Genomic DNA, 55,332 nt, shown 5'->3' with positions numbered 1-55,332 from the left:
GGCCAAGCGCGTCACGCAACTGGAGGCGCGCATCGGCGCGCCGCTGTTTCACCGCTCGACCCGGCAATTGCGGCTGACGGAAGCCGGCCAGCGCTACGTGCATCGCGCCCGCGGCGTCGTCACCGACGCCACGGACCTGCTCTCGCGCATGGGCGAGAAGGGTCATGATCTCGTCGATCACCTCCGCATCAAGGCGCCGACCTCGCTGACGGTGGCGCGGCTTGCGGATATCTTCAGCGCGTTCCAGACGCAGAATCCGCGGCTCAAGCTCGAGGTCGTGCTGATCGACCGCCCGGTCGATCCGGTGACTGAAGGCTTTGACATCGCCATCGGCGCCTTCCCGCATTCCTTCGGCGGCGTGGTCGACGAGCCCTTGTGCGCACTGAAGCGGCTGCTGTGCGCTTCACCGGCCTATCTGAAGAAACACGGAACGCCAAAGCATCCGCGCGATCTCGTCGAGCATAGCTGCCTCAGCTTCCTGCCGACCGGCCCGGAATGGGTCTTCGACGGACCGCGCGGACGCATCAGCATCCAGGTCAGTCCTCTGCTCTCCTCCAACGAAGGATACGTGCTGGCGCGTAGCGCAATCGCCGGCAACGGCATCGCGTTGATGTCGCATTATCTCGTCGCGGACGCTTTACGCGACGGCACGCTCAAGCCGGTGCTGCGCGACTTTCCGATTCCGGAATTGTGGGTGAAGGCCGCGATCCCCGAGCGGCGACGCAATGCGGCCGCGGTGCAGGCGCTGCTCACACTGCTGAAAACGTCGCTCGCGACGTCGCTGTAGGCCCTGTCGCGTCATTGTCGCCGCAAGATCGCAGTTGCTCTGGCGAGGCGGACCTGAGAGAAGGGCCGCCATGGATTCGATAGTCGTGAAATTCACTCTGCCCGTCTTGATCACCCTCGCAATTTTGGCGAGTCCCGCCGCAGCCGTGGAGCAGAACTGCCGCTTCATCCAGGCCAAGGCCGATCGCGAGGCCTGCTACAAGCGCCAGGAGGACGAGCTGGCCGCGAAGCGCAAGCCCGCCGCGCCTGCCGGCGAGAGCAGGACGCTCGAATCGGTGCGCCAGATGCGGCAGGACGACGATGCCGTCTATCGCAGCATCAATAACATCTGCCGCGGTTGCTGACGCTCAGCCCTTTACGCCGCCCCAATTCCCCGCCCGCTTCTCCGCGAACGACGCCAGCCCTTCCGCGGCTTCCGCGCTCTGGCGCTTGAGCGAATGCAGGTGCACGAGCCGCTTGTAAGCCGCATCGTCCACCGCCATGCCGCCGAACGAGCTCTCCAGCGCGAGGCGCTTGGTCTCGGCCATCGCCTCCGGTCCGTTGGCAAGCAACTGCTCGACCACCTTGGCGCCGGCCGCGTCGAGATCGGCGAGCGGCACCACCTCATGAACGAGGCCGATGCGTCGGGCGTCCTCGGCGCCGAAACGTTCACCTGTCAACGCGTAGCGGCGGACTTGCCGTACACCAATGGCATCGCAGAGCTGCGGGATGATGATGGCCGCCGTCAGGCCCCAGCGCACCTCGGTGATCGAGAACAGGGCGTTATCCGCTGCGATCACGACGTCGCAGGCTGCGATCACGCCGGTGCCGCCGCCGAAGCAGCCGCCCTGCACCAGCGCGACCGTCGGGATCGGCAGCGTGTTGAGCCTCTGCACAGCCTCGAACGTCGCACGCGACGCCGCCTCGTTCGCATCACTCGATTGCGGCCGCACGCCGTTGATCCATTTGAGGTCGGCACCGGCCTGGAAATGCTTGCCATTGCCCCGGAGCACCACGATGCGAAGGTTGGGCTTTCCGCCGAGATCGTCCATGGCCGCAAGCACGCCTGCGATCAATGCGCCGTCATAGGCGTTGTTGACCTCGGGCCGGTTCAACGTGACCGTCGCAACCCCGCGCGCATCCAGGGTCCACAGGACGGGGCTGTCAGTCATCGGCGATCCCTCCGGTCGTTTGTTTGCCCTGCACTATGACCGAGGCCGCTCGTTCCGATCCATATCTTTCCGGCGTAGGGCGGCCGCGTCCATCGCATGGCGGCTTGTGTCATGCTGCTGCCGGGCGGCATTCAAGGGACCAGGGACGGGACATCACACCATGCGCATCTGCATTTTCGGCGCGGGCGCCGTCGGCAGCCATATCGCGGTCAGGCTGGCCCGCGCCGGCCATGAGGTTTCGTGCGTGATGCGCGGCGCCCATCTGGAGGCGGCCCGCGCCAATGGCCTCAAGCTGCGCGTCGGCGATTCCGAGGTCTCCGCCAAGGTGAACGCGTCGGGCGATCCGGCCCAGCTCGGGCCCCAGGACGTCGTGATCTCGACGCTCAAGGCCACCGCGCTGCAGGGGCTGGTCGTCAGCATCAAGCCGTTGCTTCAGGACGACACCGCGATCGTTTTTGCGCAGAACGGCATTCCCTGGTGGTACGGGATCGGCCTGCCGCCGCGGCACCCCACCCCGCCCGACATTTCCTTCCTCGACCCGGGCGGGCGCCTGCGCGCCTGCATTCCGAAAGAGCGGATCGTCGGCGGCGTGGTCTTCTCCTCCAACGAGGTGACCGCGCCCGGCGTGGTGCACAACCTGACGCCGGACCGCAACCGTCTGCTGATCGGCGAATGCGACGACCGCAATTGCGAGCGCATCACAAGGCTCCGCGGCGTCTTCAACGACGCACGGCTGGAATCGCCGCCGGTGGCCGATATCCGCGAGGCGATCTGGTCAAAGCTGCTGACCAACATGTCGCTCTCGGTGCTGTGCCTGCTCACCGGCCAGACCGCGCGCGGCGTGCGCGACGATCCTGCGTTCGCCGAGGTCATCCCGCGGATGCTGAACGAGGCCAACGAGATCGCCCAGCACTTCATTCCCGAGGTCAAGCGCGTATCACGCAGCGGCCCCGCCCCCAACCACAAGCCGTCGCTGCTGCAGGATTATGAACTCGGCCGCGCCATGGAGATCGACGTGCTGGTGAAGGCGCCGCAGGCCTTCGCGCGCACCGCCGGCCTGTCGACGCCGACCCTCGACCTGATCGCCGCGCTCGCAATCCAGAAGGCGCGCGACAAGGGGCTTTACTCGGCGTGAATTTCAGACGAGTTCGTCGATCCAGACCACCAGCGTATCGAGTACCTCTGCAAGCGTCTCATCGTTGGTGCGGCCGGACTTTTTCAACACCGCGAAGGAGTGATCGCCGCCTTCGACCGCATGCAGCGTCGCCTTCGGACCAAGCTCCGCGATGACAGGCTTGAGATGGCCGAGATCGGCGAGCTTGTCGCGCGTGCCTTGCAGGAACAGCATGGGAGTTGCGATGCCGGCGAGATGTTCCGCGCGTTCAATCGATGGCTTGCCGTCGGCATGCAGGGGAAAGCCGAGGAAGGCGAGCCCTTTGACATCAGGCAGCGGCGTCTTGGAATGCGCCTGCGACGTCATGCGCCCGCCGAAGGATTTTCCACCCGCGACGAGCATCAATCCGGGGCACAGCCGCGCCGCCTGCTCGACCGCCGCGCGGATGGCGGCGTGCGCGACCGCGGGCTGGTCGGGACGCCCCTGCTTCTTCTCCATGTAGAGGAAATTGAAACGGAACGTCGCGATGCCGCGGTCCGCAAGGCCGGCGGCGACTTTCTCCATGAAGGAATGCCGCATATCGGCGCCCGCGCCATGGGCCAGCACGTAACAGGCGCGCGCATGGTCCGGCTGCGTCAGGATCGCGGAGACAGCGCCGATGCGTTCGATATCGAGCTTGAGCTCTTGGGTTTTGGTCGCTTGGGTTTTGACGGCTTGGGTTTTGGCGGTCACAATCAGACATCCCGACAGACGCTGGTACAGTCGCCTTGGTAGGCTCACCGGTGCAACCTGAAAACACAATAATTGCCGCCGCCGACTAACCTACCAAGCCGGACAGCCGCATTGACCGAGGTGACCATGTCCTACCGATCCTCCTGGATGACCGAAGAGCTCGAAATCTTCCGCGACCAGTTCCGGAAATATCTTGCCAAGGACTTGGCCCCGCATGCCGAGAAATGGCGCGAGCAGAAGATGGTCGACCGCTTTGCCTGGCGCGGGCTCGGCGAGATGGGCGCGCTGCTGGCAAGCGTGCCGGAGGAATATGGCGGCTTGGGTGCCACCTTCGCCTATGATGCCGCCGTGCTCGACGACCTCGAAAGCACGGTGCCGGAGCTGACGACCGGCGTCTCCGTGCACAGCGCCATCGTCGCGCACTACATCCTCAATTACGGCTCGGAGGAGCAGAAGAAGCGCTGGCTGCCGAAGATGGCCTCGGGCGAGATGGTCGGCGCCATCGCCATGACCGAGCCCGGCACCGGGTCGGATCTCCAGGCCGTCAAGACCACCGCCAGGAAACAGGGCAATTCCTACGTCATCAACGGACAGAAGACGTTCATTACCAACGGCCAGGCCGCCGATCTTGTCATCGTGGTTGCGCGCACCGGCGATGTCGGCGCCAAGGGCATCTCGCTGATCGTGGTCGAAACATCGGGCACGGATGGATACAAGCGCGGGCGCAACCTCGACAAAATCGGCTTGCATGCCTCCGACACGTCCGAGCTGTTCTTCGACAACGTCACGGTGCCACCGGAGAACCTGCTCGGCGGCGAGGAAGGCCAGGGCTTTGTGCAGCTGATGCAGCAACTGCCGCAGGAGCGCCTCGCGCTCGCGGTCGGCGCCGTCGCCGCGATGGAGCGCGCGATAAAGCTCACCGTCGATTACACCAAGGAGCGGAAAGCCTTCGGCAAGCCGCTGATGGACTTCCAGAACACCGCCTTCAAGCTCGCCGAGCGCAAGACCGAAGCGATGATCGCGCGCGTCTTCGTCGACTGGTGCATCGAGCGGCTCGTCGCAAAGGATCTCGACACCGTCACGGCATCGATGGCGAAATACTGGTGCTCGGAGAAGCAAGTCGAGACCGCCGACGAATGCCTGCAGCTGTTCGGCGGCTACGGCTACATGCAGGAATATCCGATCTCGCGCATCTTCATCGATTCCCGCATCCAGAAGATCTATGGCGGCACGAACGAGATCATGAAGCTGCTGATCGCCAGGTCGTTGTGATCAGGCGTTACTTCATCCGCTTGTCGGCGGCGATGAAGTCGATGAAGGTCCTCACCTTCGCGGAGAGGTATTTGCGGCTCGGATAGACCGCGAACAGCTTTGCCTCGAAGATGACCTGCCCGGGCATGAGGTGTTCGAGACCTCCGCCGGCGATATCCTCGGCGACCAGCCATTTCGGTAGGAAGGCGAGACCCATACCTGCCAGCGCGGCCATCTGCAGCAGCCTTTCGTTGGCGCTGCGCAGCACCGGATCGAGCTTGACGGTCTCGGTGCCGTGCTCGCCCTGGAAGGAGAAGCTCTCGCCGGGATAAAGCGCGTAGTGCAGCAAAGCCTGGCCGGAGAGATCGGCGAAGGTCGCCGGGCGGCCCGTACGTTTGATATAGGCAGGAGCGGCAACGAGGTAGAACGGGACATTGGTGATGGGCCGCGCGATCAGCGCCTCGTCGGGCGCGCCGGTCGCGCGAAGTGCGAGATCGAAGCCCTCCTCGACCAGATTGACCATCCGTCCGCTGAGATCGACGTCGAGGCGCACCTCCGGATAGCGCGCCTGGTAGTCCGCTAGCACGCTCGCGAAGATCGGGTTCGCCATCCACACCGGCGCGGTCAGCCGCAGCGTGCCGCGCGGAGCGACAGTCGCATTGCTGACGGCGGCCTCGACCTCGTCGAGCGAATCCAGCATCTGCCTGGCCTGCTCGAAATAGAGCGTGCCGCTTTCGCTCAGGCTGACGCGCCGGCTGGTCCGGTTGAGCAGCCGCGTTCCCAGCCGCTTCTCCAGCTGCATCACGTGCTTGCTCGCCATGGCGGGGGAGATGCGCAGGCGCTGGGCTGCGGCCGCGAAGCTCTTCAGCTCGGCGACCAGGCAAAACACCCTCATACTGACCAGAGTATCCATCAGATCATCAACATTGGGGAAATGAATCCATCCCAGAACCCATATTGATCAAATAACTGGAAATTATCAAATGGTGACGACCCTCACATCCCAGGAGAACCACCATGTCCGCCACGATCTTTGAGACCGCCCCTCCCGGCCGCGCCCTTCGCATCGGGCTCTGGGCCGCCCAGGTCCTTCTCGCCTTCGTCTTCGTCTCGGCCGGCCTGGTCAAGCTGCTCACGCCAATTCCCCAGCTCGCGGCGATGATGCCATTTGCGGGCGAGTATTCCGAAACGTTCGTTCGCTCCGTCGCCTTGGTCGATCTCGCCGGCGGCATCGGCATTCTGCTGCCGGCTCTGACGCGGATCCTGCCGCGACTGACGGTGCTGGCCGCGCTGGGCTGTAGTGTGCTGCAGGCCTTTGCATTCGTCTTCCATGTTTCGCGTGGCGAAGCCGCGACGACACCGCTCAATATCGTCCTGCTCGCGCTCAGCCTGTTCGTGCTGTGGGGTCGCGGCCGCAAGGCGCCGATTGCGCCCCGTCAGTTCTGAGCAGCTGGTCGCCGCAGCATGATCCCAGCCAACGGATGGTCCCGCAGGGGCCTGCTCGCAGCCGCGTCGATCTTCACGGCCGGCGGCACCGCCGCGGCCAAGGAGGACCGTCTCACTGAGAGCGTCGTGATCCTGATCGACAGCAACGAGCCCTATGTCATGGGTCATGCGATTAGCTACTCGGCCAACCTCTCCAAGCATTTTGCCGAGAGGGGGGCGAGATTGCTGATCGAGGTCGTCGCCAACGGCAAGGGCATCGACGTCTTCCGGGCGGACAAGACTCCGCTGGTCGAGCCGCTCGCGACGTTGCGGCAGTCGCTGCCCAACCTCGCCTACAGCGTGTGCGCGTCGTCAAAATCGATCGCGGAAGCCAAGGAGCAGATCTCCATTCCGCTGATACCGGGCGCGAGCCTCGTCCCGTTCGGGATCGGACGCGTCGTCGATCTGCAACTCAAGGGCTGGGCCTATATCCATGCGTGAGAGACCTCGTGTGCCCGGCGCTGCGATGTCCAGACGATCGCTCCTGATGGCCGCGCCCGCACTCATTGCCTCCCTGCACGCAAGCCGTGCGCAAGGCGGCGACCCGTCCTGGCCGGTGTTCGAGGCCGGCCGCAACCAGTTCACGGTCGTGCGGCCTCGTGCGCCGATGGCTCCGCTCCGGCTTCACGATCTCAATGGCAGCGACATCGTTGCGACGGCAAAGCCGGGACGCATCACGCTCGTCAATTTCTGGGCGACGTGGTGCGCGGCCTGCCGGCTCGATCTCCCCGCGCTCGCAAGCCTCGCGGGATCGCAGCCGGACCGGCTCGACGTTCTCGCGATCTGCACCGATACGAAGGATCTGCGAAAGATCCGCGCATTCCTCGGCCGCCTGGCCGTGCAAAACCTCGCCTGCTACGTCGATGCGTACGGCGCAATCGCGGAACCATCGGCCGGGAATTTCAGGCTTGTCGGCATGCCCGTCACCTATCTGGTGGGAACGGGCGGGCGCGTCGAGGGCTACATCACGGGTGCGCCCGACTGGCTCTCGCCGGCAGGCGGTCGCCTGCTGCAATTCTATCGCGAGCAGGGCTAGCACTGGTCAGTTCGGATGCCACCAGCGGCCGCCGATGACGACGCCTTCGGAGACGATCTTGCGATCGCCGATCAGGTGCTCGCCGACGACGTCCTCATAGTCGAACTGGCCTTCCTTGACCGAGATCAGCGTGGCGTCGCCGACGCTGCCCGGCTTGAGGCTGCCGAGCTCGGGGCGCCGCAGCGCCATCGCGGCATTGACCGTCGAGGTTGCGATGACGTCCGACAGCGGCATGCCCATGCACAGGAATTTCGACAGGGTCGTCACCTGGTCGAAGGCTGGGCCGTCGATGCAGAGCTGATGGATGTCGGACGAGATGGTGTCCGGATAGAAGCCGTTGGCGAGCATGGCGCGCGCGGTCTTGAATGCGAACGAACCCTTGCCGTGGCCGATGTCGAACAGCACGCCGCGCTCGCGGGCGTCGAGCACGGCCCGCTTCACCGTGCCCTGCGCGGTCGCGGGCGTGTTCGGGAACGGCCGGAACGCATGGGTAAGCACGTCGCCGGGGCGCAGGCGCGCCAGCACCTCCTCGTAGCTCGGCGGCGGATGGTCGATATGCGCCATCAGGGGCATGCCGACCTCGTTCGCAACCTCGAGCGCGATATCGAGCGGCACGACGCCCGACGTGCCCGAGGAGTGCAGCCCCACGCGCACCTTGATGCCGACGATGAGGTCGCGGTTGGCATCGGCCACCTTGGCCGCCTCGATCGGATTCATCAGCCGCAGCTCCTCGCTCTCGCCGACCATGATCCGGTGCGAGAAGCCGAAAATGCCAGCATGCGAGATGTGCAGATAAGCGAGAATGCGGACTTGGCTCGGCTCGATCACGTGCTTGCGGAAGCCCGCGAAATTGCCGGGCCCCGCGCTGCCGGTGTCGACCGCGGTGGTGACGCCGGAGAGTCGGCAGAATTCCTCCGCATCGATGCCAAGCGAAGTGCCGCCCCAATAGACGTGGGTGTGGAGATCGATCAGGCCAGGGGTGACGATGAGCTGCGAAACGTCGCGCACATCCGTGCCCGGATCCGCCTTGAGCCCGCCGCCGATCGCAGCGACCTTGCCGCCGGCAAAGGCGACATCGATCACGGCATCGAGCTTCTGGGACGGGTCGACCACACGGCCGCCGCGCAGGATCAAGTCGAAAGGCATTGTCGTCTCCGGATGGGATAGTGGGGAGTGGCCGGCATGTCGGCGAGCCCAGGAAGGAAGTCTTTCGCTTCTAGCAATTTTTGCGCCGACAAGCGCGGCAAACAGCGACGCTTGCCCATCACAAAATCGACGACCTCGGACTTGCTCTTTCGGCTTCCGACTTCACGTGCGAAGCGGAAACATCCGCGGCCTATTGAAAAGACGGCGAGAGCGCATCCGGCAAACATGGAGGCGTCGGCAGTTCTCGGGCCAATGAGTGTCCGGCAAAGGCTGAGACGTGGCCGACATCACGTAGCTGGAGAAAAACAATGAAACGACTGAAATTGCTTGGCGTGATCGCACTTTGCGCAGCCTTGGCGCCGGGAGCGACTGCCTCTGCGCGCGGTGGTGGACATGGCGGCGGTGGTGGACATTTCGGAGGTGGCGGCGGATTTCACGGCGGTGGGCACTTCGGAGGCGGCGGAGGCTTCCACGGCGGCGTTGGTCATTTCCGGGCCGCCGGCGGCTTCCATGGCGGTCGATTTCATCATGCCGGGTTCGGGCATCGCTACCGCCACGCATGGGCTTACGGCGGGGGTCTTGGCCTTGGCGGTGCCTTCGCATTGGGCGGCTATTCGGGCTTGCCTTACTATGGCGACGACGGACTCTACGGCGATTACGACGACTCTGCTGATGGCTGGTCCTATTGCGAACAAAAATATCGCTCTTACGACCCGGCTTCGGGAACGTATCTCGGCTACGATGGCAAGCGGCACCCCTGCCCATAGCTCGATGCCTGACATCTTCGAGCCGTGCTCGCCGGCACTTTGGGAATCCCTGAGATCGCTGACGACGCACGGCCCGAATTGCCGGCGCGTTGCTGTTGCCAGTCTCCCAAAGCAATATGGTTGTGACCAATGTCCTTGGGAGGCTGCTGATCAATCAGCTCATGATACGTGGCGTTGCGAAACCACCGCGCTCGCCCCTGGCGGCATAAAGCTAAGTCATCGAAAAGCTGGCGATCCCGGGAAGACTCGAACTTCCGACCTACGGTTTAGGAAACCGTCGCTCTATCCGGCTGAGCTACGGGACCGCGGAACCCGCAGAGCGGGTTACCGGAGCTTCATATCAAAGCAGCGGCGGGACCGGAAGCCCTCCGCCCTGCTCATTGCGGAGGGCTGTTGACCTCCTCACGCCCTGATATTGTTGTCCTTCACCACCTTGCCCCAAATGGCGACCTGCTTGTCGAAGAAGGTCTTGAACGCAGGACCGTCCTCGAGCAGCAGCGTCATCTGCTGCGTCTCCTTGAGCTGCGCAGCGGTCGCGGGCTCGCTCAGGATCTCCTTGGACGCCGTCGCGAGGCCTGCGACGATGTCCGGCGGCGTACCCGTGGGCGCGAAGATGCCCCACCATGCCAGCGTCTCGAAATCCGGAAAGCCCGCCTCGATCGCGGTCGGCGTATCCGGCAGGCCCGGCAGCCGCTCGCGGCCGAGTTGCAGGATCGGACGCAGCATGTTGGTGCCGAGCTGGGCTGCCACCAGCGCCGCCGATCCCGCGATCAGGTCGACATGGCCGCCGAGCACGTCGTTCATCGCGGGGCCGCCGCCGCGATAGGGCACGTGCATGATCTCGACGCCGGCCTTGTTGCCGAGCACGGTCATGGCGAGATGGCCGAGCGTGCCGATGCCGACGGAGGCATATTTCACCGCGCCGGGCGTCGCCTTGCAGGCCGCCACCACGTCGGCAAAGCTCTTGTAGGGACGGCCCGCACCGGCCGCGATCACGTAGGGCGCGGTGCCGACCAGCAACACCGGCATCAGCTCGCGCTCGACATCAACGGGCGGCTTGTCGAGGATGGAAGGGATCACCGCGTGAGAATCGAAGGTGACCAGGAACGTGGAGCCGTCAGGCGGACTCTTGGCGACCTGCGCCGCGCCGAGCGCGCCGGCGGCGCCCGACTTGTTCTCGACAATGACGATGCGGTTGAGCTTGGTTTGCAGATGGCTCTGGAGCAGCCGCGCCATCGCATCGGTCGATCCGCCGGGCGGAAACGGCACCACCAGCGTGATTTTTGAGGCCTGTGCGCTTGCCGGTGCCATCGCGAGGATGGCGGGCGCGGCCAGCAGCGCCCGTCGTGTGATCGTCATATTGTCCTCCCTGTTTTGCCTTCGCGCTTTGCTTTTTTGCTTGTGAGCGCTTTAAGTCGTCCCGAAACCGGACCCCGCTTTTCTGTATTCTGGCCGCGGTGGACTAAAAATGTCCAGCACGCGGGCGCCGTCGGGGCCGGCGCGCATGGTATGCGGCACATTACCGGGCGTGCGCCAGAAATCGCCCTTCTTCACGGGAATCTCTTCGTCGCCCTGGACGCGGATCGCGGAGCCGTCGAGCAGCACGCCCCATTGCTCCTCGGGATGATGGTGCAGCGTACCCTGCGCATGCGGCGCCAGCGTCACCACCGACAGCATCGCCTGCTCGCCGGAGAAGATGCGCGTGGTCACCCCTGCCGCGAGCTCGCGAAACAGCCCGTCGCCGGTATCGTCGAGATTGTGGAATTCCTCTTTCTGGCTCACGCCATCCTCCCCTTCTTTTTTCTCTGATCAGGATTTTCCATACGAGCCCTGATAGCGGCCTTCGCGGATCGCCTTCAGCGTCTCCTCCTCGCGCGCGACCTGGGCCCGCACGGCTTCCAGCAGCGCCGCGGCACCGGCGGCGGGAAACGCCACCACGCCGTCCTCGTCGCCGACCACGATGTCGCCGGGCGAGATCACGCTGCCGCCGATCGAAACAGGCAAATTGATCTCGCCGGGGCCGTTCTTGTAGGGCCCGCAGTGGATCACCGCGCGGGCGTAGCAGGGAAAGTCGTCGGCCGCGAACGCCGCAACGTCGCGGATCGCGCCGTCGATCACATAGCCTTCGGCTTTGCGCCACTGCGCGATGTTCTTCATGATCTCACCGACCAGCGCCCGCGTCTCGTCGCCGCCGCCATCGACCACGATGACGTCGCCCGGACCGACCAGTTCGAGCGCGCGGTGGATGGCGAGATTGTCGCCGGGCCGGGTGCGGACCGTGAAGGCCGTGCCCACCAGCTTGCCGCCGCGATGATAGGGCTTTAGCCCGACGGCACCCGGCAGCCGCGCGAGATTGTCCGAGATGACCGAGGTCGGCGCACCGCGAAAACCCTCGATGATCTCGGCCGGCGGCTTCGGCACAGAGTTCGCAGCGATGGTGATGGTCATGATCGTCAGTCCTTCCCGTGAATTGTCTTACTCGGCGTGCGCCCGCGCCTTCGCCGGCCAAATCCGGAAGGCGTGCCCTTCCTTCATCCAGGCCGCGCGCTCGTCGCGCAACAGCGTGCGGCGAACTTTTCCGGAATCGTCGCGCGGCGGGGCGGCGACGATCTCAAAGCTCTCCGGATGCTTGTAGCGGCTGAGCCCGTCCTTGAGGAAATCCGCCATGCCGTCGGCGATGGTCTGACCGTCCGCATCGCTCTCCGGCTCGATGATGGCGTGTACGCGCTGGCCCAATTCCGGATCTGGCAGCCCCACCACCACACAGGAACGCACACCCGGACAGGCGGAGACGGCAGCTTCGACCTCGGCGGGATAGATGTTGGCGCCGCCGCGCAGCACCATGTCGGCGAGGCGGTCACCAAGATAGAGATAGCCTTCCGCATCCAGCCTGCCGATGTCGCCAAGCGATTCCCAGCCGTCGGCGCGGCGCTTCGGCGCGGCGCCGAGATAGTGATAGGTGGCGTCATTGCCGTCATTGTTGAGGAAATAGATCTCGCCGCTCTCGCCCGGCGCGACGTCGTTGCCGTCCTCGCCGATGATGCGCAAGCGCGCCATCTCGCCGATCTTGCCGACCGATCCCTTGTGCGTCAGCCATTCCGTGCCGGAGATGATGCACGAGCCTTGTCGCTCGGTGCCGCCATAGAGCTCCCAGATCCGCTCAGGCCCGAGCCAGGCGATCCAGTTCTCCTTGAGCCAGGGCGGCATCGGAGCTGCCATGTGGAAGACGGTCTGCAGGCTCGACACATCGTAGGCATTGCGCACGTGCTCCGGCAGCGCCCAGATCCGGTGCATCATAGTCGGCACGAAATTGACCCATTGCACGCGCTCGCGCGCGATTTGTCGCAGCGCCTCCTCGGCGTCGAACTTGACGAGGCCGGTGAGCTGGCCGCCGGTGAACAGCGCGTAATGCGACACGATGAACGGCGCATTGTGGTAGAGCGGACCGGGATTGAGCAGCGAGACCCCGAACGGGATGTTGAGCGGCGGCGCGGCGACCGTGTCGATCACTGCCGGCTGATGATCGAGGATCACCTTCGGCCGGCCGGTCGAGCCGCCGCTGGTCATGGCTTTCCAGTAGCGCGCCACCGGGGCGGTGAGCGGCTCGTCCGAAAATCCTTCCGGCACGAAATCCGCGGGCAGACGGTTCGGCGCATTCCAGTCGGCTTCGCCACCGACCACCAGCGCGGGCTTCAGGATATCGAGCACCGCGGCGGCTTCGCCGCGCGGCAGGCGCCATGACAATGAGGTCGGCGTCGCGCCACATTTCCACACCGCAAAGGAGGTCTCGAAGAACGCATTGCCGTTGGGCAATCCGATCGCGACGAAATCACCGGGCTTGACGCCCTTGGCCGCAAACGCCCGTGCGCGCCGGTTGGCGCCGCGCTCGAGCGCGTCCCATGTCAGCATGTCCTCTCCGTGACGGACGGCGATCGTACCTTGCGGTTTGCGCTCGGCGTACCAGCGCGGCACATCGGACAAGGGCAGCAGCATCAGGCGTTTCCAGTTCGTTTTCTTGGCGTCGCCGGCGAGGCGAGCGCAGGATGGAGTGACGCTGTGACTCCTGCGCCACGTCAAGCAAAAAATGTCAGCATCGCAGCCATGAAATTCCCGAGTTCCATGGGTGACAAGCCGGCGATAAAGGGGCAAAAATCAGCACGACTCAGTTCGGGTTGAGTTTTGCAAGGAATGCTCTCGTAGAATGTCGGACGTGGTTGCATCGCGTCGTGCGGCGCTTGTCGTTGCCGCAGCAGGATTTTTCCTGCTGACGTGGTCGCATGCGCAGGCGCAATGGTGGAAGCGCGCGCCTGTCGACTTCGAGGCATGCGCCGACGCCGCCGAGAAAGCCGCGACGAAGACCGAGAAGACGGCTGCGCTTGCCGACTGCAACGCCAAATTCGCCGGCCGGCGCAAAGCTGGCGGCGGCTATTCCTATTACGATTTCCTCCAGGACCGCAGCTTCGACATCGCCGGCCCCAATCCGACGCCGGAGGAGCAGAAGAAGATCGACGAATCCTACACCGCCTATCTCGCCAATCAGCGCCGCAGCAATGAAGCCGCCCAGGCCGCCGCGCGCCAGCAGCGCGAGCAGCAAGAACAACAGGTGCAGCAGCTCCAGCGGGTCGCACTGCGAACCGAGGTCGAGCGCGTGCCCGTGCCGGTCGAGCGGCCGAAGGTCCAGCAGGCCGGCATCGGCGACGCGAGGCCGCGGCCGAAGGGCGCGCCCTGCACCAAGGGCTCGTTCTCCTGCGAATGGCCGCGGCTGTCGGATGGCTTGAACGATCTGAAAAAGCTGTTCAGCCCGACGCCGAGCAAGCCCGCGAAGAAGGGCTGAGCTAGCCACAGCCGTCATTGCGAGCGCAGCGAAGCAATCCAGCATCTCTCCGCGGTGACAGCCTGGATTGCTTCGCTGCGCTCGCAATGACGAACTGGGACGGAGATTCGTGTCCTCGCCTCAGTTCGTCCGCTTCTTCTTGCTGCGCTTGGGAATCGCGGCCGGTGCGTTCGCCGGCGCCGTTATTGTCGGTGAACTACCCAATTGCGAACGACTCTCCTTCAGGCGCGCGTCGTAGCCGGGCGAATTCGTGACGGTCGGCGGCCTTGCTTGGGCAAATGTCACGACGCCGCAGAGGGCGGCAAGTGCGATCCCGATCGTCAAATAAAGTTTCATCGCACTCTCTCCCGTCGGCGGGGGTGAACTCATGCAGCTACCCGCGGACCTGCTGCGGCGTCAGCCGCGGCGGGCCCTTGCCCGCGGCCTCAGCCTCGTTGATCAGCGCAACAATGCGGCGCGACAGCGGCACGTCGACATTGTTGTGCTCGGCGAGCGCGATGATCGCGCCCTGGAGATAGTCGATCTCGGTCTTGCGGCCCTGCTTCAAATCCTGCCACATCGAGGAACGCGCCTCGGGATCGATCTTCATCGTCCTTCCCAGGATCAGGTTGAAAATCGGATCAGGCAGTCTCAGCAAAGTCGGCGTCCAGGCCGACGGGATCGGCGTCGCCGAGACCGGTGTGATGCCGGCGGCTTTCATCGCGGCCAGCCCTTCGGCCATCTGATCGGCGAACAGTTTTCGCCAGTCGCGGCTCGCCAGTTGCGCGGCGAGCGGCATATCGGACAAGGCGCTGAGCGCGTTGTTCAAATTGATGATCAGCTTGCCCCATTGCACGCCGGTGATGTCGCGGCTAGCGCGGACGGTGAGCCCCGGCACCGATAGCGCTGCGGCCGTGTTCGCTTCGTCCTCGCCGATATGAATGTCGCCGGAGGTCGAGCGGTGGAAGCGGCCCTCGCCCATCCCGACCACGTTGAAAGGCACCATGCCGGCGAGCACGCGGCGGTCGCCGAGGCGCTCGCGCAGCACCGCGACATTGCCGACGCCGTTTTGCAGCGAGATGATGACGGCGTCCTGCGGCGCATGCTGCGCGATCTGGTCCGCGATAGCCGCCGTGTCCGCGCTCTTCACCGTGACCAGCACGATACCGGCGCTGTGGAAGATCGCGGGATCCTCCGACAGCGCGAATTGGCCCGGGCTGAGCTTCTTCTCGGAGCCGTCGAAATCGGTCAAAAGCAGGCCGAACCGCGCGATCTCGGTCTTCACCCGCGGTCGCACCAGCAGCGCGACGCGGCGGCCAGCAGCCGCCAGCATGCCCCCGACGAAACATCCGATGGCGCCCGCGCCGGCCACCACGATCGGTCGATCCGTCATCACCTCGCCTTGCTCCCTGAATGTCCGGCCCTCGATAGCAGAGGCAAGGCCGGCTGCCCATCACGGCGCATCCGCCTTGTAACCGTCATGAGAGCCTCATATGTTTTTGCCCGGGGGCCGATCAGCGGCGAGCACTCGCCAACGAGAACGCCAAAGGAGAGCACCATGGGTCTACTCGACGTCCTCAACGGCATGCAGAACGGCCCGCGCGGCCCCAGCACGCCAAGCTCCGAGAAGTCCTCGGGCGGCATGTCGCCGATGACCATGGCGCTCCTTGGCCTGCTCGCCTGGAAGGCGTTCAAGCACATGACGGCCAACCAATCCGGCACTGCGCCGCAACCCTCGCCGACACCCGCACCGCCGCCGGTCAACGCCGGCGCCGGCGGTGGCCTCGGCGATTTGCTCAAGGGCGGCCTTGGCGGCCTGCTCGCGGGCGGTGCGGCCGGCAGCGTGCTCAGCGGCGGTCTCGGGGATCTCCTCAACCAGCTCCAGCAGGGCGGCCATGGCGACACCGCCAGTACGTGGGTCGGCAAGGGCGAGAACAAGCCGATCGCTCCGGGCGATCTCGCCAACGCGCTCGGCGCCGACCAGATCGAGAGCCTGTCCGCCCAAAGCGGGCTGCCGCGCGACGAGTTGCTCTCGGGCCTCAGCCAGTATCTGCCGAAGGTGATCGATCATCTGACGCCGGACGGACGGCTGCCGACTGAGAACGAGATCTCGGGCAGAATCTGATTTTAGTCAAAGAGGGGAGCACGGACATGAGCATGGGTGGCTTGTTGTGGATCATCGTCGTCGGCTTCATCGCCGGCCTCATCGCGCGCTGGCTGGCGCCGGGACCGAACAATCCGAGCGGATTCATCCTCACCACCATCCTCGGCATCGCCGGCGCGTTTCTCGCGACCTTCGTCGGCCAGGCGATCGGACACTACAGTCCCGACCAAGGCGCCGGATTCATCATGGCCACGATCGGCGCGGTGGTGGTGCTGTTCATCTGGCACCGGCTGGTGGCGAGCGGCGTCATCAAGGGGTGACGGCTTCGCCGCTCAGATATAGGCACGCCCGCCCCTCACACTCCGTCATTGCGAGGAGCTCTTGCGACGAAGCAATCCAGACTGTCTCCTCGGCAGGATTCTGGATTGCTTCGCTGCGCTCGCAATGACGAGCTCACGTCACCAAATGCATCCCGGCATCCATGCGCACGACCTCGCCGGTCATGTTGCTGGAGGCCGGCATCGCCAGGAAGCAGACGAGCTGCGCGATGTCTTCCGCCGATGATGCGACCTTCAGCGGCACCTTCGCCACGACGCTGTCGCGCACCTGCTTGGCGCCCGCCTCGCCGCGGCCCTTGGTGAACCAGGGGGTGTCGATATAGCCTGGACATACCGTGTTGACGCGGATCAGCGGCGCCAGCGCGCGTGACAGTGACAGCGTCATGGTGTTGAGCGCGCCTTTGCTCGCGGCGTACGCGATCGACGAACCGATGCCGCTGATGCCGGCGACCGAGGATACGTTGACCACGGCGGACGGACGCCCAGAGGCCTTCGCGCCGGCCTCGAGCAGGCTGCGCGCCGCACGTACCATCTGGAACGGGCCGATGGTGTTGACGCCGTACAGGCGCTGGAAATCCTCCGCCGACAATCCATCGAGGTCGGCATGGGCGACATGCTTGGTAGTGCCGGCATTGTTGACGAGAACGTCGAGCCGGCCCCAGCCGCTAGCTACGGCAACGATCTTGCGGCAATCGTCATCCTTTGAAACGTCGCCCTGCGCGACCAGAACTTCCGGTGAGCCCGCCTTGCGGCAAAGCTCCGCGGTCGCCTCCGCTTCCTTCTGGCTCGATGAATAGTTGATGACGAGCCGCGCCCCGCTCCGTGCGAGAATTTCCGCGGTCGCAGCACCCAGGCCGGAGGCGGACCCCGTCACGATTGCGCACAAACTGTCCTTTGCCATCCGATTTCCTCCCCCTGTCTTTGATGCAAGCGTTGGCTCGCTGGCCTTGTTTAGCGAGTTTGCCACGCCCTGCAAATCGAGCAAACTCCGCTAAGCGGAATTAGCTTATTGCCCATGCCCGCGCCGCAGGTTGACCTGCGATCAGCGCTTGTCAGGGCCATGGCTTTTTCGGATCATCGGGCGCAAGAAGAGCCTGCGCGCCCGCCCATGCGGCGGGACGCGCCAATGGCAAAACACGGGGAACGCTGTGGCGGAGAGTGACAATATCGTCGTCGAGACCGCGGAGAAAATCTTCGCCGATCTCGCCGATCCGCAGACCGTCAACAACGACAGGAAGGATTCGTGGCAGGCGCCGCTGTGGCAGGCGCTGAGCGAAGCCGGCTTGCCGTTGTCTTGGGTGCCGGACGATCTCGGCGGCTCCGGCGCGAGCCTTGCCGACGGCTTTGCGCTGCTGAACGCTGCGGGGCGTTTCGCGGTCGCGGTTCCCCTGGCCGAGACCATGCTGGCGGGCTGGCTGCTGGCGCAGGCGAAGATCGCATCCCCCGAAGGCGAGATGACGCTGCTGCCGGCATCGCCGAAGGATTGGATCACACGCGACGCCGATGGTGCGCTCTCCGGCCGCGCCCGCGGCGTGCCCTTCGCAAAGGCGGCAAAGCACTTCGCCGTGCTGGCACACGGCAAGGACGGCGTCTCGATCGCGCTGGTCGATGCGAGCAAGGGTCGGATCGAGACCGGGCTCAATGTCGGCTACGACCACAGCGATACCGTCACGCTCGACAAGGTCCAGCCCGTCACCATCAAGCCCGCCCCGAAGGGCTTTGACCAGACCACAATGATGCTGATGGGCGGCGTCGCCCGCAGCCTCCAGATCGCGGGCGCGCTGGAAGCGATGCTCGACATCTCCGTGCGCTATTCCAACGAGCGCGTCGCCTTCGAGAAGAAGATCTCCAAATTCCAGGCGGTGCAGCACAATCTCGCCCGTCTCGCCGGCGAGTCGGCTGCAGCCCTTGCTGCGGCGACCTCGGCGGCCGATGCCATCGCCAATGCAAAATCGTTCGATGACGCGGTCTACCTCGAAGCCGCCTCGGCAAAAATCCGCTGCGCGGAAGCCGCGGAAAAGGGCGGCGCCATCGCGCATCAGGTCCATGGCGCAATCGGCTTCACCCTGGAGCACATCCTGCACCGCTATTCGTTGCGGGCATTGGCCTGGCGCGACGATTTCGGTTCGGAAAGCCACTGGGCGGTCGAGCTCGGCAAGCTCGTCGCAAACCGCGGTGCCGACGAATTGTGGCCGCTCGTGGCTTCGCGCTGATCAGGGACGAGACAACAATGACCGCTGCCCTCCGTTTCGATCCGATCCGCCTGCCCGAGAAATGCGAGCAATTGCGCAAGGAAGTGCGCGCCTTCCTCGCGGAAGAGATCGCCGCCGGCACCTTCGATCCGCACAAGCCGAACCGCGAAGACACCGACGCGCCGGAATTTTCCCGCCGGGTCGGCGCCAAGGGCTGGCTCGGCATGACGTGGCCGAAGAAATATGGCGGCCAGGAGCGCTCGTTCCTTGAACGTTACGTGGTGACCGAGGAAATGCGCGTCGCCAATGCGCCGACACGGCGCTTCTTCGTCGCCGACCGCCAGAGCGGGCCGGTGCTGATCAAGTACGCGCCTGAGCACATCAAGATGGACATTCTGCCGCGCATTTGCCGCGGCGAGATCTGCTTCGCGATCGGTATGAGCGAGCCGAACTCCGGCTCGGACCTGTTCGCCGCGAAGACACGCGCGACCAAAACCGACGGCGGCTATCTCATCAACGGCACCAAGATCTGGACCTCGTCGGCGCATATTGCCGACTACATGATCGCGATCTTCCGGACGTCACAGCCGACCAAGGAAAACCGGCGTCACGGCCTGACGCAGTTCCTGGTCAAGATGAAGCAGCCGGGCATCCAGGTGAACCCGATCGGCCAGATCACCGGCCAGTACGAGTTCAACGAGGTCGTCTTCACCGATTTCTTCGTGCCTGACGATCATGTGCTCGGCGAAGTCGACGGCGCCTGGAAGCAGGCGACGAGCGAGCTCGCTTACGAGCGTTCGGGGCCCGAACGTTTTCTGGAGACCTATTACGTGCTGACCGAGCTGGTTCGCGCGGTCGGCCCGAATCCGGACACGCGCAGTGCCGAAGGCATCGGCCGGCTCGTGGCGCAGCTCCACACGATGCGGCGCATGTCGGTCTCGGTCGCGGGCATGCTGGAGGCCGGCAAGGAGCCGGTCGTCGAAGCCTCCATCGTCAAGGATATCGGCACGGTGTGGGAGCAGCAGCTTCCGCATCGCGTGCGCGATCTCGCCGCCTTCGTCGAGGAGACCGCGAGCAACCGCGAGACGCTGGAGCGGCAGCTCGACTTCGCCATCAAGACCGCACCGAAACTCACCATCCAGGGCGGCACCACCGAGGTGCTGCGCGGCATCATCGCCCGCGGCCTTGGCTTGCGCTAGTCGCGCCGGCCTGGCTTACGCTAACTGTTCGAGGACATCATGAGCACTTATAAGGATATCGGCGTCGAGAAGGTCGGGCACGTCGGCACCATCGAGATCCGCCGCCCGCCGCTGAACTTCTTCGACATTTCGCTGATCAACCAGATCGCGGACGCGCTCGAGGAGTTCGATCGCGACATCGAGATCCGCGCCTCGGTGCTGTCGGCGCAGGGCAAGGCGTTCTGCGCCGGCGCCAATTTCCAGGATCCGGCACGGCAGGCCCAAGAGGCGCGCGAAGCCGATACGACGGCCAAGGGCGATCCGGCCGATAGTCTCGGCGCGATCAACCATCTTTATATCCAGGCGGTGCGCATCTTCCGCGCCAAAAAGCCCATCGTCGCCGCCGTGCAGGGCGCCGCCATCGGCGGCGGATTGGGCCTCGCGGTATCGGCGGACTTCCGGGTCACCTGCCCCGAAGCGCGGTTCTCGGCGAACTTTACAAAACTCGGCTTCCATCCCGGCTTCGGCCTGACCGTGACGCTGCCCGAGCTGATCGGCAAGAACAACGCCGAGCTGATGTTCTACACCAGCCGCCGCGTCACCGGCGAAGAGGCCGTTAAATGGGGCCTCGCCAACGAACTGGTGCCGCAGGACCAGGTCAGGGCGGCCGCACTGAAGCTCGCCGGCGAAATCGCCGAATGCTCCCCGCTCGGACTCGTCTCGACCCGCGCCACGATGCGCGCCGGGTTGGCCGACCGCGTCATGGCCGCGACCAATCACGAGCTCGAGGAGCAGACCCGGCTACGCGCGACTGAGGATTTCAAGGAAGGCGTGAAGGCGACGGAAGAACGGCGCGCGGCGAATTTCAGGGGGCGATAGCTCGGGCTGCGTTTCGTCGCATCCCACCAGCGTCGCCACAATTCCCCTGTCGTCCCGGCCTGGTGCGCAATTGCGCACGGGGGGCCGCGACGACGGCAGTATTTGCGGCAATAGCTCAAGCAGAAATCCGGAACGTCACCCCACCGACCAAAAACTCGTTCCCGGCAACCGCGAGCCCCTTCGCCTTTGCGGCGTGCAGTACGCTGGCCGCATCCGCGACCCGAAACTCCAGCGCGCTCATGATTTCGGTGGCGCCCTTCACGAAGCGGAATGTCGCATTGGGCAGCCTCAATTCGGCATCGCCACTCGGCGCAATCCCGATGATCTTGCTCCAATGCTCGGTCAACCCTATCGGATCCGGGCTCTGCATCTCCACGCAAGTCAGCGCCTGCGTTACATCCTTGCGGATGAATTTTTGCCAGTCAGGACCTGCCGGCGGATACGGCCCCAGAATGTCGTCGCTGCCCTCGGTGTGGTTGAACTCGATGAAGGCGGCACGGCAGTCGCGGGGATGGAGCTGCACGCCGTGATAGGGGGCGTGGTCGATGACGTTGGCGGTGCGCACGCCAAGCGCGTTGGCGTTACGGCCGCGCTCGTCGGGATCGTTGCAGCAGAAAATCGCCATGTAGCCGCCGCGCCCGCCGCTCTTCTCGATGAAGCGGCCGGCCGTGGTGCCGTCCTTGAAGGGCGCGACCACCTCCAGCAGGATCGTGTCGACCGGCAGCAGCGCATTCTCCAGGCCGTATTTCGCGACATTGCCGTCGCGGTAGCAGACGGCGAGGCCCATGATATCAGCGATATCCGTAATCACGGGCGCGAGCTGCGGCGCGACCAGGCAGATCTGTCGCAGCCGCATATAGGGCGCCATGGTCACGCGCCCTTGAAGGTCGGCTTGCGCTTCTCGACGAACGCCTTAGCGGCCTCCTTGTGGTCCTCGGTGTCGCTGCAGCGGGTGTGGTGGATCGCCTCGCCGTCGAAGCAATCCTCCAGCGCGAGATGCTCGGCGTTGTTGATGTTGCGCTTGATGAAGCCGAGCGCGATCGAGGGTCCTTGCGCCAGCGACAGCGCAAGCTCGTGCGCGGCTGCGTCGATCTCGGCGTCGGCGACGACCTTCGTCACCATGCCGATCGCATGCGCCTCCTTCGCGGTGAGCACCGGCGACAACAGATAGAGCTCGCGCGCCCGCGCGCTGCCGAGCAGCTGGGTGAGGAAATAGGTGCCGCCGTAGTCGCCGGAGAAGCCGACTTTTGCGAACGCGGTGGTGATCTTGCAGGATTCGGAGGCGATGCGGAGGTCACACGACAGAGCCATCGACAGACCCGCGCCGGCCGCGGCGCCATCGAGCTGCGCCACCACGGGTTTCGGCATCTGGTGCAGGATGCGCGACACCTCCATGCCCCGGCGCAGGTTTGCCATCTTCACTTCGAATGGCAGCGGCGCGCGGCCCTCCGCCATCGACTTGACGTCGCCGCCGACGCAGAAGCTGCCGCCCGCACCCTTGAACAAGACCGCGCGCACCTCAGGATCATCAGCCGCGCGCCGTGCCGCCACAACCAGCCCGGCGACCATGTCCGGGTTGAGAGCGTTCTTCCGCTCGGGCCGGTTCATGGTGATGGTGAGCAGCCCGCCTTCGAGCTTCTGCAGGACCATGTCGTTGCTCATGGGACGTCTCCCTTGTTGTTGTTCGAATGGGCCTTAGCCACATCGTCATTGCGAGCGAAGCGAAGCAATCCAGGAATGTAACCGCAGCGACAGTCTGGATTGCTTCGTCGCTTCGCTCCTCGCAACGACGAGACTTATTTCTTCACCAGCGGGCAGCGCGACTGCTCCAGCGACTGGAACGCCTCGCTGCCGGGCACGGTGGCGAGCAGCTTGTAATCGTCCCAGCGGCCCTTGGACTCCGACGGTTTCTTGACCTCGAACAGGTACATGTCGTGCAGCATGCGGCCGTCCTCGCGGATCTTGCCGTTCTTGGCGAAGAAGTCGTTGATCGGCGTCTCCTTCATCAGCTTCATGACGGCCGCGGAGTCCGTCGTGCCGGCCGCCTTCACGGCCTTCAGGTAGTGCGTCACGGAGGAGTAGACGCCCGCCTGCGCCGAGGTCGGCGGCCGCTTCATGCGCTCCTGGAAGCGCTTCGAGAATGCGCGGGTGTCGTCGTTGAGATCCCAGTAGAAGGCTTCCGCAAGCAACAGACCCTGCGCGGTCTCGAGTCCGATCGAGTCGATGTCGGTCACGAAGACGAGCAGCGGCGAGACCTTCTGACCGCCCTTGGTGATGCCGAACTCGGCCGCCTGCTTGATGGCGTTGACGGTGTCGCCGCCGGCGTTGGCGAGCCCGATCACCTTTGCTTTCGAGGCCTGGGCCTGGAGCAGGAACGACGAGAAATCCGAGGTGTTGAGCGGATGGCGCACGCTGCCGAGCACCTTGCCGCCGGTCTTGGTTACGACGGCGCTGGTGTCCTTCTCGAGATCCTGGCCGAAGGCGTAGTCGGCGGTGAGGAAGTACCAGCTGTCGAGGCCCGACTTCACGGCCGCAAGGCCGGTCACATTGGCCTGGCCGTAGGTGTCGAACACGTAGTGAATGGTATAGGGACCGCAAGCTTCGTTGCTGAGGCGGATCGAGCCCGGGCCGTTGAACATGATGATCTTGTTGCGCGCTTTCGCGATCTCGCCGGCGGCAAGCGCGGTCGCGGAGGCCGCGACGTCGTAGATCATCTCGACGCCCTGGTTGTCGAGCATGTCGCGGGCGATGTTGGCGGAGAGATCGGCCTTGTTCTGATGGTCGGCGGCCAGCACCTGGATCTTGCGGCCGAGCACCTCGCCGCCAAAGTTCTCCACGGCCATCTTGGCCGCGGTCTCGCTGCCGGGGCCGGTGATGTCGGCATACAGGCTCGACATGTCGAGGATGCCGCCGATCTTGAGCGGCGGCTTGTCCTGGGCCTGCACGGCGCTCGCACTCAGCGCCAACGCTGCAGCAAAAATGCCCGACAAAATATGCTTCATCGAAAAAGACCTCCCTTATCGCGCCGTACTCTGATGGCGGCTTGGTTATTGCTCTTGGTTGTTGCTCTTGACTAAAGCTGTTGCCGCAATCATGCCGCATGCGCGAGAGCGCAGCAAGCGCAGGTGCGCGACGAGGACACGATTGACGCGCATGTTTTCCGCAAAGCGGAATGGCGAAGTACGAATAGTGTTTCCACGTCACTGCGTGTGAGGAAGCCCCCCTTCGCGAGACGCCGCGCTTGAGTTAAGACTGGCGCGCAGCGCAACCTCACCGGGCAACGTGACGCAACGGCTTCGCCTTATCGCAATCCTTCTCGTCGCGAGTCACAGCGCATTCGCGAGCCCGTGCCAGTTCGAGTCCCAGGGCGAGGGCCGCGTCGCCGCGATCGGCGCGCGCAGTCTCCGTCTCGATGACGGCCGCGAAATCCGCCTGACCGGCATCGAGCCGACCGCGACGACGAAGCAGGCGCTGACCTCGCTGCTCGTCGGCCGCGACGTGATTCTGCGCAGCGCTGACGACACGCCTGACCGCTACGGCCGCCAGGGCGCGCTGGTCTTTGTCGGCGAGACCGAGATCTCCGTGCAGGCGACGCTGCTCGCCCAGGGCGACGCCATCGCCTCGGGCGAGCTCGCCGATAAGGACTGCGCGGCCGCCCTGATGGCGTCGGAGGCCGAGGCGAGGCGCCAAAAAAAGGGCAACTGGGCTGACCCGTTGGCCATAAAAAACGCGGAAAGTCCGGACGATATTTTGGCGGGGATCGGGCGTTTTGTGGTGGTCGAGGGCAAAGTCCTGTCGGTCCGGCAAGCTGGGGCAATGACCTACCTCAACTTCGGACGGAACTGGACACGCGGCTTCGCCGTGACTATTTCAAAGCGCATGATACCGGCGTTCGAAAATGCCGGGATCGCCCTTAAGTCCCTGGAGAATAAACGTATTCGCGTCCGGGGCTGGGTCGAGGGGAATACGGGGCCGCGTATCGATGTACGCCTCGCGGGACAGGTCGAGGTACTGGGCGCAAACGAGCCGACAGGGGTAAGGCCCTAAAGGGCCAGGCACGGGTTAAGCGACGTGAATGGGGTGCTAGAACGGCACGGACGAGGTGAACGCCGCCGCCTGCGGGCAGCGCCGGCTGCGCTATGCCTCGTGCTGGGTTCAGCCCTTGCCGGTTGCGGCGATATGGGCCGGTTTCAGACCGCGGCGGCCCCGCCGACCGTCGCGGTGCCCAAGCCGAAGCCGGCCGTCGCGCAGACCCCCGCCACCGAGAAGGAGCACGAGCGCATCCTGGCGAGCTATGGCGGTACCTATGACGACCCCCGGCTCGAATCGCTCGTCAGCAAGACCGTCGACCGGCTGGTCGCGGCGTCCGACCGTCCCGACCAGGGCTACAGGGTCACGATCCTCAATTCCGGCGCGGTGAACGCCTTCGCCCTGCCGAACGGCCAGCTCTATGTCACGCGCGGACTCCTTGCGCTCGCCAGCGACACCTCGGAATTCTCCTCCGTGCTCAGCCACGAGATGGCGCATGTGCTGTCCAAGCACGCCGCGATGCGCGAGGACCAGGCCCGCCAGGCCGCGATCGTCACCCGCGTCGTCACCGACATGAGCAACGACCCCGATCTCACCGCGCTCGCGCTCGCCAAGACCAAGCTGACCATGGCGAGCTTCTCGCGCAACCAGGAGTTCGAGGCCGACGGCGTCGGCGTCGGGATTTCCGCCCGCGCGCATTTCGACCCTTATGGGGCTGCACGGTTCCTGTCGGCGATGGAGCGGAACGCCGAGCTGAAGGCCGGCAAGACTTCGCTCGATCCGCGCGCGCAGGATTTCACCTCGTCGCATCCGGCAACGCCCGAGCGCGTGCAGAACGCGCAGACCATCGCGCGGCAGTACGCTGCGCCCGAGGGCGCCGAACGCGACCGCGAAACCTATCTCGCCGCGATCGACAACCTCGTCTACGGCGAAGACCCCAGCGAAGGTTTTGTCCGCGGCCGGCGCTTCCTGCATCCGAAGCTCGGCTTCACCTTCCAGGCGCCGGACAATTTCACGCTCGACAACACCGCGCAGGCCGTGATCGGCGTGCGCGACGGCGGCTCGCAGGCGATGCGTTTCGACGTCGTGCGGGTGCCCGCCGAACAGTCGCTCGGCGACTACCTGAATTCCGGCTGGATGGAGGGCGTCGAGAAGTCGTCCACCGAGGACATCACCATCAACGGTTTCCCGGCTGCGTCCGCGACCGCCAAGGGCGACCAGTGGCAGTTCAAGGTCTATGCGCTGCGCTTCGGGAGCGACGTCTACCGCTTCATCTTCGCGGCACGGCAGAAGTCGACCGAGAGCGAGCGCAATGCGCGCGAGACCGTCGGCTCATTCCGCCGCCTGACGCTCGACGAGATCCAGGCCGCGCGCCCGCTGCGCATCAAGGTCATCACCGTGCAGCCCGGCGACACCGTGGAATCGCTCTCCCACCGCATGGCCGGCGTCGATCACCCGGCCGAGCGTTTTCGCGTGCTCAACGGGCTCGATCGCAACGCGCAGGTGAAGGTGCGCGATCGTGTGAAGATCGTGGCTGACTGACGCTGCCGTAGGGTGGGCAAAGCGCAAGCGTGCCCACCATTCCCGATCGCAATCGTTGAAAGATGGTGGGCACGGCGCTTACGCGCCTCTGCCCACCCTACAACGACCGCGAATTAACCGCCCGCGTCCATATCGCCCGCTTCGCGCTGGCCGCTGAGCCAGAGCGCGAGCAGGGTCCAGAACGCGCCGGAGAGCAGGTAGGCACCCGAGGCGATGACGCCGAGATTGGTCGCAAGCAGAAGCGCCACCAGTGGTGCAAAACCGGCGCCGAACAGCCAGGCCATATCGGAAGTCAGCGCCGAGGCCGTGTAGCGGTACGCCTGCTTGAAGTTCGAGGCGATCGCACCCGAGGACTGGCCGAACGACAGGCCGAGCAGGATGAAGCCGATCACCATGTAGATGGTCTCGCCGAACGCGCCGGCGTCGAGCAGCTGCGGGGCGAAGCCGCTGTAGATCGCGATCGCGATCGCCGATCCCATCAGCAGCGACTTGCGGCCGACGCGGTCGGCGATGACCCCGGAGAGCACGATCGCGCCGACGCCGAACACGGCGGCGACAATCTCGATGATCAGGAAGCGCACCGGGCTTTCGCGGGTGAACAGGAACACCCAGGACAGCGGAAACACCGTGACCATGTGGAACAGCGCGAAGCTTGCCAGCGGCGCGAACGCGCCGAGCATGATGTTCTGGCCTTCGCGTGCCACGGTCTCGGAGATGCGCGAGGGCTGCAACTCGCGGGTCTCGAACAGCGAGGCATATTCTTCCGTCGTCACCATGCGCAGGCGCGCGAACAGCGCCACGACGTTGATGGCGAAGGCGACGAAAAACGGATAGCGCCAGCCCCAGTCGAAGAAATCGTCGGCCGAGAGATTCCCGGCGAAATAGGCGAACAGCCCGCTCGCCACGATCAGACCGAGCGGCGCGCCGAGCTGCGGCACCATGGCGTACCAGCCGCGCTTTGAAGGCGGCGCGTTCAGCGCCAGCAGCGAGGCCATCCCGTCCCAGGCGCCGCCCCAGGCCAGACCCTGTGCGATGCGCGCCAGCGCCAGCAGCCAGATCGCGGCACTGCCGATCTCGCGATAGCCGGGCAGGAACGCGATCGCGACGGTGGCGGTGCCGAGCAGAAACAGCGCCGATATCAGCTTGGCCGTTTTGCCGTAGCCGCGGTCGACCGTCATGAAAATGACGGTGCCGATCGGCCGAGCCATGAAGGCCAGCGCGAAGATCATGAAGGAATAGAGAGTGCCGGTCAGCTCGCTTGTGAACGGGAATACCAGGCGCGGAAACACGATCACCGAGGCGATCGCGAAGACGAAGAAGTCGAAGAATTCCGAGGTGCGGCCGATGATGACGCCGATGGCGATCTCGCCGGGACTGGCCTGGTCGTGGCCATGCTCGCCCGAGTGGAGGTCTGCCATTGCCGGGGTCTGTGCCGTCGCCATTCGTGCGCCCTTAACGTTCTGAAAACCAGAGCCGACCGCCCGGCGGGGCGCCAGGCAATCTAGCCCTGTTTGACGCAACATCCCGCACTGCAACATTGGACAAATTGTCCAATGTCCGGATTGCTGCGCCGCAGCTACCCCTTGGCCCCGCAAAGGAAACTCATTCTCACAAGGCTCGGCCCCGTGTCCCGTCTCAAGATTCTGGCGCTGCTACCGCTGGCAGTTGCGCTCAGCGGCTGCAACTACGTCGTGCTGGCACCCGCCGGCGACATCGCAGCGCAGCAGCGCGACCTCGTCATCATCTCCACCGTCCTGATGCTCCTGATTGTCGTCCCCGTGATGGCGCTGACGGTGCTGTTCGCCTGGCGCTACCGCCAGTCCAACACCGAGGCCCGCTACGAGCCGGAATGGGACCACTCGACCAGCCTCGAGCTGGTCATCTGGTCGGCGCCGCTCTTGATCATCGTTTGCCTGGGCGCGCTGACCTGGATGGGCACGCATCTGCTCGATCCCTATCGCACGCTCGGCCGCATCCATGCCGACCGCGCCGTGGACCAGTCCAAGGCCCCGCTCGAGGTCGACGTGGTCGCGCTCGACTGGAAGTGGCTCTTTATCTATCCGGACTACGGCATCGCCACCGTCAACGATTTGGCAGCTCCGGTCGACCGTCCGATCAACTTCCACATCACCGCGTCCTCGGTGATGAACTCGTTCTACATCCCCGCGCTGGCCGGCCAGATCTACGCGATGCCGGGCATGGAGACCAAGCTCCACGCGGTCGTGAACCAGGCCGGCACCTACCGGGGCTTTTCCGCGAACTACAGCGGCGCCGGCTTCTCCGGCATGCACTTCAACTTCCAGGGCCTCGACGACAAGGGCTTTGACGCCTGGATCGCCAACGCCAAATCCGGCGGCGGGTCGCTCGGCCGCGCCGAATATCTCCAGCTCGAAAAACCGAGCCAGAACGAGCCGGTGCGGCGCTACGGCACCGTCGATTCCGATCTTTACCGCCTGATCCTCAACATGTGCGTCGAGACCGGCAAGATGTGCCAGAGCGAGATGATGGCGATCGACGCCAAGGGCGGCCTCGGCCATGAGGGCCTGAACAACACCCTGCCGCTGGCCTACGACAAGTACGCCCGCCGCGGCACGGCGCTTGGGCCGGAGCCGGCCTTCGTCGCCGGCACCTGCACGCCCGATGCGCCGCAGGGCAAGACCACCGCCTCCATCGCAGCACCTGTCGACACAGCGCCGCTCCTCGGCGCCGGCCTGAAGCGGCCGACTTTCACGCCGCTGAAGTCCTCGTCCTTCTTCCTCGGACAACGTCCGAAGTCAGATTCGTAAAGAGATCCCGCATGTCTCCTGATGTTCTCAAGCTCATCTTCGGCCGGCTCACCTTCGAATCGCTGCCGCTGCACGAGCCGATCGTCGTCGCCACCTTTGCGGTGGTGGCGACCGGCGGCCTCGTCATGCTCGCCGGTCTGACCTATTTCCGCCTCTGGGGTTATCTCTGGAGCGAATGGTTCACCAGCGTCGACCACAAGCGCATCGGCATCATGTACATGATCCTCGGCATCGTGATGCTGCTGCGCGGCTTTGCCGACGCGCTGATGATGCGCTTGCAGCAGGCGCTCGCCTTCGGCGGTTCGGAGGGTTATCTCAACGCCCATCACTACGACCAGGTCTTCACCGCCCACGGCGTGATCATGATCTTCTTCGTGGCGATGCCGCTGGTCACCGGCCTGATGAACTTCGTCGTGCCGCTCCAGATCGGTGCGCGCGACGTGTCGTTCCCGTTCCTGAACAATTTCAGCTTCTGGATGACGGTCGGCGGCGCGGTGCTGGTGATGGCTTCGCTGTTCATCGGCGAATTCGCCCGCACCGGCTGGCTCGCTTATCCGCCGCTGTCGAACATCGGCTACAGTCCGGATGTCGGCGTCGACTATTACATATGGGGACTGCAGGTCGCGGGCGTCGGAACGACGCTGTCCGGCATCAACCTGATCTGCACCATCGTCAAGCTGCGGTGCCCCGGCATGACCATGATGCGGATGCCGGTGTTCACCTGGACCGCGCTCTGCACCAACGTGCTGATCGTCGCTTCCTTCCCGGTTCTGACCGTCGTGCTCGCGCTGCTGTCGCTCGACCGCTACGTCGGCACCAACTTCTTCACGAACGATTTCGGCGGCAGCCCGATGATGTACGTGAACCTGATCTGGATCTGGGGTCACCCCGAGGTCTACATCCTGGTTCTCCCCGCCTTCGGCATCTTCTCGGAAGTGACCTCGACCTTCTCGGGCAAGCGGCTGTTCGGCTACACCTCGATGGTCTACGCCACGGTAGTCATCACGATCCTGTCGTACCTGGTCTGGCTGCACCACTTCTTCACGATGGGGTCGGGCGCCAGCGTCAACTCCTTCTTCGGGATCACCACCATGATCATTTCGATCCCGACGGGCGCGAAGATGTTCAATTGGCTGTTCACGATGTATCGCGGCCGCATCCGTTTCGAGCTGCCGATGATGTGGACGATCGCCTTCATGCTGACCTTCGTGCTCGGCGGCATGACCGGCGTGCTGCTCGCGGTGCCGCCGGCCGACTTCGTCCTGCACAACAGCCTGTTCCTGATCGCGCACTTCCACAACGTGATCATCGGCGGCGTCGTGTTCGGCGCGTTCGCCGGTATCGGCTACTGGTTCCCGAAGGCGTTCGGCTTCAAGCTCGATCCGTTCTGGGGCAAGCTGTCGTTCTGGTTCTGGGTCACCGGCTTCTACCTCGCGTTCATGCCGCTCTATGTGCTCGGCCTGATGGGCGTGACCCGTCGGCTCCGTGTGTTCGACGACCCGAGCCTGCAGATCTGGTTCATCGTCGCCGGCATTGGCGCCTTCCTGGTCTTCCTCGGCATCCTCTCGATGCTGATGCAGTTCGCCGTCAGCTTCCTCAGGCGCGAGCAGCTCAAGGACGTCACCGGCGATCCCTGGGACGCGCGCACGCTGGAATGGGCGACCTCCTCGCCGCCGCCGGCCTACAACTTCGCCTTCACCCCCGTCGTTCACGACAATGACGCGTGGTGGGACATGAAGAGGCGCGGCTACCAGCGTCCGCTCCTTGGGTTCAAGCCGATCCACATGCCCAGCAGCACCGGTACCGGCATCATTCTCGCCGGCTTTGCCACCGCGATGGGATTCGGCCTGATCTGGTACATCTGGTGGCTGGCAGCCGCGAGCTTCATCGCGATGCTCGCCGTCGGCATCGGCCACACTTTCAACTATCACCGCGACTTCGACATTCCGGCCGACGACGTCATCCGGACCGAGGACGCGCGCACCAAACTGCTCGCCGGAGCCAAGTAAATGACTGTCGCTGTCAATCCCACGCAAACCGGCGAGCCGGTCTTCTACCTCGCCGACGAACACCCTCATCCGGAAGGGTACAGCACCTCGCTCGGCTTCTGGATCTATCTGATGAGCGACTGTCTCATCTTTGCGATCCTGTTCGCCACCTTCGGCGTGCTCGGCGGCAACTACGCCGCCGGCCCCGCGCCGAAGGATCTGTTCGAGCTACCGCTGGTCGCGGTCAACACCTCGATGCTGCTGCTGTCATCGATCACCTATGGCTTTGCCATGCTGACGATGCAGCAGAACAAGATCGGCCAGACCCAGATGTGGCTGGCGATCACCGGCCTGTTCGGCGCTGCCTTCATCGGCATCGAGCTCTCCGAGTTCGCCCACATGATCCACGAGGGCGCGACGCCGCAGCGCAGCGCCTTCCTGTCCGCCTTCTTCACCCTGGTCGGCACCCACGGCCTGCACGTCACCTGCGGCCTGATCTGGCTGGTGACCCTGATGGTGCAGGTCTGGAAGTTCGGCCTGATCGAGGCCAACCGCCGCCGCCTGATGTGCCTGTCGATGTTCTGGCACTTCCTGGACGTGGTCTGGATCGGCGTCTTCACCTTCGTCTATCTGCTGGGAGTTCTGCGATGAACACCGATACTCACGCCGCCCACGCGGACGATCATCACCACGGCGACAGCCATGCCCAAGCCCACGTCCACGGCTCGTTCTCGACCTACATGCTCGGCTTCGTGCTCTCGGTCGTGCTCACCGCGATCCCGTTCTGGCTGGTGATGAGCGGCGCGCTGCCGAGCAAGCAGATCACCGCGCTGGTCATCATGGCTTTCGCGGTCGTACAGATCGTCGTGCACATGATCTACTTCCTACACATGAACACGACGTCCGAGAACGGCTGGAGCATGATGGCGCTGATCTTCACCATCGTCATGGTGGTGATCGCGCTGTCCGGCTCGCTCTGGGTGATGAACCACCTCAACAGCAACATGATGCCGATCCACCAGATGACCGGAATGAAATGATCGAGACTCTGAAGTGAGCAAGACCCGGACCGTGACGAGCAAGACAAACAGGACGCGCCGCAACGCTGCGCGCCCGTCCTTGTGGCTCACGGTCCTCTCGCTCGCGGCCTTTGCACTTCTGATCGCGCTCGGCGTCTGGCAGATCGAGCGCCGCGCCTGGAAGCTGGCGCTGATCGACCGCGTCGAGCAGCGCGTTCATGCCCCGGCCCAGCCGATCCCGTCGCCGGCGACATGGCCGACCGTCTCCACCGCAAGCGACGAATACAGGCACGTCAGCGTCAGCGGCCGTTTCCTGCATGACCGCGAGACGCTGGTTCAGGCCGTCACCGAGGAAGGCCCGGGCTATTGGGTGCTGACACCGCTCAGGCGGGACGACGGCTCGCTGGTCTTGGTCAATCGCGGCTTCGTGCCGTCCGAGCGGCGCGACGCGTCGACGCGCCGGGACGGCAATCCGCAAGGCCAGGTCGAGATCACCGGCCTCTTGCGCGTGAGCGAGCCAAAAGGCGGATTCCTCAGGAACAACGTGCCTCAGCACAATCGCTGGTACTCTCGGGATATCGCCGCGATTGCGGCGGCACGCGGCCTCGACCACGTCGCGCCGTTCTTCATCGATGCCGACGCCGGATCACAATCCGGCAGCGGCCCAATCGGCGGATTGACCGTGATCAGCTTTCCCAATAACCACCTCATCTACGCGATGACGTGGTTTGCCCTGGCGTTCATGCTGGCCGGTAAACTTTTCGTCACATTCGGCGGCGGGCTGTTCCGCCGCAGGAAGCCCTGGAGCGGCTTCGCCCACGAAGCGGCCGGCGGCTCCGATGCTGTCGCCCGCAGGACGGGATCAGATGCTGGAACGATCGTCGAGCCCACCTGACGACGGAAGAACGCATGGCGCCGTCACGCTGCAATCGCAGGCGGACGCGCGCGGCGAGCTGATCGGCGCTGCACCAACCGACGACGAGACCAACCGCAAGAACATGGCGCTGCTGATCCAGCTGCGCTGGACTGCAGTGGTCGGCCAGATCGTGACCATCGGCGGCGTGCATGTCTGGCTCGGCATTCCCCTGCCCCTCACCCGCATGGGCGCGGTGATCGGCGCACTGATTTTTCTCAACGTCTCCAGCCTCGTCTGGGTGCGCCATCGCGCCGCGATCACCAACAACGAGCTGCTGGTCGCCTTGATGCTGGACGTCGCCGCGCTGACCGCGCAGCTTTACCTCAGCGGCGGCGCGACCAATCCCTTCACCTCGCTGTTCCTGCTCCAGGTGACGCTGGGCGCGGTGTTGCTCGATGGCCGCTCGACATGGTCGCTGGTCGCGTTGACCTGCGCGAGCTTTGTCTGGCTGACGGTCGCCTACCGGCCGCTCGACCTGCCGCCGAATCCGCTCAGCGAAACCTATTCGTTGACCGTCGCGGGCATGTTGCTGGGCTTCGTCCTCAACGCCGTGCTGATCGTCGTGTTCGTGACCCGCATCAACCGGAACCTGCGCGAGCGCGACGCGCATCTCGCGGCGCTGCGCCAGCATGCGGCCGAGCAGGATCATATCGTGCGCATGGGCCTGCTCGCCTCCGGCGCGGCTCACGAGCTCGGCACGCCGCTCGCCTCGCTCTCGGTCATCCTCAGCGACTGGCGCCGCATGCCCGACCTCGCCGCCGATCGGGAGCTGGCCGAGGACCTCGCGGAGATGGAGACCTCGCTGCAACGCTGCAAATCGATCGTGACGGGCATCCTGGTCTCGGCGGGCGAAGCCCGCGGCGAAGGATCGTCGCCGACGACGGTGACGGCTTTCGTCACCGCGCTGGTGGAAGAGTGGCGCGACGCGCGCTCGGCGCGCACGCTGTATTTCGTCAACACCTTCGGCGAGGACGTCGCGATCGTCTCGGACGTCGCGCTAAAGCAGGTGATCTTCAACGTGCTCGACAATGCCTACGAAGTCTCGCGCGACTGGGTCGAGCTCGTTGCCGAGCGCGAGGGCGATAATCTCGTGCTGTCGATCAGCGATCGCGGCCCCGGCTTTGCGCCGGAGATGCTGGCACAGCTCGGAAAGCCCTATCAATCAAGCAAGGGCCGCGCCGGCGGTGGGCTCGGCCTGTTCCTGGTGGTGAACGTGGTGCGCAAGTTAGGGGGCAGCGTGACCGCCGAGAACCACAGGAAGCGCGGCGCCACCGTCCGCCTGACGCTGCCGCTCGCAACCCTCGCGATCGGAGGCAGCTTTGACGCCTGACCGCTCGCTCATCGTCGTCGAGGACGATGGCGGCTTCGCGCGCACGCTGAAGCGTTCGTTCGAGCGCCGCGGCTACGAGGTCGTGCTCGCCGCCTCGATCGAGGAGGTGCGGAAAGTTCTGGAGGAGCGATCGTTCGGCTATGCCGTCGTCGACCTCAAGCTCGGCGGCGCCTCGGGGCTGGCCTGCGTCGAGCTCCTGCACACGCACGATCCGGAGATGCTGATCGTGGTGCTGACAGGCTTTGCCAGCATCTCCACTGCCGTCGAGGCCATCAAGCTCGGCGCATGCCACTATCTGGCAAAGCCGTCGAACACCGACGACATCGAGGCCGCCTTCAACAAGGCCGAAGGCAATGCCGAGGTCGCGCTCGACAGCCGGCCGACCTCAATCAAGACGCTGGAATGGGAACGCATCCACCAGACCCTGATCGAGACCGATTTCAACATCTCGGAAGCCGCAAGACGGCTCGGGATGCACCGGCGCACGCTGGCAAGGAAGCTCGAGAAACGGCCGGTGAAGTGAGGCTTGTCCCTAACAAGCGCGAAGCCCAAACAAAAAGCCCGGCCAATGGCCGGGCTTTTGATCTGTTGCGATGAACGCGCGAGACGCTTACGCGGCCTCGTCGGCGACCGTGGCGCCGCCCTCGGTCTCGTCGCTGTCGCCTTCGGCATCCGTATCGGCCTCGCCTTCGGCAGCTTCGGACTTGGCGCCGGTGCGGCGCGGGCTCTTGGCGAGCTGGGCCTCGATCTCCTTGACCGCTTCGGTCTCGGTCGAGTGCTGCACCACCGCGATCTCGCGGGAGAGACGGTCGAGCGCGGCTTCATAGAGCTGGCGTTCGCTGTAGGACTGCTCGGGCTGTGATTCGGAGCGATAGAGGTCGCGCACGACTTCCGCGATCGCGACGATGTCGCCCGAATTGATCTTCGCTTCGTATTCTTGGGCGCGGCGCGACCACATGGTGCGCTTGACGCGGGCACGGCCCTTGAGTGTCTCAAGCGCACGCTTCACCAGCGCGGGATCCGACAGCTTGCGCATGCCGACATTGGCGACCTTGGCGGTCGGCACGCGCAGCGTCATCTTGTCCTTGATGAAGTTGATGACGAACAGCTCGAGCTTCGCGCCGGCGATCTCCTGCTCCTCGATGGCGAGGATCTGGCCGACACCATGAGCGGGATAAACGACGAATTCGTTGGCCTTGAAGCCCTGACGCTGGGTCACGACCTTCTTTTCCTCGACCTTCGGCGCCGCAGCCGCGGGCTTCACGGCCGGCTTGGCGGCAGCGACAGGAGCCTTGGCAGGAGCAGCAGCAACAGGAGCCTTCGGCGCGGGCTTGGCAGCGGGAGCCTTCGCAACAGGGGCCTTGGCGGCGGGCGCCTTGGCAGCAACAGGCTTAGCGGCAGGCTTGGCAACGGTCGCTTTCGCGGCCGGCTTGGCAGTCTTGTTAGGCATTGCGCTTCTTTTGTTCTTCGAGGACTTTGCAGCCGGCGCCTTCGTCGCGGTCCGACCCTTGGATGCGCTACGGCTGGCCGCGGCGACTTTCTTGGCGTCCTTATGGGAAGCCTTCGCTGAAGTACTCTTTTTACGCGTTTTCTGTGACACAGCCTGCGCGCGGAAACTGCCACGCCCCTGTTCGACATTTGGTTTCACGGGAACCCAGCGGGGCCGACAGGGCTGACGAGGGTTCGGCTCAATGTGCCCAATATAGCACATTTCCCGCAAAAATCAATGATTTAGGGGTCTTGAGGGCTGGTTTTCGGCGGTAACGCCGCTAATAGGGTTAAGTTTGACCCGAATTAATCGCCGGAGCCGGGGTTCGACGAGAAATACTTGTCGAACTTGCCGTCCACGCCCTCGAATTCCTTGGCGTCGGCAGGTGATTCTTTCTTCTGGGTGATGTTCGGCCAGCTCTTGGCGTAGTCGGCGTTGACGGTGAGCCACTTTTCCAGGCCCGGTTCCGTGTCCGGCTTGATGGCGTCGGCGGGGCATTCCGGCTCGCACACGCCGCAGTCGATGCACTCGTCAGGATGGATGACGAGCATGTTCTCGCCCTCGTAGAAACAATCGACCGGGCAGACCTCGACGCAGTCGGTGTACTTGCACTTGATGCACGCTTCAGTGACGACGTAAGTCATCCAACGCTCCGAAAAGCTCTTTTAAAAGTCGCGGCTTGCGTAGCGCGGATGGCCGGGCGCCGCAAGGTCGGGAACGGCCGATCATGACGGCTTTGCGCGTTTGATCGACCAAGAAATGAATTCAAAGCGCAATTAATTGCGCTGAGAACTTGGCGTGCCTTCACTCAGCTCTTCGTAGAGCACACGGGCCGAGGCGGCATCGCCGCGGCGCTCGTTGAAGGCGATGACTTTCAGGACGCGCACGGTGCGATCGAGCGCGATGGTGAGCACGTCGCCGATCTTGATCGCATGCCCCGGCGATTTCTCGCGTGTGCCGTTGACGCGAACTTGGCCGGACTCGACAAGCTCGGCGGCGGAGGTGCGCGCCTTCACCACCCGCGCGTGCCACAGCCATTTGTCGATGCGTTGCCGCTCCGTCGTAGGACTACTCCTTGCGCCCGGACAGCTGCTCCTTCAGCGCAGCCAGCTTTGCGAACGGCGAGTTCGGATCGACCGGACGATCGCGCTCGCGCGGGGTGGCGCTCGATGCGTAGGGGCGCAGCGACGGCCCGCCCTGGCGGTCGCGGCCCTTGTCGCGGTCGCGGCCACGATTGTCGCGGCCCTTGTCGCGATCGCCGCCGAACTTGCCCTTGTTGCGATCCTTGTTGTCGCGGTCCTTGTTGCCGCCATTCTTGCCCTCGAAGCGACGGTTCTTGTCGTCGCGCCCCTCCGGACGCGGCGCAGCTTCGGCGCCACCTTCGCGTGGCTTGCGGAAGTCTCTGCCGCCATCGCGACCCGAATCTCGGCGATGACCGCCGCCATGGCGATGACGCTCACCGCGCTTCTCGCCGTCGGCGGCCGGCGCGGCTTCGCCTTCGGCAGGCGCGGCACCTGCTTCGGCAGTCGCCTGCGGACGCGGCTGGTGATGACGCTGGTTGCGATGGCGCTCGTGGCGAGGCTTGCGATCGTCGTGACGGCCGGCGGGACGCCAGACCTCGATGAGCTCGGGTTCAGCGGGCGTGGCCGCGGCCTCCACGGGCGCAGCCGCATCGGCCGACAGAGCGGCTTCTGTTGCAGCAGTCTCTGCAGGCGCGGTTTCGGCGGAAGCGGCTTCGGCAGCTTCAGCGGCGTCTTCGGCCGGTGGCGCAATGCTGGGAGCATCTTCCGGAGCGACGGGAGCCTCAGGAGAAGCCTCAAGCGCCGGCCGTTCGTGCGCGGGCTCGTCGTGCTGCTCCATGGCGGGCGCGTCTTCGACGGTAACAGGCTCGGCGGCGGCTTCGATCGCCGTGTCGGCCGGCGCCGCGCCGTCTTCGACCGGCGTTTCGGTTGCTGCCGTCTCGGCCGGAGCCTCAGCAGCGGCTTCAGGCCCCTCGGCAACAGCCGCAGCGGACTTGACCGGCAGCGGCGGGCGCTTGTCCATGCGGTAGCCGAGCGCGCGCAGCACGGACGCAAAATCTTCGCCGGCCGAACCGGTGAGCGAGGTCATCGCCTGCGTCACGACAAAACTGCGGCCGTCGAACGCACCCGCGGGCTTTTCGCCGGACGCGTTCTCGCGCCAGGCCAGCGCCGGGCGGATCAGATCGGCAAGGCGCTCCAGAATGTCGACGCGCACGGCGCGCTCGCCGGCCTGCTTGTAGCCGAGCACGCGATAGGCATCGCGCGGCAGCTGCTTGTCGACCGGGAACGAGGTGCGGCCCGAGCTTGCCAGATGCTGCGCGCCCGACAGCGCGGAGGGATCGACATTGTCCTGCTTCAGGGCCCAGAGCAGCGCGGCCAGCGCACGCCCGGCCGGCTTGAGCAGGCCGGGGAAATAGAGGTGATAGGCGCCGAAGCGGACGCCGTATTTGCGCAGGACCGCGCGCGAGGGCTGGTCGAGGTCCTTCAGCTCGTTGGCGATCTTCTGGCGCTCCAGCACGCCGAGCGCCTCGACGAGCTGAAAGGCGATGCCGCGGGCGATGCCGGTGACGTCCTCGGCCTTCGACAGTTCGAACAGCGGTCCGAGCAGCTTCTCGATATGCGTCTTGAGCCAGAGCTCGAGCCGGGCCTGCACCTTGTCGCGGGGCGCGCCGGTGAGGCGTTCGTCGGAGATGATGCGGATGCGCGGATGCAACGCGTCCTCTGCGGCAGACAGCCGCGCCACGGCGTCGCCGGTCCAGCGGATGATGCCTTCCGAGGTCAGCACGAACTGCTCGTCCGGCGCGTTGCCCAGTTTTTCGGCGCGCGCGTTGATCTCGCCGGCGAGCACGGCCTGCGCTGCAGCCTGCAACGCTTTCGCATCGGAGCCGGCTTCCGCCGCATCCGGTGCAAAGGTGAAGCCATCGAGGCGGCCGATGACATGGCCTTCGACGATGACTTCGCCGGTCTTGCCGATTTCCGTATTCAAGCTCGTGTTCTCCCGCAGGCGGCGCATCAATACACTGGTCCGGCGATCAACGAAACGCTCAGTCAAGCGTTCGTGGAGCGCATCCGACAATTTATTTTCGATCTCCCGCGCGATTCCCTGCCAGCGTTCCGGATCTTTCAGCCAATCGGGCCGGTTGGCGACGAAGGTCCAGGTGCGAATCTGCGCGATCCGGGCCGAGAGCGTGTCGATATCGCCGTCGACGCGGTCGGCCTGGTCGATCTGGGTCCTGAACCAGGCGTCGGGGATGCATCCCTTGCGCATCAGGAAGCCGTACAGCGTCGTCACCAGCTCGGCATGGGCGGCCGGCGACAGCTTTCGATAATCCGGAACCTGGCAGGCCTCCCACAGCCGTTCCACGGCGTCCTTGCCATGCGCGACATCGCGCACCTCGGCGTCGCGGGCGGCGTGGTCGAGCACGCGCATGTCCTCGGCGATCGGCGCGCGCGTCAGCGCCTCATGGCCGGGGCCGACGTTCAGGGACACCTGGAGCGCGCCGAGAGAGGCGAAATCCAGCTTCGAATTGCGCCATTGCAAAACCTTGACGGGATCGAAGGTGTGGTTCTGCAGCGCGTTGACAAGCTCGGGCTCGAACGGCCCGCAGCGGCCGGTGGTGCCGAAGGTGCCGTTGCGGGTGGCGCGGCCGGCGCGTCCGGCGATCTGGGCGAATTCGGACGGCGTCAGGCGGCGGAACTGGTAGCCGTCGAACTTGCGGTCGGAGGCGAAGGCGACGTGGTCGACGTCGAGATTGAGGCCCATGCCGACGGCGTCGGTGGCGACGAGGTAATCGACCTCGCCGTTCTGGAACATCGCCACCTGCGCATTGCGGGTGCGCGGCGACAGCGAGCCCAGCACCACGGCGGCGCCGCCGTGCTGGCGGCGGATCAGCTCGGCGATGGCGTAGACCTCGTCGGCCGAGAAGGCGACGATGGCGGTGCGGCGCGGCTGCCGCGTGATCTTGCGGTCGCCGGCGAATTCCAGCTGCGACAGGCGCGGCCGCGTGATCATGGACACGCCCGGCAGTAGCCGCTCGATAATGGGCCGCATCGTCGCGGCACCCAGCAGCAGCGTCTCGTCGCGGCCACGACGGTTGAGGATGCGATCGGTGAAGACGTGGCCGCGTTCCAGATCAGACGCGATCTGCACCTCGTCCACGGCGAGGAACGAGACGTCGAGATCCCGCGGCATCGCCTCGACAGTCGAGACCCAATAGCGCGGCGATTTCGGCTTGATCTTCTCCTCGCCGGTGACGAGCGCAACGGCCTCGGAGCCGACCCGCGCGGCGATCTTGTTGTAGACCTCGCGCGCGAGCAGGCGCAGCGGCAGCCCGATCATGCCCGAGGGATGCGCGAGCATCCGCTCGATCGCGAGATGGGTCTTGCCGGTGTTGGTGGGCCCGAGCACTGCAGTGACGCCGGCGCCGGGGAGCCGCTCGGAAGCGAAGGGGGAGGAAGAAAAGGGCATCTGGGGGATAGGTAATGGCGATTGGGGCGAATGTCAGTGCTGTTTGGGGCAACCCTCATCCTGAGGAGCGCGTCAGCGCGTCTCGAAGGATGAAGGCCCGGATGGTTCCGCCGAGGGAGCCGGGCCCCTCGCCCTTCGAGACGGCCGCTTGCGCGGCCTCCTCAGGGTGAGGGGATCGGACGGCGGAGAAGGCGGCGCTCCCCAGACCTCGCGCAACTGTCTCACTTTGCGACGCTTTTCCCTATCTTCTTAAGCTTAGGAACGAGTTGTGAACGAATCGCGGCCGAATCGCTGACTCCCGGTTGAGTCCTGTTCCGTTCACGCAACATGTCGCGGGAGGCTTATTGGCTTCGCACTAGATGGAGTTTTGCCCTGCCGCACAAGCGACGTTTCGATGGCGGATTCCTTAAAGCTGGGGACGGCGCGGAGTCGAATCAGAATCGGGAAGGAGTCAAATGGATTCCCGGCCCTCGACCCCCTCCCCAACAAACCCGCGAAAACAACCCCATGCACAGTAGGCATGTCATTGAAATCACAATTGTTTTGATTCACCAAAAGACAAGCAGCGCGGCGGCAGCCGGGCCAGCGCGCTTTACTGCGTCTTCGCGACCTTGGGCGGCTGGGCGCTGGTGATGAAGGAGGTTGCTTCCAGCATGGCGGGCCCGAGCGGCGTCGGCACTTTCAGCCAGAACGGAACCAGGATGCGCGTGCCCGCGATCGGCGCGAACGCGACCTCGATGTTGCGCTGGGCGGCGAGATATTTGATCACGGGGCGATCGGGGATGTAGCCGGCGACCGGCACGAAAAACAGCGAGCAGACCACGACCGGGCCGTGATAGCCCTTCTCCGCCTTCACATTTTCCATGCGCTTGAAATCGAGCTTGAGTTCGTAGCGCATGCGGCCGTCGAACACCGCGGCCGAGCCGTGGCACGCCTCCGCCGACAGCGGATCGCCGGTGCCCGAGACGCGCACGAGCGAGGCCGTCATCGGGTCCCAGACGCCGCGGCGATGCGCCTCGGTGACGACGATGCGGTCGGGATCGACCGGCGGCTCCGGCACGATGCCGAACTCCTTCACATTGCCCTTGTCGAGCGTGATGCGGATCTCTTCGGTCTTCTTGGAGGTGGTGGTGGAGGCCTGGTAGCCGGTCGCGACCAGCGCGCCGTTGACGACGCGGCCCTGCGAGGCGCCGGTGCCGGACCCGCCCGCGAAGGATTTCAACAGCCCCGAGGTGCCGCCGGAGGCCGCGGCCGCGAACACGTCGTCCTGGATGTCGATATTCCAGGCGCCCTTGCCAACGGGAATGCCCGACAGCGTCGCCTCATATTGCGCCTCGAGCTTGCCTTGCGCCGCCGCGGGCTCCGCCGCCCACGCCAAAGCCAGCCCGCCAAAGGCCGCCATGACCCCGCGGCCGGCAGAGCGCGGATTCCTTGCGCGCCGCTCCGCTGAGCGCAGGTCGGGCGCAAGATGAGGCGTTGTGAGCACGAAACAATCCAATCGGGGCGCGAACGGGTGTTACTTAAGCCAAAAACCGCGGCAAGCCAAAAACCAGGCCAAGCAATGCGTCCGGGCCTGTCCGCTGCCGGAACTGGCCTGAACTCTTCGGGTGCGAATACGCCCTTTATGTGATGGTAAGGCGTTTTAAACATTGCCGTTTTGGTGATCGGGAGGTAGCCGCCGGCTCCGAAACCTCTCCCGCTTGCGGGAGAGGTCGCGCGAAGCGCGGGTGAGGGTTTTCTCCTTTGGGGGACACTATACCTGTGATAACGACTGTACCTCCGCGGAGGCACCCCACCCCAAGCGGGAGAGGGGGCGCACCTCCGCTCTCGCAGCAAAACCCGCCCCAAAACCTTGACGTCCCGCCGCTTCCCCCCTATACGTCCGCCCGCTCCCTGCAAGGACAGAGAATTTGCCCGTGGCGCCCCGAATGGCGGCCGCACATCGTTGGGAAAGATTGAGGATTTTACCATGTCTCGCCGCTGCGAACTGACGGCCAAAGGCCCCCAGGTCGGCCACACGGTCAGCCACTCCAACATCAAGACCAAGCGCCGCTTCCTGCCGAACCTGGTCAACGTGACCTTCATCAGCGAAGCGCTGGGCCGCAACGTGCGCCTGCGTGTCTCCACCAGCGCGATCAAGAGCGTCGACCACAATGGCGGCCTCGATCCCTTCCTGCTCAAGGCCAAGGCCGCCGTGCTGTCGCCGCGCGCCCTCGATCTGAAGCGCGCCATCCAGAAGAAGGTCGGCCCGACGCCCGCGCCGGCGAAGAAGGCGAGCTAAGAATTTTCGAATTGGGCGAGGGCTTGCGTCGCGAGGCGTAGGCTTTAGCCGGAGAGAGTGTTGCGAGACGGCCGGATCGGAAGATCCGGCCGTTTTTGTTTTTGGACAGCTACACTTCAGCTGCCAGCACTACCCCCAAGAAATGGCTGTTGCGGTATCCACAACATCGACGAGTATCTCATAGGCTTGCCCTCCGTCGCCTCACTCGCTGCTGTATAGTTCTAAACTCACAGCTGAGTAGAGATTCGAAGTGCGAAGCCAGACTTCCAGAAAGAAATCGAAGATCACATCGACTACGAACGAAGAGCCGATAAAGTTCTATCGGGCGAACGAACGTCCCTACGGAATTTTCAGCAACTTGTTTCGTTGCGAGATAGAATTCGACGGGAAGACATACCCAACCGCTGAACACGCTTATCAAGCAGGCAAGGCTCTGAAGCCGGCAGTTCGCGATTGGATTCTAGCTGCACCAACACCGGCGTTGGCGGCGATGGCTGCCCACGGCCTATACATTTGGGATGTCGTGCCCGATTGGCAGTCGATTAAGTTCGATCGAATGAGAGCAGTTCTACGGGCCAAATTCCTTCAACATCCGAACCTTGCCTCAGTTCTCCTCTCGACTGGATCTGCTCGGCTGGTCGAGGCCGGGCGTGTAAACAACGCGGTCAATCGGCTGTGGGGCGAGGTCAACGGACAGGGGCAAAATATGCTCGGCTTAATGCTGATGGAGTTAAGGGCCGAACTCTCGGCACAAGCCAGCCCCTCAAAGGTTCGAGCGAAGAAAACAAAAGCTACGGGTAGCAAGCGAGAGAATAAACCGGGTTCAGGTCAACAGCGCAAAACAAAATGAAACATCATGACGCCCTACGAGGAAGAGTTATCCAAACTGCAGACCAGTCTTAATCGATCGGCATCAGCTGAACTCACAAAGCTCAAATCCGCTATCGCGGGAGCTAGTCAGTTTAGTCTAATCGCGGTCGGCTCGGGCGGCTCGTTTACGGTCGCTTCACTTCTATGCAGCTTACACGAAGCCTATACTGGCCGAGTTTCTCGTTCGATTACCCCGCTCGAATTGATTTGCAATCCGACCTTGGCAGCAACGAGCCCTATCTTCATTATCTCTGCAGAGGGCAAAAATCCCGACATACTAGAAGCATTGAAGCGAGCCCGCGAACACAGTTCGCGAGCAGTCCACGTCATTACCAATCGACACTCCAGCCCCCTTATGGAACTCGCGGCTACGCTGAACGACGTGACGTCACACGTCTTTGAGCTAAGTGACAAGGATGGATACTTAGCAACCAACAGCTTGATACTGGACGCATCGCTAGTTGCTCGCGCTTTTTCAGAATTGGATCGACAAAAGCCTGCCTCTTTAGATCTACAAAACATTTACTACTCGGGCCAGCCTCTCGACAAATTTCTTTATACCGCCAAGGAGTTTGTTACGAGGACGGCAAATAAGCGCGGCCTCATCATCGTATTTTCGCCCAAGCTTCGCCCAATCGCGGAAGATCTGGAATCAAAATTTTCCGAATCTGCGCTCCTATTTTCGCAGCTAGCCGACTTCCGTTCCTTCGCGCATGGCAGACACCTTTGGTTGACCGAGAGAACGCGGGACTGTGCTCTGCTTGTCCTAACTGAACCGAGCACTGAAGCCCTGTGGCTCGATATGAAACCGCAAATCCCAGACGCAGTGCCCATCTTCACGATTCCAATGCCCGGTTCGACTCCCAACGATTTGATTGCGGGTCTCGTTGCGGGAATGCATTTAGTTTCGAGAATAGCAAATGAGGCGAAGAGAAACATTGCGAAGCCCAACGTTTCCCCCCTAGGCCGCCAGCTCTATTATGCCGAGCTATCATCGCTAATCCCGCCGCCGCAAGAAACTGGAATTAGAGGTGAGCAATCAAAATATGAGGTCCTTGGCGCGCATTGGCCTTCGCCCCGTAACAGCGGCAAGATTCGGAGGGCATTGGAGGAGATTGAGCAGGAATTTTCTACGAGGGACTTCCGGGCAATCGTTTTTGATTATGATGGCACGCTCTGTAGCTCCAACAAGGTTGATCTCCCTCCGGGGTCGGAAATTTTGCAACACCTGAACCGTATCACTAAGGCGGGTATGATTGTGGGTATCGCATCCGGCCGAGGCGACTCAGTTCGCGATCACCTGAGGGACACGGTTGATAAAGGGCTGTGGCCAATGTTTCGGCTGGCTCTATACAACGGCGGCTGGATTGGAGCTTTATCGGATGAGATACAGCGCGTTACAGAACTGAGCGAGTTCTTGATCCATGCCAAACGTATCGTACTCAATTTGCGCTCTCAAGGCGTCCCTATATCGCGAATTAGAGCTAATGCGCCGCATCAACTCAGCATTCGCTTCGAAAACGGCGTCAGCGCTGACAATATGTGGTTCGTTATTGCCGATGCATTGAAGCAGGCGGGATTAGAATCTGGCACAGTATTGAAGAGCAAGCACTCGGTAGACATCCTATCCCGAGGCGTAAGTAAATCTCACATAGTCGCGCACATAGTCCAAACTCATCGGATGGACCCGTACGAAGTTGTAACAATGGGCGACCTTGGAGCTTGGCCAGGCAACGACTCATCATTGCTACAGCACCGCTTCTCGCTGAGTGTGGACCTGCCATCAAGGCGCATTGATCGAGGTTGGAAACTCGCGCCGCGCTATAAGCGCGATCTAGACGCAACACTTTGGTATCTTGACCGACTCAAACTGAACAACGACCAAACGTTTCGTTTTGATTTTTTGGAGAACGATGTTGAAAGACGTTAACGCCCAAGTTCTCCTAGCGCAGATCATGCGCTGGAGCGACCCAGAAGAGGTCGGACGCAATGTCCCTGTCTTGCAACTACTCGCCGACCACAAATACAATCAGTATCAACAATTTGGTCCCGGAAAGCAGTTTGTTGAAAGCCTCGCGCTTTGGCTTCAGCAATTCGACCATGAGGATCGGGCCGAAGCACTCTCATTTGTTCGCGATCGGTTAGTGTTCATATCCGAACAAGAAATTGCGCATCTCGTTCAACTCGCCTACCCCGACGTAATTGTTCAGGAGCGCCTGAAGCTGATCGCCGAAGAGAGTGGCATTCCACCATACCGTGTTGGGCAGCTAATGAGCCTGCCACGTTTCGAGCAGTTGCGCATACAGTCACTCTACCTCGGTCTGAGTGACGGAGCGCACACCAACGATCTGCGTCGTGCCAGTAACGGAGCGATTAGCAATGAACAGATCTGGCAAGCATACGAATTGGGGGAAGCCAAAGCCGAAGATATGTTGGAGGAACTAAAGGTATCCCTAAAATCATCCTCGGTCCTTCATCCCAGCGACTACATCCCACCGCGCTTCAGTTTGATTTGGCTAGTGGATGACTTCTCCGGAAGCGGTAATACCTATATTCGCTTCGACACCAAAGACAGACGATTCAAGGGCAAAATCAAAAAAATCTACGAACGTATTTATAGCGGCGACCTGATAGATCCTGACTACTACGAAGTGTATCTGCTACTATACGTCGCGACCCGCCAAGCAATTGATCATATCGAATATTGGTCCGAACGTTTCACGTCCGAACAAGGGTTCAAGCCGCTAAAGCTTCACGTCCTTTGCCCTATTGAGAAGAGTATCGCTCTTTCGCCGTCAACGGACCCAGCTTTAATGAGCATGCTTTCGAAACCGAAGTACTATGATGACAGAGCGTCGGATCGGCACATCTCAGTCGGAGGGACAGAGAGCGCGCGGCTCGGGTTCGCTAACTGCTCCCTTCCTCTTGTCTTGTCACACAATACGCCAAACAATTCGGTCTATGCTCTCTGGGGTCCAGAAGACTACCAATTCTTTGGACTATTTCCCAGAGTAAGCCGCCATCGGCAAACCTAATGGCATATCGCGCAAACCCCTTTCTAGAGCGGATGTCCGAGCGGACGACCTCGGATCAGGAATTCGTGCATCTTTTTTCCCCCAAAGTCCTCGAGAAGCTTGAGGAGGATTGTCTAGAGGGCGCCGTCCACGTTTTCAGAAGTCCACCGGGGGGCGGGAAGACTACGATTCTAAGAGCATTCACTCCAAACGCGCTGCGAGCCTTTTGGCATGCACGTCCCACGCAAGCCGAGTCCTATCGCCAACTGATTGAGTGGGGAGTCCTAGATGAAGAAAGAGGCCCTCAACTGCTTGGTGTCTATCTCTCCTGCGCCGCAGGTTATGCAGATATTCCGCCCGGCGTCTCCTCTGTCAAAGAAGGCATGTTTCGAGCGCTGCTCGACACCCGCATTGTTTTGAGAACTCTCCGTAGCTTACCTGATCTCATCGAGGGCGTAGCCAGCGACGTCCTGCAGGACATCCGCCTCGAATATCAGCCCCCCGCGAACGAACTTAGTTCAATTCCACTCCATGATACTGCGCTTGAGATGATCGCTTGGGCGGAGCAGCGCGAGCGCGAGATCTACAGCTTGCTAGATTCGATAATTTCGTCGCCCAACATCAGAACCCCGTCCCAGGTTCGCTTTGAAGCCGTCTTGTGGCTCCAGGCAGTTAAGTTCATCCATAATGGAAGAACAATTGCGCCAAAGCGCTTATTAATGATCGACGACACACAGAAGCTCCGCAAGAGCCAACGCACACTCTTGTTGGATGAACTAGTAAACATCAGACCGTCCATTCCGATCTGGGTTGCGAGCAGGAGCATAGCATTCATCGATTCGTTTCTTTCCCAAGGCGCGCGCGAAGGTCGTGATATACGCGACTATCCCCTGGAAGAACTTTGGGGAGGACGAAGTGGCCAACAGTTCGCGATCTTCGCACAAAACATTCTTGATCGAAGATTCGCCCAGCAAACGACTGTACCCGCCGGCTCATTTGCTCAGTATCTATCGGACAACCTTAATTCGTCGGAAATTGAAGAGGCTTACGCTCAAGCCAAAGCGATTTTCGAGTCGAACATGAGTCGCTTGCGTGACAACCTCCGCTATAGGGAGTGGCTGGCAAGAGCTTCGCAACGACCAAGCTCCATCAACCCACAAGCTTTGACGGATCTTTACATTACGCGGATTTTAGTGGCACGGGACGAAGCGAATAAGCAACTTTCCTTCGAATTGGTTCCCTTATCAGAAGATGAATTAGACGAGCGCGACAGCTCGTCAGTGCAATCCGCCGCCGAAATATTCGTTCACCGAGAAGTCAAGCTTCCCTACTATTATGGCATAGACCGACTCTGCGCCATGGCAACGAACAATCCTGAGGAGCTTCTCAACTTGGCGGCTGCGCTGTATGAGGGCATGAAAGCGAAGCAAATTTTACGACGCCAAACTCAGCCTCAATTGCAACCCCGGGAGCAAGAAAAGAGGCTACGGGATGCTGCGAGCAAGAAGAGAGATTTCATTCCACAAAGCCACAGCGAGGGCACTTTAGCTCAACGGCTCCTTGACGCTGTTGGCGTCTTTTGCCGAGAGAAGACTTATTCCATCAATGCCCCTTATGCGCCGGGCGTCACGGGCGTTCGCCTCTCCAATAGCGAGATTTCCAGACTCAAACGAACTCCAGATTCTTCAGATTTCCTTTTTGGTACCCTTCGCCAAGTTTTGTTTGAATGCGTGGCCGAAAATCTTCTCGTACCGCGGGAGAGCAGCGCGAGCACATCTCGTGAAGGGGGCACAGTCTTCTACCTAAACAGAACGCTCTGTGCGCACTACGACCTGCCGCTCCAGTATGGAGGTTGGCAGGACACATCAGCTCAGGCCTTAGTTGAATGGATGGAGTTTGGCCTGCAGCCTTCACGTGGTCTCGGCTTAGAGGTCGCCTAAATGATCTGGAAGAACTATGTGTTTAGGCGAGGACCTGAAGTGGAAGATCTTTGGGATCAGGTCCTCGCGGACCGAAAGAAGAGCAGCAAGAAGTTCAACCTACTCTATATTACGGGCGCCGGCTTTGATGCCAGGGCAGCTATTGTGATGTCCAAGTATGTCGCAAGGATTCGCGAGTCCGGATGTGAAGTTCAGAATGCTCAACTTATTCTAATTGGCTTTTCGAGCTATCAGATGTCCGAGGAATTGAAGGCCCAAACTAGAAAAAACAAGTCCGAGTTGGAAGAATGCTTCTCAGAAATCGGGAGCTGCCATTCGATAACTTTCGGTCGGTCCTCCGTGGGAGAAGATGAAGTCAGCGCGACGATTGGCTTGAGACAAGTAGCTGACGACGTTCTCAGGTTCGTGGACAGCCAAACAGATATTGTCCTTGATGTAAGCTCGCTACCTCGTATCGCATATCTCACCGTTCTACTCAGCCTCCTTGCAAAATTATTGCCTACCTGCAAGGACGGATCCGAGCTAGCCGCGAACGGCACCTCGCTTCAAGTGCTCGTGGGCGAAGACGCCGCGCTCGACAGCCTTATAAGTTCTGAAGATCCAAGCAACGACCTTGTCTTGATCCCTGGGTATTCCGAAGCGTTGCAATCGGAAGCTTTGCGAGATCTACCGCTGGTGTGGTTACCCATTCTTGGTGAGAATCGCCTAGCTCAGGTTCGCAAGATCGAAGAACTCATCCCGTCTGACGCGGAAATATGTCCGATATTGCCTTATCCATCGAAGAATCCAAGAAGAGGCGATATGCTATTGGTCGAGTATGACAGCATATTGTTTGCACGACGCGAAACGCCCTTGTCTAACATCATGTATGCTAACGAGGCCCATCCTTTTCAAATGTATAGGCAACTGCTTGGAGCTATGGAACGGTACAGAAACACGCTAAAGATAGTCGGAGGCTGTCGCTTAGTTGTCACGCCCTTGGCGAGCAAGTTGATGACCATCGGAAGCGCGCTGGCGTGCTTTGAGATGAAGATGATCTCTGCAGATCGAGTATCCAGCGTGGCTATCCCTTATGCGGAGCCAAGACGGTACGTTGCCAGCATCGACTCCTTGCTAGCGTCGCGCCCGGAGATTTCAGCCCTGTTGCTTACGGGCGACGCATATGGCTAGCTCACTAAGGTCATGACATTGATAGCCGGGTGTACTCACACCGGTGAAATTGTCGAGAAGTGACATACCTCCAGCACAAGACTGAAGTCCAAGGCTTACTATCTGACGTGATGTATCGCCGATGAGATCGGCAAGAACCTCTGAAGTTCGTCGGTCTTTCGCTGCTTACCCAAAACGGGCAGAACGTCGCCTTGGCGGATGGCGTTCGTCAGCGTCGATCTCCCCCTACCCCCGAAAATCAATGCTCCGCAGCACGATCCCCGGCGGGGTGCCCTCGAACTCCGTTGCCTGATATTTGCGTCCGGTGCAGGCTTCGATGCGCTCGCGCAGGCGCGTGAACTGCTCTTCGCGCTCGCTCGGCCGGGCGCGCGGGCCGCGCTCGAGGTCATCCATGGCGGAGGTCGAGATCGCGCAGGCGACCTCCTTGGGGCCGTCCTGCATCGAGAACTGGACGATGCCGCGGTCCTGGTCGTGGGCGATGAAGCGGCTGCTGGTGAGGGTCATGGGGGACTCCTTTTGTGTCGGCGGGTCGTGCCGGCCTTGTGCGCGATTGCGCACGGGGGACGCCGGTCAGCGTTATCGAAGCACGCTGTGGCACAAGCATGCACAACAAGTCGCTTCGGTGGTTATGGGTGCTGGCCCCGTGCGCAATTGGGCACTCGGCCAGGACGACGCCTGAGTTGGTTGGCTTCAGTTGTCGCCGTTCAGTCTGGCGAAATCGTCGAACAGCGCGGTTACCAGCGCGCGGTGGCGGGTGTCCTCGGCGGGCAGGCCCGCGGCATAGAGGTTGAGCAGATGGCGGGCCTTCACGGCGGCCTCCGGCCAGGACGTGGCGGGCACCGACATCATGCGGTTTTCGAGCTCGGCCTCGCGCTCGCGCAGCTCCCTGACCTGGGCCTCGACGTCGGCCAGCGCGCGGCGCAGATCGGTTGCCTTCTGGGCGGCCATGCCGCGGTGGCTGTCGAGATCGACGGGGATTTCAGTCATTGGCACTCGCATCGATACGTTGGGCATCCGCCAGGTCGACCGAGCCGATCGACAGCATCTCCACCGCACCGCGCACGCCTTCGGCGGGCACCGTGATCATGGTGGCGACGCGGCGATAGGACGCGAACGACAGGCCCTCGATCATCTCCTCGTCGGTGACGACCTCATAGGCGCCGGCCGGCAATTCGCGCTCGATGCCGCGGATGTGGAATGGATGTTTGAAGGTGATGGTTTCTCGCCGCGAGCGGATGGTCATGCGCCTGCCTTTCGCAAAGAAGGAGCCCCAACCGACGCCAGCTGCCGCAAAGCATGCGCCCGTTACGCGGCAATAGCCAGCATTATGTCAGCGCGGGCCGGCACTTAAGGCCGCGTCGCGGCGCGCGTGCGCGGCGTTTTTGTCCTCGCAATCGGCCTGGCGCGGGCGTACGCTGGATCGCGTCAGCGCAGCTCACGCAATTGCCGCGAGGTCGATGTTGCGCTGCATCTTGCGCGCCTCGCGTGCGCAGCGGCGGACTTCGATGGCTCGGGCAGAGGCACGTCGTCGCCGCGCCCGCGACACTCGCAGCGCCAATCTCGCACCGGACGACGTCGAGACCAGAGAGACGAACTCGAAACCCAGGAGGAGACGGACATCATGGCCAAGGGACAGCAACGCAGCAATCGCGAGACCAAGAAGCCGAAGAAGGACAAGATCAAGCCGAGCGCCGCGGCCCCCAGCCGCAAGGATGCGGCCTGGCAGCCGGAGATCGGCCAGGGGAAGAAGAAGTAGCGGGCGGAGAGAGGCCGGGCGCCTCGTCCTTCGAGACGACCGCTTCGCGGTCTCCTCAGGATGAGGCGTAGCGGCATCTGTGTGCGCTGAAATGCTGCCGCACACTCATCCCTCATCCTGAGGGCCCGCCGCAGGGGGGCGTCTCGAAGGATGGCCGCAGTCGAGCTTTCGGCCATATGTTTCTTCATATGCGATAGCTCTGCCCCCAGGCGAGAGAAGCACCACCGTCGTCTCCTCTCCCCCACCCTTTTCCGCTATACTCGCCCGGGTAGCATCACCCGGAGGGACGTATCGTGGATCACGAACCCAAATCCGAGCCGAAAAATCTCGTCATCTGCTGTGACGGCACCGGCAACGAGATCTCGGAGAACATCTCCAACGTCCTGAAGCTGTATCGCTGCCTGCGCAAGACCGGCAAGACGTCGCCGCGGCAGATGGTGTTCTACGATCCCGGGGTCGGCACCGTGACGGAGCCGTCGACGTGGCAGCGCTGGAAAGCCAACGTCAATCTGGTGCTGGGGCTCGCCACCGGCTACGGGCTCGATGACAACACGCTGGCGGCCTATTGCTTCCTGGTCCAGCACTACGCGCCCAGCGACAAGATCTATCTGTTCGGTTTTTCGCGCGGTGCTTACACGGTTCGGGTGCTGGCGGGGCTGATCCACAAGATCGGCCTGATCTCGCCGGAGCAGGCCAACCTCGCAGGCAGTGGCCTCGTCGCCTACAAGCAATATTCCGGCACCGGGCGCGGCAACGACATCGAGGACCTCAAGAATATCGACGTCGATGATCAGGGACCGCTGCCGAAAGACGAATTCGACCTCGCCGCGCAGTTCGCGCGCATCACCTCGACGCGCTGGCCGACCATCCATTTCATCGGCGTCTGGGACACGGTGGCGAGCGTGATCGTGCCGCGGCGCGACGTCTTCTTCCTCGTGTTCAGCCTGGAGGAGCTCGCCTTCACGCTGCGCAATCCGAGCGTCAACATCTTTCGCCAGGCGATCGCGATCGACGAGCAGCGCTGCATGTTCCGCCTCAAGCAGTATGACGAGCCGCAGGACTATTGGCGCAACCGCTACGTGCCCGACGAGAAGAAGGAGCCGCAGGACATTTTGCAGGTGTGGTTCGCCGGCGTGCACAGTGATGTCGGCGGCGGCTATCCGGAGGCCGAGAGCGGCGAGTCCAAATATTCGCTGATCTGGATGATCGAGGAAGCGACGAAGGCGGGGCTGAACTTCAACCCGCGCACCGTGAACCAGCTGGCCTGGGGCGTCCAACGCAAGAACTCACCGTTCCAATACGTGGAGCCCGCTTACACCGGCAAGACGGGCATCCTGCACAATTCCATGACGGCGCTCTGGCGCGTGCTGGAGTATGTGCCGAAGCCGGCCAAGTACAAGGAATGGCCGGAGCGGAAGGTGTTTCTGGGATTCTACATCCCCGATTGCGAACCGCGCCTCATTCCCGACGGCGCGCATGTGCACGAAAGCGTCCTGAAGCGGATGGCGGTCGAGCCGGGATACCGGCCGGTGAATTTGCCGAAGGATTATGTGACCGTGCCGATGCCGGTGCCGCCGCATGTGGGGGCGCCGGAGGTGGAGCTGGTGGTGTGAGGGGGGCGCGGACCGCCGCCGCACCACGCTACCGCCGCTTTCTCCATTCGCCGACACTTTTCATTAAAATTCTCAAGGCCGCCTTAGCCGGATCGAATCAACTCCTCTGCATCATCGACAAGACCACCGCGCGATCCCGCGGAATTGGAGGAGAGTGCCAATGCATCCGCGCCGACATGCCCGGGTCAAACCCGCCGGCCTGGTGTCCCGCCAGGCCAAGATCATCACCGACCCGCGCGCGCCGGTGATCCCCTGCACGCTGATCGACTATTCGCCCGGCGGCGCCTGCGTCGATCTCGGCGGCCAGGTGAAGATCCCCGACAGATTCGAGCTGCTGCACGTCAACACGAAAAAGCGCTGCCGCGTGGCGTGGAAGCGCGGCACGAAAGTCGGCGTGGTGTTTTAGACAGCACCCTCCTACTTCCGCATTCTCGCCTTCGCGCCCGCGACGATCTGCATCGCGACGCCTGCGATCCAGCCGAACAGAGCGAACCAGCTCCACGCGATATGCGGCTCGAGGCGGAGCACGATGATGGCGACGGAGGCGAGCGCGGTGAGCGTGGCGCAGAGCGTGCCGGCGGAGCTCATCAGTTCCGCGGCGTCGATTTCGCTGTGCGCCTCGTCGAACGGCAGCTGCGGCGTGTCGATGCCGAGATAGAAGCCGACGAAGCCCAGCGCCATCATCAGCAGCAGGAAGCCCTCGGTGGTGAGCGCGGGAATGGCCGATCCGACATAAGCGCCGACGAACAGCCCGCACGCCGCGCCTGCCATCGCAAGCCCCACGCGCTCGATGACGTGGGCAGCTTTCCGGATACGAAACCGCATGGCCGGCCTCCGTGAGGCGTTGGACGCGCGCAAGGTTAGGCCAGATTTGCGGAAGGTGGAAGGTGAGAGGCGTGACGGATGCGTGAGAGGCAGGTGGTGAGGGGCTCCCCTCACCGCGCCCCGAACGTGGTCTTGCCGAACAGCGCCTTCTGAGTCGAGGGCTGCGAGCGCCAATATTGCGGCGGCGCTTCGACCTCGCCGCCGAGCTCGGCTGCGGCGTGCCAGCCCCAGCGCGGGTCGTACAGCATGCCGCGGGCGAGCGCGACCATGTCGGCCTTGCCGGATGCGACGATCTCTTCGGCCTGCCTGGCGTCCGTGATCAGGCCGACGGCGATGGTCGGAAGTCCCGTCTCGCGCTTGATGCTATCTGCGAACTGCACCTGGTAGCCGGGCCCGAGCGTGATCTTCTGCAGCGGCGAGACGCCGCCGGAGGAGGCATCGATCCAGTCGACGCCGCGCGCCTTCAACGCCTTGGCGAATTCAATGGTCTGCGCTAGGTCCCAGCCGCCCTCGACCCAGTCGGTCGACGACACCCGCATGCCGACCGGCTTGTCGTGCGGGAACACCGCGCGGACCGCGTCGTAGACCTCCAGCGGGAAGCGCATGCGGTTCTCGAGCGAGCCGCCATATTCGTCGGTGCGCCTGTTGGAGATCGGCGACAGGAATTGATGCAGGAGATAGCCGTGTGCGCCGTGCAGCTCGATCGCGTCGATGCCGAGCCGATCGGCGCGTTTGGCGCTGTCGACGAAGGCGTCGCGGATGCGCCTGAGGCCGGCGGCATCGAGCGCCAGCGGCGCGGCCTCGCCCTCCTTGTGCGGCAGCGCGGATGGCGCCACGGTCTGCCAGCCGCCCTCGCTCTGCGGAATCAGCTGGCCGCCGTCCCAGGGCCGCGCGCTCGACGCTTTCCGGCCCGCATGGGCGAGCTGCATCGCGACCGCGGTGGAGGAATGCTTCCGCACCGAATTGAGGATCTGCTTCAGCGCGGCCTCGGCGGCATCGCTGTAGAGCCCGAGGCAGCCCGGGGTGATGCGGCCGATCGCCTCGACATGGGTCGCCTCGATGCAGAACATCGCCGCGCCCGACAGGCTGAGATTGTTGATGTGGGTGAAGTGCCAGTCAGTGGCGACGCCGTCGTCGGCCGAATATTGGCACATCGGCGACACCACGATGCGGTTCTTCAACGTCAGGCCGCGCAGCTTGATCGGGGAAAACAGGACGCTCATGCGGGGGAGTTCCGGAAGGATGGAGGGCGATGCAGGGAGTGTAGTGAGGCAAACGCGGATTGCCAGCCGCGCGGGGGGAAT

General features: G+C 63.3%; 58 protein-coding genes and 1 tRNA gene (1 of these 59 running past the window's edge). 32 read left to right on the top strand and 27 right to left on the bottom strand.

Annotated elements, in window-relative coordinates; translation table 11 throughout:
- Both IVA88_RS02040 and IVA88_RS02035 read left to right on the top strand, forming a co-directional pair.
- On the top strand, positions 1-787 hold the 3' portion of the coding sequence (locus IVA88_RS02040) for a LysR family transcriptional regulator (protein ID WP_247495639.1). 98 nt of this gene lie to the left of the window's left edge; the window shows 787 of its 885 coding nt (coding positions 99-885); the start codon falls outside the window, past its left edge; the stop codon is at positions 785-787.
- A 70-nt stretch (positions 788-857) separates the two neighbouring features.
- A complete protein-coding gene (locus tag IVA88_RS02035; protein WP_247495638.1) occupies positions 858-1,130 on the top strand; it encodes a hypothetical protein in 273 nt (90 codons plus the stop codon).
- A gap of 3 nt (positions 1,131-1,133) precedes the next feature.
- Here the strand turns inward: IVA88_RS02035 and IVA88_RS02030 are convergent, their stop codons facing one another.
- Positions 1,134-1,937, bottom strand: coding sequence for an enoyl-CoA hydratase-related protein (locus tag IVA88_RS02030; protein ID WP_247495637.1), 804 nt, complete (start codon positions 1,935-1,937; stop codon positions 1,134-1,136).
- A gap of 160 nt (positions 1,938-2,097) precedes the next feature.
- On the opposite strand from IVA88_RS02030, the gene IVA88_RS02025 reads away from it, so the two are divergent.
- Positions 2,098-3,072, top strand: a complete 975-nt coding sequence (locus IVA88_RS02025; protein ID WP_247495636.1) for a ketopantoate reductase family protein — start codon at positions 2,098-2,100, stop codon at positions 3,070-3,072.
- Positions 3,073-3,075: 3 nt separating this feature from the next.
- Here the strand turns inward: IVA88_RS02025 and IVA88_RS02020 are convergent, their stop codons facing one another.
- Positions 3,076-3,783: an alpha/beta family hydrolase gene (locus IVA88_RS02020; protein ID WP_247495635.1), complete on the bottom strand. Its 708-nt coding sequence runs from the start codon at positions 3,781-3,783 to the stop codon at positions 3,076-3,078.
- Positions 3,784-3,909: 126 nt separating this feature from the next.
- Here IVA88_RS02020 and IVA88_RS02015 point away from each other — a divergent pair, with 126 nt between their 5' ends.
- Positions 3,910-5,055, top strand: coding sequence for an acyl-CoA dehydrogenase family protein (locus IVA88_RS02015; protein ID WP_247495634.1), 1,146 nt, complete (start codon positions 3,910-3,912; stop codon positions 5,053-5,055).
- A 7-nt stretch (positions 5,056-5,062) separates the two neighbouring features.
- Here the strand turns inward: IVA88_RS02015 and IVA88_RS02010 are convergent, their stop codons facing one another.
- Positions 5,063-5,947: a LysR family transcriptional regulator gene (locus IVA88_RS02010; protein ID WP_247495633.1), complete on the bottom strand. Its 885-nt coding sequence runs from the start codon at positions 5,945-5,947 to the stop codon at positions 5,063-5,065.
- Between the two features lie 104 nt (positions 5,948-6,051).
- Here IVA88_RS02010 and IVA88_RS02005 point away from each other — a divergent pair, with 104 nt between their 5' ends.
- The 3 genes from IVA88_RS02005 to IVA88_RS01995 are packed head-to-tail and all read left to right on the top strand — an operon-like array spanning position 6,052 to position 7,555.
- The gene (locus IVA88_RS02005; protein WP_247495632.1) at positions 6,052-6,480 is read left to right on the top strand and encodes a DoxX family protein; all 429 of its coding nucleotides are present in this window, start codon (positions 6,052-6,054) and stop codon (positions 6,478-6,480) included.
- Between the two features lie 18 nt (positions 6,481-6,498).
- Positions 6,499-6,960, top strand: coding sequence for a DsrE family protein (locus tag IVA88_RS02000; protein WP_247495631.1), 462 nt, complete (start codon positions 6,499-6,501; stop codon positions 6,958-6,960).
- A 25-nt stretch (positions 6,961-6,985) separates the two neighbouring features.
- Positions 6,986-7,555, top strand: a complete 570-nt coding sequence (locus IVA88_RS01995; protein WP_346657549.1) for a TlpA disulfide reductase family protein — start codon at positions 6,986-6,988, stop codon at positions 7,553-7,555.
- Between the two features lie 6 nt (positions 7,556-7,561).
- Here IVA88_RS01995 and IVA88_RS01990 read toward each other — a convergent pair whose 3' ends face one another.
- On the bottom strand, positions 7,562-8,701 hold the full coding sequence (locus IVA88_RS01990) for an amidohydrolase/deacetylase family metallohydrolase (protein ID WP_247495629.1): 1,140 nt from the start codon (positions 8,699-8,701) through the stop codon (positions 7,562-7,564).
- Positions 8,702-8,988: 287 nt separating this feature from the next.
- Positions 8,989-9,246, bottom strand: coding sequence for a hypothetical protein (locus IVA88_RS32540; protein ID WP_346657554.1), 258 nt, complete (start codon positions 9,244-9,246; stop codon positions 8,989-8,991).
- A gap of 57 nt (positions 9,247-9,303) precedes the next feature.
- On the opposite strand from IVA88_RS32540, the gene IVA88_RS32535 reads away from it, so the two are divergent.
- Positions 9,304-9,468, top strand: a complete 165-nt coding sequence (locus IVA88_RS32535) for a BA14K family protein (RefSeq protein WP_346657553.1) — start codon at positions 9,304-9,306, stop codon at positions 9,466-9,468.
- Positions 9,469-9,696: 228 nt separating this feature from the next.
- Here the strand turns inward: IVA88_RS32535 and IVA88_RS01980 are convergent.
- From IVA88_RS01980 to IVA88_RS01960, 5 genes are all read right to left on the bottom strand, one after another.
- A tRNA-Arg gene (locus IVA88_RS01980) sits at positions 9,697-9,773 on the bottom strand.
- A 97-nt stretch (positions 9,774-9,870) separates the two neighbouring features.
- Positions 9,871-10,827, bottom strand: coding sequence for a tripartite tricarboxylate transporter substrate-binding protein (locus IVA88_RS01975; RefSeq protein ID WP_247495627.1), 957 nt, complete (start codon positions 10,825-10,827; stop codon positions 9,871-9,873).
- A gap of 51 nt (positions 10,828-10,878) precedes the next feature.
- Positions 10,879-11,250, bottom strand: coding sequence for a cupin domain-containing protein (locus IVA88_RS01970; protein ID WP_247495626.1), 372 nt, complete (start codon positions 11,248-11,250; stop codon positions 10,879-10,881).
- Between the two features lie 27 nt (positions 11,251-11,277).
- Positions 11,278-11,916, bottom strand: a complete 639-nt coding sequence (locus tag IVA88_RS01965) for an RraA family protein (protein WP_247495625.1) — start codon at positions 11,914-11,916, stop codon at positions 11,278-11,280.
- A 27-nt stretch (positions 11,917-11,943) separates the two neighbouring features.
- The gene (locus IVA88_RS01960) at positions 11,944-13,461 is read right to left on the bottom strand and encodes an AMP-binding protein (RefSeq protein ID WP_247495624.1); all 1,518 of its coding nucleotides are present in this window, start codon (positions 13,459-13,461) and stop codon (positions 11,944-11,946) included.
- 208 nt (positions 13,462-13,669) lie between these two features.
- On the opposite strand from IVA88_RS01960, the gene IVA88_RS01955 reads away from it, so the two are divergent.
- Complete coding sequence (locus tag IVA88_RS01955) at positions 13,670-14,302, top strand: hypothetical protein (RefSeq protein ID WP_247495623.1); 633 nt, start codon at positions 13,670-13,672, stop codon at positions 14,300-14,302.
- A 120-nt stretch (positions 14,303-14,422) separates the two neighbouring features.
- Here IVA88_RS01955 and IVA88_RS01950 read toward each other — a convergent pair whose 3' ends face one another.
- Positions 14,423-14,638: a hypothetical protein gene (locus IVA88_RS01950; protein WP_247495622.1), complete on the bottom strand. Its 216-nt coding sequence runs from the start codon at positions 14,636-14,638 to the stop codon at positions 14,423-14,425.
- Between the two features lie 37 nt (positions 14,639-14,675).
- The gene (locus tag IVA88_RS01945) at positions 14,676-15,677 is read right to left on the bottom strand and encodes a 2-dehydropantoate 2-reductase (RefSeq protein ID WP_247495621.1); all 1,002 of its coding nucleotides are present in this window, start codon (positions 15,675-15,677) and stop codon (positions 14,676-14,678) included.
- A 162-nt stretch (positions 15,678-15,839) separates the two neighbouring features.
- Here IVA88_RS01945 and IVA88_RS01940 point away from each other — a divergent pair, with 162 nt between their 5' ends.
- Both IVA88_RS01940 and IVA88_RS01935 read left to right on the top strand, forming a co-directional pair.
- Positions 15,840-16,406, top strand: a complete 567-nt coding sequence (locus IVA88_RS01940; RefSeq protein ID WP_247495620.1) for a YidB family protein — start codon at positions 15,840-15,842, stop codon at positions 16,404-16,406.
- A gap of 26 nt (positions 16,407-16,432) precedes the next feature.
- Positions 16,433-16,705, top strand: coding sequence for a GlsB/YeaQ/YmgE family stress response membrane protein (locus IVA88_RS01935; protein ID WP_083636342.1), 273 nt, complete (start codon positions 16,433-16,435; stop codon positions 16,703-16,705).
- 133 nt (positions 16,706-16,838) lie between these two features.
- Here IVA88_RS01935 and IVA88_RS01930 read toward each other — a convergent pair whose 3' ends face one another.
- A complete protein-coding gene (locus IVA88_RS01930) occupies positions 16,839-17,624 on the bottom strand; it encodes an SDR family oxidoreductase (protein ID WP_247495619.1) in 786 nt (261 codons plus the stop codon).
- 247 nt (positions 17,625-17,871) lie between these two features.
- Between IVA88_RS01930 and IVA88_RS01925 the strand changes: the two genes are divergently transcribed.
- Genes IVA88_RS01925 through IVA88_RS01915 form a run of 3 tightly spaced genes read left to right on the top strand, consistent with a single transcriptional unit; the run spans position 17,872 to position 20,972 of the window.
- Positions 17,872-18,936 (top strand): acyl-CoA dehydrogenase family protein, encoded by a 1,065-nt coding sequence (locus tag IVA88_RS01925; RefSeq protein ID WP_247495618.1) that lies wholly within the window; start codon positions 17,872-17,874, stop codon positions 18,934-18,936.
- A 17-nt stretch (positions 18,937-18,953) separates the two neighbouring features.
- On the top strand, positions 18,954-20,114 hold the full coding sequence (locus IVA88_RS01920) for an acyl-CoA dehydrogenase family protein (protein ID WP_247495617.1): 1,161 nt from the start codon (positions 18,954-18,956) through the stop codon (positions 20,112-20,114).
- Between the two features lie 39 nt (positions 20,115-20,153).
- On the top strand, positions 20,154-20,972 hold the full coding sequence (locus IVA88_RS01915) for an enoyl-CoA hydratase/isomerase family protein (RefSeq protein WP_247495616.1): 819 nt from the start codon (positions 20,154-20,156) through the stop codon (positions 20,970-20,972).
- A gap of 115 nt (positions 20,973-21,087) precedes the next feature.
- Here the strand turns inward: IVA88_RS01915 and IVA88_RS01910 are convergent, their stop codons facing one another.
- From IVA88_RS01910 to IVA88_RS01900, 3 genes are all read right to left on the bottom strand, one after another.
- Positions 21,088-21,840: a hypothetical protein gene (locus IVA88_RS01910; RefSeq protein ID WP_247495615.1), complete on the bottom strand. Its 753-nt coding sequence runs from the start codon at positions 21,838-21,840 to the stop codon at positions 21,088-21,090.
- A gap of 2 nt (positions 21,841-21,842) precedes the next feature.
- A complete protein-coding gene (locus IVA88_RS01905) occupies positions 21,843-22,634 on the bottom strand; it encodes an enoyl-CoA hydratase (RefSeq protein ID WP_247495614.1) in 792 nt (263 codons plus the stop codon).
- A gap of 134 nt (positions 22,635-22,768) precedes the next feature.
- On the bottom strand, positions 22,769-23,974 hold the full coding sequence (locus tag IVA88_RS01900) for an ABC transporter substrate-binding protein (RefSeq protein ID WP_247495613.1): 1,206 nt from the start codon (positions 23,972-23,974) through the stop codon (positions 22,769-22,771).
- 280 nt (positions 23,975-24,254) lie between these two features.
- Here IVA88_RS01900 and IVA88_RS01895 point away from each other — a divergent pair, with 280 nt between their 5' ends.
- Both IVA88_RS01895 and IVA88_RS01890 read left to right on the top strand, forming a co-directional pair.
- Positions 24,255-25,019 carry a thermonuclease family protein gene (locus IVA88_RS01895; RefSeq protein WP_247495612.1) on the top strand — a complete coding sequence of 255 codons (765 nt, stop codon included), beginning with the start codon at positions 24,255-24,257 and terminating at the stop codon, positions 25,017-25,019.
- Between the two features lie 132 nt (positions 25,020-25,151).
- Positions 25,152-26,543 (top strand): M48 family metalloprotease, encoded by a 1,392-nt coding sequence (locus tag IVA88_RS01890; RefSeq protein ID WP_247495611.1) that lies wholly within the window; start codon positions 25,152-25,154, stop codon positions 26,541-26,543.
- Positions 26,544-26,656: 113 nt separating this feature from the next.
- On the opposite strand, the gene IVA88_RS01885 is transcribed toward IVA88_RS01890, so the two are convergent.
- Complete coding sequence (locus tag IVA88_RS01885; RefSeq protein WP_247495610.1) at positions 26,657-27,985, bottom strand: MFS transporter; 1,329 nt, start codon at positions 27,983-27,985, stop codon at positions 26,657-26,659.
- A gap of 183 nt (positions 27,986-28,168) precedes the next feature.
- Between IVA88_RS01885 and cyoA the strand changes: the two genes are divergently transcribed.
- The 7 genes from cyoA to IVA88_RS01850 are packed head-to-tail and all read left to right on the top strand — an operon-like array spanning position 28,169 to position 35,105.
- A complete protein-coding gene (gene cyoA / locus IVA88_RS01880) occupies positions 28,169-29,329 on the top strand; it encodes a ubiquinol oxidase subunit II (RefSeq protein ID WP_247495609.1) in 1,161 nt (386 codons plus the stop codon).
- A gap of 11 nt (positions 29,330-29,340) precedes the next feature.
- Complete coding sequence (gene cyoB / locus IVA88_RS01875) at positions 29,341-31,338, top strand: cytochrome o ubiquinol oxidase subunit I (protein WP_247495608.1); 1,998 nt, start codon at positions 29,341-29,343, stop codon at positions 31,336-31,338.
- Positions 31,339-31,968, top strand: coding sequence for a cytochrome o ubiquinol oxidase subunit III (cyoC, locus tag IVA88_RS01870; protein WP_247495607.1), 630 nt, complete (start codon positions 31,339-31,341; stop codon positions 31,966-31,968). It abuts the gene before it with no gap.
- Positions 31,965-32,357: a cytochrome o ubiquinol oxidase subunit IV gene (cyoD, locus tag IVA88_RS01865; RefSeq protein WP_247495606.1), complete on the top strand. Its 393-nt coding sequence runs from the start codon at positions 31,965-31,967 to the stop codon at positions 32,355-32,357. The genes cyoC and cyoD overlap by 4 nt, the downstream gene beginning before the upstream one ends.
- A 13-nt stretch (positions 32,358-32,370) precedes the next feature.
- Positions 32,371-33,231 (top strand): SURF1 family protein, encoded by an 861-nt coding sequence (locus IVA88_RS01860; RefSeq protein WP_247495605.1) that lies wholly within the window; start codon positions 32,371-32,373, stop codon positions 33,229-33,231.
- The gene (locus tag IVA88_RS01855; RefSeq protein WP_247495604.1) at positions 33,203-34,582 is read left to right on the top strand and encodes an ATP-binding protein; all 1,380 of its coding nucleotides are present in this window, start codon (positions 33,203-33,205) and stop codon (positions 34,580-34,582) included. Before IVA88_RS01860 ends, IVA88_RS01855 begins: the two co-directional genes overlap by 29 nt.
- Complete coding sequence (locus IVA88_RS01850; RefSeq protein ID WP_247495603.1) at positions 34,572-35,105, top strand: response regulator transcription factor; 534 nt, start codon at positions 34,572-34,574, stop codon at positions 35,103-35,105. The genes IVA88_RS01855 and IVA88_RS01850 overlap by 11 nt, the downstream gene beginning before the upstream one ends.
- A gap of 87 nt (positions 35,106-35,192) precedes the next feature.
- On the opposite strand, the gene IVA88_RS01845 is transcribed toward IVA88_RS01850, so the two are convergent.
- The 5 genes from IVA88_RS01845 to IVA88_RS01825 all read right to left on the bottom strand — a co-directional run bounded on the left by IVA88_RS01845 (position 35,193) and on the right by IVA88_RS01825 (position 41,961).
- Positions 35,193-36,032, bottom strand: coding sequence for a CarD family transcriptional regulator (locus IVA88_RS01845; RefSeq protein ID WP_247495602.1), 840 nt, complete (start codon positions 36,030-36,032; stop codon positions 35,193-35,195).
- 344 nt (positions 36,033-36,376) lie between these two features.
- Positions 36,377-36,715, bottom strand: coding sequence for a ferredoxin FdxA (fdxA, locus tag IVA88_RS01840; protein WP_247495601.1), 339 nt, complete (start codon positions 36,713-36,715; stop codon positions 36,377-36,379).
- A gap of 132 nt (positions 36,716-36,847) precedes the next feature.
- Positions 36,848-37,117 carry an RNA-binding S4 domain-containing protein gene (locus IVA88_RS01835; protein WP_346657552.1) on the bottom strand — a complete coding sequence of 90 codons (270 nt, stop codon included), beginning with the start codon at positions 37,115-37,117 and terminating at the stop codon, positions 36,848-36,850.
- Positions 37,118-37,139: 22 nt separating this feature from the next.
- Complete coding sequence (locus IVA88_RS01830) at positions 37,140-40,559, bottom strand: helicase-related protein (protein ID WP_247495599.1); 3,420 nt, start codon at positions 40,557-40,559, stop codon at positions 37,140-37,142.
- A gap of 592 nt (positions 40,560-41,151) precedes the next feature.
- Positions 41,152-41,961, bottom strand: a complete 810-nt coding sequence (locus IVA88_RS01825) for a DUF3108 domain-containing protein (RefSeq protein ID WP_247495706.1) — start codon at positions 41,959-41,961, stop codon at positions 41,152-41,154.
- A 567-nt stretch (positions 41,962-42,528) separates the two neighbouring features.
- Here IVA88_RS01825 and rpmB point away from each other — a divergent pair.
- The 6 genes from rpmB (at position 42,529) to IVA88_RS01795 (ending at position 49,834) form a co-directional block, all read left to right on the top strand.
- Positions 42,529-42,840: a 50S ribosomal protein L28 gene (gene rpmB, locus IVA88_RS01820; protein ID WP_247495598.1), complete on the top strand. Its 312-nt coding sequence runs from the start codon at positions 42,529-42,531 to the stop codon at positions 42,838-42,840.
- Positions 42,841-43,090: 250 nt separating this feature from the next.
- Positions 43,091-43,690, top strand: coding sequence for an NADAR family protein (locus IVA88_RS01815; protein WP_247495597.1), 600 nt, complete (start codon positions 43,091-43,093; stop codon positions 43,688-43,690).
- 6 nt (positions 43,691-43,696) lie between these two features.
- Entirely contained in the window at positions 43,697-45,640 is a 1,944-nt protein-coding gene (locus tag IVA88_RS01810; RefSeq protein ID WP_247495596.1) for an HAD-IIB family hydrolase, read from the top strand.
- Positions 45,624-46,745, top strand: a complete 1,122-nt coding sequence (locus IVA88_RS01805) for a hypothetical protein (RefSeq protein ID WP_247495595.1) — start codon at positions 45,624-45,626, stop codon at positions 46,743-46,745. The genes IVA88_RS01810 and IVA88_RS01805 overlap by 17 nt, the downstream gene beginning before the upstream one ends.
- Positions 46,746-46,777: 32 nt before the next feature.
- Positions 46,778-48,664, top strand: coding sequence for a hypothetical protein (locus IVA88_RS01800; protein ID WP_247495594.1), 1,887 nt, complete (start codon positions 46,778-46,780; stop codon positions 48,662-48,664).
- Positions 48,665-49,834, top strand: a complete 1,170-nt coding sequence (locus IVA88_RS01795; protein WP_247495593.1) for a hypothetical protein — start codon at positions 48,665-48,667, stop codon at positions 49,832-49,834.
- A gap of 225 nt (positions 49,835-50,059) precedes the next feature.
- Here IVA88_RS01795 and IVA88_RS01790 read toward each other — a convergent pair whose 3' ends face one another.
- The 3 genes from IVA88_RS01790 to IVA88_RS01780 form a co-directional block, all read right to left on the bottom strand.
- On the bottom strand, positions 50,060-50,338 hold the full coding sequence (locus IVA88_RS01790) for a DUF1488 family protein (RefSeq protein WP_247495592.1): 279 nt from the start codon (positions 50,336-50,338) through the stop codon (positions 50,060-50,062).
- Positions 50,339-50,524: 186 nt separating this feature from the next.
- Entirely contained in the window at positions 50,525-50,821 is a 297-nt protein-coding gene (locus IVA88_RS01785) for a hypothetical protein (protein WP_247495591.1), read from the bottom strand.
- Positions 50,814-51,077, bottom strand: a complete 264-nt coding sequence (locus tag IVA88_RS01780) for a hypothetical protein (protein ID WP_247495590.1) — start codon at positions 51,075-51,077, stop codon at positions 50,814-50,816. Before IVA88_RS01780 ends, IVA88_RS01785 begins: the two co-directional genes overlap by 8 nt.
- A 378-nt stretch (positions 51,078-51,455) precedes the next feature.
- Here IVA88_RS01780 and IVA88_RS32380 point away from each other — a divergent pair, with 378 nt between their 5' ends.
- From IVA88_RS32380 to IVA88_RS01770, 3 genes are all read left to right on the top strand, one after another.
- Positions 51,456-51,590 carry a hypothetical protein gene (locus IVA88_RS32380; RefSeq protein WP_256466741.1) on the top strand — a complete coding sequence of 45 codons (135 nt, stop codon included), beginning with the start codon at positions 51,456-51,458 and terminating at the stop codon, positions 51,588-51,590.
- 293 nt (positions 51,591-51,883) lie between these two features.
- Entirely contained in the window at positions 51,884-53,203 is a 1,320-nt protein-coding gene (locus tag IVA88_RS01775) for a DUF2235 domain-containing protein (protein WP_247495589.1), read from the top strand.
- Between the two features lie 160 nt (positions 53,204-53,363).
- Positions 53,364-53,609, top strand: coding sequence for a PilZ domain-containing protein (locus IVA88_RS01770; protein ID WP_007599245.1), 246 nt, complete (start codon positions 53,364-53,366; stop codon positions 53,607-53,609).
- Between the two features lie 11 nt (positions 53,610-53,620).
- Here the strand turns inward: IVA88_RS01770 and IVA88_RS01765 are convergent, their stop codons facing one another.
- Entirely contained in the window at positions 53,621-54,028 is a 408-nt protein-coding gene (locus tag IVA88_RS01765) for a hypothetical protein (RefSeq protein WP_247495588.1), read from the bottom strand.
- Positions 54,029-54,138: 110 nt separating this feature from the next.
- The gene (locus tag IVA88_RS01760) at positions 54,139-55,251 is read right to left on the bottom strand and encodes an NADH:flavin oxidoreductase/NADH oxidase (protein ID WP_247495587.1); all 1,113 of its coding nucleotides are present in this window, start codon (positions 55,249-55,251) and stop codon (positions 54,139-54,141) included.
- Positions 55,252-55,332 lie beyond the last annotated feature (81 nt).

It is taken from the genome of Bradyrhizobium sp. 149 (genome assembly GCF_023073915.1).
Lineage (GTDB): Bacteria > Pseudomonadota > Alphaproteobacteria > Rhizobiales > Xanthobacteraceae > Bradyrhizobium.
Note: the sequence above shows the minus strand (reverse complement) of the source record. Positions and strands in the feature narration are given on the sequence as shown.

Coding starts and splice junctions, on each gene's coding strand:
- IVA88_RS02035 (WP_247495638.1), top strand. CDS start 858: ATGGATTCGATAGTCGTGAAATTCACTCTGCCCGTCTTGATCACCCTC.
- IVA88_RS02030 (WP_247495637.1), bottom strand. CDS start 1,937: ATGACTGACAGCCCCGTCCTGTGGACCCTGGATGCGCGCGGGGTTGCG.
- IVA88_RS02025 (WP_247495636.1), top strand. CDS start 2,098: ATGCGCATCTGCATTTTCGGCGCGGGCGCCGTCGGCAGCCATATCGCG.
- IVA88_RS02015 (WP_247495634.1), top strand. CDS start 3,910: ATGTCCTACCGATCCTCCTGGATGACCGAAGAGCTCGAAATCTTCCGC.
- IVA88_RS02010 (WP_247495633.1), bottom strand. CDS start 5,947: ATGGATACTCTGGTCAGTATGAGGGTGTTTTGCCTGGTCGCCGAGCTG.
- IVA88_RS02005 (WP_247495632.1), top strand. CDS start 6,052: ATGTCCGCCACGATCTTTGAGACCGCCCCTCCCGGCCGCGCCCTTCGC.
- IVA88_RS02000 (WP_247495631.1), top strand. CDS start 6,499: ATGATCCCAGCCAACGGATGGTCCCGCAGGGGCCTGCTCGCAGCCGCG.
- IVA88_RS01995 (WP_346657549.1), top strand. CDS start 6,986: ATGTCCAGACGATCGCTCCTGATGGCCGCGCCCGCACTCATTGCCTCC.
- IVA88_RS01990 (WP_247495629.1), bottom strand. CDS start 8,701: ATGCCTTTCGACTTGATCCTGCGCGGCGGCCGTGTGGTCGACCCGTCC.
- IVA88_RS32540 (WP_346657554.1), bottom strand. CDS start 9,246: ATGCCCGAACCCGGCATGATGAAATCGACCGCCATGGAAGCCGCCGGC.
- IVA88_RS01975 (WP_247495627.1), bottom strand. CDS start 10,827: ATGACGATCACACGACGGGCGCTGCTGGCCGCGCCCGCCATCCTCGCG.
- IVA88_RS01965 (WP_247495625.1), bottom strand. CDS start 11,916: ATGACCATCACCATCGCTGCGAACTCTGTGCCGAAGCCGCCGGCCGAG.
- IVA88_RS01960 (WP_247495624.1), bottom strand. CDS start 13,461: ATGCTGCTGCCCTTGTCCGATGTGCCGCGCTGGTACGCCGAGCGCAAA.
- IVA88_RS01955 (WP_247495623.1), top strand. CDS start 13,670: ATGTCGGACGTGGTTGCATCGCGTCGTGCGGCGCTTGTCGTTGCCGCA.
- IVA88_RS01950 (WP_247495622.1), bottom strand. CDS start 14,638: ATGAAACTTTATTTGACGATCGGGATCGCACTTGCCGCCCTCTGCGGC.
- IVA88_RS01940 (WP_247495620.1), top strand. CDS start 15,840: ATGGGTCTACTCGACGTCCTCAACGGCATGCAGAACGGCCCGCGCGGC.
- IVA88_RS01935 (WP_083636342.1), top strand. CDS start 16,433: ATGAGCATGGGTGGCTTGTTGTGGATCATCGTCGTCGGCTTCATCGCC.
- IVA88_RS01930 (WP_247495619.1), bottom strand. CDS start 17,624: ATGGCAAAGGACAGTTTGTGCGCAATCGTGACGGGGTCCGCCTCCGGC.
- IVA88_RS01920 (WP_247495617.1), top strand. CDS start 18,954: ATGACCGCTGCCCTCCGTTTCGATCCGATCCGCCTGCCCGAGAAATGC.
- IVA88_RS01915 (WP_247495616.1), top strand. CDS start 20,154: ATGAGCACTTATAAGGATATCGGCGTCGAGAAGGTCGGGCACGTCGGC.
- IVA88_RS01910 (WP_247495615.1), bottom strand. CDS start 21,840: ATGGCGCCCTATATGCGGCTGCGACAGATCTGCCTGGTCGCGCCGCAG.
- IVA88_RS01905 (WP_247495614.1), bottom strand. CDS start 22,634: ATGAGCAACGACATGGTCCTGCAGAAGCTCGAAGGCGGGCTGCTCACC.
- IVA88_RS01900 (WP_247495613.1), bottom strand. CDS start 23,974: ATGAAGCATATTTTGTCGGGCATTTTTGCTGCAGCGTTGGCGCTGAGT.
- IVA88_RS01890 (WP_247495611.1), top strand. CDS start 25,152: ATGGGCCGGTTTCAGACCGCGGCGGCCCCGCCGACCGTCGCGGTGCCC.
- IVA88_RS01885 (WP_247495610.1), bottom strand. CDS start 27,985: ATGGCGACGGCACAGACCCCGGCAATGGCAGACCTCCACTCGGGCGAG.
- cyoB (WP_247495608.1), top strand. CDS start 29,341: ATGTCTCCTGATGTTCTCAAGCTCATCTTCGGCCGGCTCACCTTCGAA.
- cyoC (WP_247495607.1), top strand. CDS start 31,339: ATGACTGTCGCTGTCAATCCCACGCAAACCGGCGAGCCGGTCTTCTAC.
- cyoD (WP_247495606.1), top strand. CDS start 31,965: ATGAACACCGATACTCACGCCGCCCACGCGGACGATCATCACCACGGC.
- IVA88_RS01855 (WP_247495604.1), top strand. CDS start 33,203: ATGCTGGAACGATCGTCGAGCCCACCTGACGACGGAAGAACGCATGGC.
- IVA88_RS01845 (WP_247495602.1), bottom strand. CDS start 36,032: ATGCCTAACAAGACTGCCAAGCCGGCCGCGAAAGCGACCGTTGCCAAG.
- fdxA (WP_247495601.1), bottom strand. CDS start 36,715: ATGACTTACGTCGTCACTGAAGCGTGCATCAAGTGCAAGTACACCGAC.
- IVA88_RS01830 (WP_247495599.1), bottom strand. CDS start 40,559: ATGCCCTTTTCTTCCTCCCCCTTCGCTTCCGAGCGGCTCCCCGGCGCC.
- IVA88_RS01825 (WP_247495706.1), bottom strand. CDS start 41,961: ATGGCGGCCTTTGGCGGGCTGGCTTTGGCGTGGGCGGCGGAGCCCGCG.
- rpmB (WP_247495598.1), top strand. CDS start 42,529: ATGTCTCGCCGCTGCGAACTGACGGCCAAAGGCCCCCAGGTCGGCCAC.
- IVA88_RS01810 (WP_247495596.1), top strand. CDS start 43,697: ATGACGCCCTACGAGGAAGAGTTATCCAAACTGCAGACCAGTCTTAAT.
- IVA88_RS01805 (WP_247495595.1), top strand. CDS start 45,624: ATGTTGAAAGACGTTAACGCCCAAGTTCTCCTAGCGCAGATCATGCGC.
- IVA88_RS01800 (WP_247495594.1), top strand. CDS start 46,778: ATGTCCGAGCGGACGACCTCGGATCAGGAATTCGTGCATCTTTTTTCC.
- IVA88_RS01795 (WP_247495593.1), top strand. CDS start 48,665: ATGATCTGGAAGAACTATGTGTTTAGGCGAGGACCTGAAGTGGAAGAT.
- IVA88_RS01790 (WP_247495592.1), bottom strand. CDS start 50,338: ATGACCCTCACCAGCAGCCGCTTCATCGCCCACGACCAGGACCGCGGC.
- IVA88_RS01785 (WP_247495591.1), bottom strand. CDS start 50,821: ATGACTGAAATCCCCGTCGATCTCGACAGCCACCGCGGCATGGCCGCC.
- IVA88_RS01780 (WP_247495590.1), bottom strand. CDS start 51,077: ATGACCATCCGCTCGCGGCGAGAAACCATCACCTTCAAACATCCATTC.
- IVA88_RS32380 (WP_256466741.1), top strand. CDS start 51,456: ATGGCCAAGGGACAGCAACGCAGCAATCGCGAGACCAAGAAGCCGAAG.
- IVA88_RS01770 (WP_007599245.1), top strand. CDS start 53,364: ATGCATCCGCGCCGACATGCCCGGGTCAAACCCGCCGGCCTGGTGTCC.
- IVA88_RS01765 (WP_247495588.1), bottom strand. CDS start 54,028: ATGCGGTTTCGTATCCGGAAAGCTGCCCACGTCATCGAGCGCGTGGGG.
- IVA88_RS01760 (WP_247495587.1), bottom strand. CDS start 55,251: ATGAGCGTCCTGTTTTCCCCGATCAAGCTGCGCGGCCTGACGTTGAAG.